This window comes from Rhodoferax sp. (assembly GCF_018780565.1).
Classification (GTDB): domain Bacteria; phylum Pseudomonadota; class Gammaproteobacteria; order Burkholderiales; family Burkholderiaceae_C; genus Rhodoferax.
On record NZ_JADMJN010000012.1, the window covers coordinates 115,344 to 173,014 of the forward strand.

54 protein-coding genes and 1 other RNA gene (1 of these 55 only partly in view) are annotated in these 57,671 nt (G+C 57.8%); 29 read left to right on the forward strand and 26 right to left on the reverse strand.

The window, feature by feature from the left end; translation table 11 throughout:
• The first annotated feature begins 72 nt into the window (after positions 1-72).
• From aat to IV109_RS16880, 3 genes are all read left to right on the forward strand, one after another.
• Positions 73-819, forward strand: coding sequence for a leucyl/phenylalanyl-tRNA--protein transferase (gene aat / locus IV109_RS16870; RefSeq protein WP_296699410.1), 747 nt, complete (start codon positions 73-75; stop codon positions 817-819).
• A 16-nt stretch (positions 820-835) separates the two neighbouring features.
• Positions 836-1,606 (forward strand): arginyltransferase, encoded by a 771-nt coding sequence (locus tag IV109_RS16875; protein ID WP_296699570.1) that lies wholly within the window; start codon positions 836-838, stop codon positions 1,604-1,606.
• Between the two features lie 64 nt (positions 1,607-1,670).
• The gene (locus IV109_RS16880) at positions 1,671-2,459 is read left to right on the forward strand and encodes an IclR family transcriptional regulator (RefSeq protein ID WP_296699412.1); all 789 of its coding nucleotides are present in this window, start codon (positions 1,671-1,673) and stop codon (positions 2,457-2,459) included.
• 10 nt (positions 2,460-2,469) lie between these two features.
• Here the strand turns inward: IV109_RS16880 and pbpG are convergent, their stop codons facing one another.
• The 6 genes from pbpG to IV109_RS16910 form a co-directional block, all read right to left on the reverse strand.
• Positions 2,470-3,558 (reverse strand): D-alanyl-D-alanine endopeptidase, encoded by a 1,089-nt coding sequence (gene pbpG, locus IV109_RS16885; RefSeq protein WP_296699414.1) that lies wholly within the window; start codon positions 3,556-3,558, stop codon positions 2,470-2,472.
• A 113-nt stretch (positions 3,559-3,671) separates the two neighbouring features.
• A complete protein-coding gene (locus IV109_RS16890) occupies positions 3,672-5,210 on the reverse strand; it encodes a 2-isopropylmalate synthase (RefSeq protein WP_296699417.1) in 1,539 nt (512 codons plus the stop codon).
• 222 nt (positions 5,211-5,432) lie between these two features.
• Positions 5,433-6,266, reverse strand: a complete 834-nt coding sequence (pssA, locus tag IV109_RS16895; protein ID WP_296699421.1) for a CDP-diacylglycerol--serine O-phosphatidyltransferase — start codon at positions 6,264-6,266, stop codon at positions 5,433-5,435.
• Positions 6,267-6,336: 70 nt separating this feature from the next.
• On the reverse strand, positions 6,337-7,353 hold the full coding sequence (gene ilvC, locus IV109_RS16900) for a ketol-acid reductoisomerase (RefSeq protein WP_296699423.1): 1,017 nt from the start codon (positions 7,351-7,353) through the stop codon (positions 6,337-6,339).
• Between the two features lie 21 nt (positions 7,354-7,374).
• On the reverse strand, positions 7,375-7,866 hold the full coding sequence (gene ilvN / locus IV109_RS16905; RefSeq protein WP_296699426.1) for an acetolactate synthase small subunit: 492 nt from the start codon (positions 7,864-7,866) through the stop codon (positions 7,375-7,377).
• Positions 7,867-7,949: 83 nt separating this feature from the next.
• Positions 7,950-9,776, reverse strand: a complete 1,827-nt coding sequence (locus IV109_RS16910) for an acetolactate synthase 3 catalytic subunit (protein ID WP_296699428.1) — start codon at positions 9,774-9,776, stop codon at positions 7,950-7,952.
• A 295-nt stretch (positions 9,777-10,071) separates the two neighbouring features.
• On the opposite strand from IV109_RS16910, the gene IV109_RS16915 reads away from it, so the two are divergent.
• Genes IV109_RS16915 through IV109_RS16935 form a run of 5 tightly spaced genes read left to right on the forward strand, consistent with a single transcriptional unit; the run spans position 10,072 to position 12,925 of the window.
• Entirely contained in the window at positions 10,072-10,638 is a 567-nt protein-coding gene (locus IV109_RS16915) for an RNA polymerase sigma factor (RefSeq protein ID WP_296699431.1), read from the forward strand.
• The gene (locus IV109_RS16920; RefSeq protein ID WP_296699434.1) at positions 10,635-11,072 is read left to right on the forward strand and encodes a DUF3619 family protein; all 438 of its coding nucleotides are present in this window, start codon (positions 10,635-10,637) and stop codon (positions 11,070-11,072) included. The genes IV109_RS16915 and IV109_RS16920 overlap by 4 nt, the downstream gene beginning before the upstream one ends.
• 13 nt (positions 11,073-11,085) lie before the next feature.
• On the forward strand, positions 11,086-11,808 hold the full coding sequence (locus tag IV109_RS16925) for a DUF3106 domain-containing protein (RefSeq protein ID WP_296699436.1): 723 nt from the start codon (positions 11,086-11,088) through the stop codon (positions 11,806-11,808).
• 21 nt (positions 11,809-11,829) lie between these two features.
• A complete protein-coding gene (locus IV109_RS16930; protein WP_296699439.1) occupies positions 11,830-12,324 on the forward strand; it encodes an RDD family protein in 495 nt (164 codons plus the stop codon).
• A 16-nt stretch (positions 12,325-12,340) separates the two neighbouring features.
• Positions 12,341-12,925 carry a TIGR00730 family Rossman fold protein gene (locus IV109_RS16935; RefSeq protein ID WP_296699442.1) on the forward strand — a complete coding sequence of 195 codons (585 nt, stop codon included), beginning with the start codon at positions 12,341-12,343 and terminating at the stop codon, positions 12,923-12,925.
• On the opposite strand, the gene IV109_RS16940 is transcribed toward IV109_RS16935, so the two are convergent.
• On the reverse strand, positions 12,922-13,260 hold the full coding sequence (locus IV109_RS16940; RefSeq protein ID WP_142812014.1) for a P-II family nitrogen regulator: 339 nt from the start codon (positions 13,258-13,260) through the stop codon (positions 12,922-12,924). The two genes, IV109_RS16935 and IV109_RS16940, sit on opposite strands and share 4 nt — an antisense overlap.
• A gap of 75 nt (positions 13,261-13,335) precedes the next feature.
• A complete protein-coding gene (locus tag IV109_RS16945) occupies positions 13,336-15,012 on the reverse strand; it encodes an NAD+ synthase (RefSeq protein WP_296699449.1) in 1,677 nt (558 codons plus the stop codon).
• A gap of 35 nt (positions 15,013-15,047) precedes the next feature.
• Here IV109_RS16945 and IV109_RS16950 point away from each other — a divergent pair, with 35 nt between their 5' ends.
• On the forward strand, positions 15,048-16,265 hold the full coding sequence (locus tag IV109_RS16950; RefSeq protein WP_296699451.1) for a GNAT family N-acetyltransferase: 1,218 nt from the start codon (positions 15,048-15,050) through the stop codon (positions 16,263-16,265).
• 12 nt (positions 16,266-16,277) lie between these two features.
• Here IV109_RS16950 and IV109_RS16955 read toward each other — a convergent pair whose 3' ends face one another.
• Positions 16,278-16,793, reverse strand: a complete 516-nt coding sequence (locus IV109_RS16955; RefSeq protein WP_296699572.1) for a chemotaxis protein CheW — start codon at positions 16,791-16,793, stop codon at positions 16,278-16,280.
• A 122-nt stretch (positions 16,794-16,915) separates the two neighbouring features.
• On the opposite strand from IV109_RS16955, the gene IV109_RS16960 reads away from it, so the two are divergent.
• Together IV109_RS16960 and IV109_RS16965 are read left to right on the forward strand one after the other, a co-directional pair.
• Positions 16,916-18,544 (forward strand): wax ester/triacylglycerol synthase family O-acyltransferase, encoded by a 1,629-nt coding sequence (locus IV109_RS16960; RefSeq protein WP_296699454.1) that lies wholly within the window; start codon positions 16,916-16,918, stop codon positions 18,542-18,544.
• A 13-nt stretch (positions 18,545-18,557) separates the two neighbouring features.
• Positions 18,558-19,349 carry an alpha/beta fold hydrolase gene (locus IV109_RS16965; protein ID WP_296699457.1) on the forward strand — a complete coding sequence of 264 codons (792 nt, stop codon included), beginning with the start codon at positions 18,558-18,560 and terminating at the stop codon, positions 19,347-19,349.
• A 102-nt stretch (positions 19,350-19,451) separates the two neighbouring features.
• On the opposite strand, the gene ppa is transcribed toward IV109_RS16965, so the two are convergent.
• Positions 19,452-19,997: an inorganic diphosphatase gene (gene ppa / locus IV109_RS16970; RefSeq protein ID WP_296699460.1), complete on the reverse strand. Its 546-nt coding sequence runs from the start codon at positions 19,995-19,997 to the stop codon at positions 19,452-19,454.
• 227 nt (positions 19,998-20,224) lie between these two features.
• Between ppa and IV109_RS16975 the strand changes: the two genes are divergently transcribed.
• Positions 20,225-22,294 (forward strand): sodium-translocating pyrophosphatase, encoded by a 2,070-nt coding sequence (locus IV109_RS16975; protein WP_296699463.1) that lies wholly within the window; start codon positions 20,225-20,227, stop codon positions 22,292-22,294.
• Between the two features lie 100 nt (positions 22,295-22,394).
• Here the strand turns inward: IV109_RS16975 and IV109_RS16980 are convergent, their stop codons facing one another.
• Positions 22,395-23,003 carry a TetR/AcrR family transcriptional regulator gene (locus IV109_RS16980; protein WP_296699466.1) on the reverse strand — a complete coding sequence of 203 codons (609 nt, stop codon included), beginning with the start codon at positions 23,001-23,003 and terminating at the stop codon, positions 22,395-22,397.
• A 103-nt stretch (positions 23,004-23,106) separates the two neighbouring features.
• Between IV109_RS16980 and IV109_RS16985 the strand changes: the two genes are divergently transcribed.
• The 4 genes from IV109_RS16985 (at position 23,107) to IV109_RS17000 (ending at position 26,291) form a co-directional block, all read left to right on the forward strand.
• Positions 23,107-23,943 (forward strand): metal-dependent hydrolase, encoded by an 837-nt coding sequence (locus IV109_RS16985; RefSeq protein WP_296699469.1) that lies wholly within the window; start codon positions 23,107-23,109, stop codon positions 23,941-23,943.
• 62 nt (positions 23,944-24,005) lie between these two features.
• Positions 24,006-24,839 (forward strand): MaoC/PaaZ C-terminal domain-containing protein, encoded by an 834-nt coding sequence (locus IV109_RS16990; protein WP_296699472.1) that lies wholly within the window; start codon positions 24,006-24,008, stop codon positions 24,837-24,839.
• 182 nt (positions 24,840-25,021) lie between these two features.
• Complete coding sequence (locus IV109_RS16995) at positions 25,022-25,555, forward strand: hypothetical protein (RefSeq protein WP_296699474.1); 534 nt, start codon at positions 25,022-25,024, stop codon at positions 25,553-25,555.
• A 157-nt stretch (positions 25,556-25,712) separates the two neighbouring features.
• A complete protein-coding gene (locus IV109_RS17000) occupies positions 25,713-26,291 on the forward strand; it encodes a hypothetical protein (protein ID WP_296699478.1) in 579 nt (192 codons plus the stop codon).
• A gap of 37 nt (positions 26,292-26,328) precedes the next feature.
• On the opposite strand, the gene IV109_RS17005 is transcribed toward IV109_RS17000, so the two are convergent.
• Positions 26,329-27,153, reverse strand: a complete 825-nt coding sequence (locus IV109_RS17005; protein ID WP_296699481.1) for an HDOD domain-containing protein — start codon at positions 27,151-27,153, stop codon at positions 26,329-26,331.
• 163 nt (positions 27,154-27,316) lie between these two features.
• On the opposite strand from IV109_RS17005, the gene moaA reads away from it, so the two are divergent.
• The 3 genes from moaA to glp are packed head-to-tail and all read left to right on the forward strand — an operon-like array spanning position 27,317 to position 30,460.
• Positions 27,317-28,477, forward strand: coding sequence for a GTP 3',8-cyclase MoaA (moaA, locus tag IV109_RS17010; protein WP_296699484.1), 1,161 nt, complete (start codon positions 27,317-27,319; stop codon positions 28,475-28,477).
• Positions 28,478-28,529: 52 nt separating this feature from the next.
• Positions 28,530-29,159 carry a molybdenum cofactor guanylyltransferase MobA gene (gene mobA / locus IV109_RS17015; protein WP_296699486.1) on the forward strand — a complete coding sequence of 210 codons (630 nt, stop codon included), beginning with the start codon at positions 28,530-28,532 and terminating at the stop codon, positions 29,157-29,159.
• 2 nt (positions 29,160-29,161) lie between these two features.
• Positions 29,162-30,460 (forward strand): gephyrin-like molybdotransferase Glp, encoded by a 1,299-nt coding sequence (gene glp / locus IV109_RS17020; RefSeq protein ID WP_296699488.1) that lies wholly within the window; start codon positions 29,162-29,164, stop codon positions 30,458-30,460.
• Positions 30,461-30,508: 48 nt separating this feature from the next.
• On the opposite strand, the gene IV109_RS17025 is transcribed toward glp, so the two are convergent.
• The 5 genes from IV109_RS17025 to IV109_RS17045 all read right to left on the reverse strand — a co-directional run bounded on the left by IV109_RS17025 (position 30,509) and on the right by IV109_RS17045 (position 37,560).
• Positions 30,509-31,705 carry an MFS transporter gene (locus tag IV109_RS17025; protein ID WP_296699491.1) on the reverse strand — a complete coding sequence of 399 codons (1,197 nt, stop codon included), beginning with the start codon at positions 31,703-31,705 and terminating at the stop codon, positions 30,509-30,511.
• 5 nt (positions 31,706-31,710) lie between these two features.
• Positions 31,711-34,866 (reverse strand): efflux RND transporter permease subunit, encoded by a 3,156-nt coding sequence (locus tag IV109_RS17030; RefSeq protein ID WP_296699494.1) that lies wholly within the window; start codon positions 34,864-34,866, stop codon positions 31,711-31,713.
• Positions 34,866-36,152, reverse strand: coding sequence for an efflux RND transporter periplasmic adaptor subunit (locus IV109_RS17035; RefSeq protein WP_296699497.1), 1,287 nt, complete (start codon positions 36,150-36,152; stop codon positions 34,866-34,868). Before IV109_RS17035 ends, IV109_RS17030 begins: the two co-directional genes overlap by 1 nt.
• A gap of 168 nt (positions 36,153-36,320) precedes the next feature.
• The gene (gene rnhA, locus IV109_RS17040) at positions 36,321-36,770 is read right to left on the reverse strand and encodes a ribonuclease HI (protein WP_296699500.1); all 450 of its coding nucleotides are present in this window, start codon (positions 36,768-36,770) and stop codon (positions 36,321-36,323) included.
• Between the two features lie 10 nt (positions 36,771-36,780).
• A complete protein-coding gene (locus IV109_RS17045; RefSeq protein WP_296699502.1) occupies positions 36,781-37,560 on the reverse strand; it encodes a methyltransferase domain-containing protein in 780 nt (259 codons plus the stop codon).
• On the opposite strand from IV109_RS17045, the gene gloB reads away from it, so the two are divergent.
• The gene (gene gloB, locus IV109_RS17050) at positions 37,559-38,326 is read left to right on the forward strand and encodes a hydroxyacylglutathione hydrolase (RefSeq protein WP_296699505.1); all 768 of its coding nucleotides are present in this window, start codon (positions 37,559-37,561) and stop codon (positions 38,324-38,326) included. The two genes, IV109_RS17045 and gloB, sit on opposite strands and share 2 nt — an antisense overlap.
• Entirely contained in the window at positions 38,326-39,837 is a 1,512-nt protein-coding gene (locus IV109_RS17055; RefSeq protein WP_296699507.1) for a transglycosylase SLT domain-containing protein, read from the forward strand. Before gloB ends, IV109_RS17055 begins: the two co-directional genes overlap by 1 nt.
• A 26-nt stretch (positions 39,838-39,863) precedes the next feature.
• Here the strand turns inward: IV109_RS17055 and IV109_RS17060 are convergent, their stop codons facing one another.
• The 6 genes from IV109_RS17060 to dnaX form a co-directional block, all read right to left on the reverse strand.
• On the reverse strand, positions 39,864-40,718 hold the full coding sequence (locus IV109_RS17060; RefSeq protein ID WP_296699510.1) for an ABC transporter permease: 855 nt from the start codon (positions 40,716-40,718) through the stop codon (positions 39,864-39,866).
• A complete protein-coding gene (locus tag IV109_RS17065; protein ID WP_296699513.1) occupies positions 40,715-41,542 on the reverse strand; it encodes an ABC transporter ATP-binding protein in 828 nt (275 codons plus the stop codon). The genes IV109_RS17060 and IV109_RS17065 overlap by 4 nt, the downstream gene beginning before the upstream one ends.
• A gap of 7 nt (positions 41,543-41,549) precedes the next feature.
• On the reverse strand, positions 41,550-42,596 hold the full coding sequence (locus IV109_RS17070; RefSeq protein WP_296699516.1) for an ABC transporter substrate-binding protein: 1,047 nt from the start codon (positions 42,594-42,596) through the stop codon (positions 41,550-41,552).
• Positions 42,597-42,709: 113 nt separating this feature from the next.
• Positions 42,710-43,300, reverse strand: coding sequence for a recombination mediator RecR (gene recR / locus IV109_RS17075; protein WP_296699519.1), 591 nt, complete (start codon positions 43,298-43,300; stop codon positions 42,710-42,712).
• 6 nt (positions 43,301-43,306) lie between these two features.
• Positions 43,307-43,639, reverse strand: coding sequence for a YbaB/EbfC family nucleoid-associated protein (locus tag IV109_RS17080; RefSeq protein ID WP_296699523.1), 333 nt, complete (start codon positions 43,637-43,639; stop codon positions 43,307-43,309).
• Between the two features lie 65 nt (positions 43,640-43,704).
• Positions 43,705-45,642, reverse strand: coding sequence for a DNA polymerase III subunit gamma/tau (dnaX, locus tag IV109_RS17085; RefSeq protein WP_296699526.1), 1,938 nt, complete (start codon positions 45,640-45,642; stop codon positions 43,705-43,707).
• Positions 45,643-45,840: 198 nt separating this feature from the next.
• Here dnaX and IV109_RS17090 point away from each other — a divergent pair, with 198 nt between their 5' ends.
• From IV109_RS17090 to IV109_RS17100, 3 genes are all read left to right on the forward strand, one after another.
• Entirely contained in the window at positions 45,841-46,236 is a 396-nt protein-coding gene (locus tag IV109_RS17090) for a hypothetical protein (RefSeq protein WP_296699529.1), read from the forward strand.
• A gap of 59 nt (positions 46,237-46,295) precedes the next feature.
• Positions 46,296-46,392: signal recognition particle sRNA small type (ffs, locus tag IV109_RS17095), an RNA gene on the forward strand.
• A 38-nt stretch (positions 46,393-46,430) separates the two neighbouring features.
• Positions 46,431-48,356, forward strand: coding sequence for a diguanylate cyclase (locus IV109_RS17100; protein WP_296699532.1), 1,926 nt, complete (start codon positions 46,431-46,433; stop codon positions 48,354-48,356).
• Positions 48,357-48,378: 22 nt separating this feature from the next.
• Here the strand turns inward: IV109_RS17100 and IV109_RS17105 are convergent, their stop codons facing one another.
• Positions 48,379-49,017, reverse strand: coding sequence for a VTT domain-containing protein (locus IV109_RS17105; RefSeq protein ID WP_296699536.1), 639 nt, complete (start codon positions 49,015-49,017; stop codon positions 48,379-48,381).
• Positions 49,018-49,052: 35 nt separating this feature from the next.
• Between IV109_RS17105 and mutL the strand changes: the two genes are divergently transcribed.
• Positions 49,053-50,942, forward strand: coding sequence for a DNA mismatch repair endonuclease MutL (gene mutL, locus IV109_RS17110; RefSeq protein ID WP_296699539.1), 1,890 nt, complete (start codon positions 49,053-49,055; stop codon positions 50,940-50,942).
• A gap of 8 nt (positions 50,943-50,950) precedes the next feature.
• On the opposite strand, the gene IV109_RS17115 is transcribed toward mutL, so the two are convergent.
• Complete coding sequence (locus tag IV109_RS17115; protein WP_296699541.1) at positions 50,951-52,771, reverse strand: ATP-binding protein; 1,821 nt, start codon at positions 52,769-52,771, stop codon at positions 50,951-50,953.
• A 96-nt stretch (positions 52,772-52,867) separates the two neighbouring features.
• Here IV109_RS17115 and IV109_RS17120 point away from each other — a divergent pair, with 96 nt between their 5' ends.
• The 3 genes from IV109_RS17120 to IV109_RS17130 are packed head-to-tail and all read left to right on the forward strand — an operon-like array spanning position 52,868 to position 55,729.
• Complete coding sequence (locus tag IV109_RS17120) at positions 52,868-54,091, forward strand: multidrug effflux MFS transporter (protein WP_296699546.1); 1,224 nt, start codon at positions 52,868-52,870, stop codon at positions 54,089-54,091.
• A complete protein-coding gene (miaA, locus tag IV109_RS17125; protein WP_296699548.1) occupies positions 54,069-55,076 on the forward strand; it encodes a tRNA (adenosine(37)-N6)-dimethylallyltransferase MiaA in 1,008 nt (335 codons plus the stop codon). Before IV109_RS17120 ends, miaA begins: the two co-directional genes overlap by 23 nt.
• Entirely contained in the window at positions 55,073-55,729 is a 657-nt protein-coding gene (locus tag IV109_RS17130; protein WP_296699550.1) for an ABC transporter ATP-binding protein, read from the forward strand. Before miaA ends, IV109_RS17130 begins: the two co-directional genes overlap by 4 nt.
• 21 nt (positions 55,730-55,750) lie before the next feature.
• On the opposite strand, the gene IV109_RS17135 is transcribed toward IV109_RS17130, so the two are convergent.
• Entirely contained in the window at positions 55,751-56,182 is a 432-nt protein-coding gene (locus IV109_RS17135) for an Hsp20/alpha crystallin family protein (RefSeq protein WP_296699552.1), read from the reverse strand.
• Positions 56,183-56,390: 208 nt separating this feature from the next.
• On the opposite strand from IV109_RS17135, the gene IV109_RS17140 reads away from it, so the two are divergent.
• On the forward strand, positions 56,391-57,671 hold the 5' portion of the coding sequence (locus IV109_RS17140; RefSeq protein ID WP_296699555.1) for an ABC transporter permease. The gene runs 1,269 nt beyond the window's last position; 1,281 of the gene's 2,550 nt are visible here — the first part of the coding sequence; its start codon is at positions 56,391-56,393; its stop codon lies beyond the right edge, outside the window.

Genomic DNA, 57,671 nt, shown 5'->3' on the forward strand with positions numbered 1-57,671 from the left:
ATACGTCGAATAATCGCACGGGATTCGGAAAATGCGAAGCCTGCGCGGCCATCCGTCGGATACAGTCTGCCGATGCCATCTCGACCTCCGCCACTTCCATGGCTTGACCCGGGCCAGGACTTTCCCTCGATCAGTCAGGCGTGGGGGCCAGACAGTCCCGCGCCGGGACTGCTGGCTGCAGGTGGTGCGCTTGACCTTGAAACCCTGCTGCACGCATACAGCCATGGCGTATTTCCCTGGTTCAGCGAAGGCCAGCCCGTCTTGTGGTGGAGTCCAGACCCCCGAATGGTGCTCGACGTCGCCCATTTCCGGATACACCCGTCATTCAAAAAGACCCTGCAGAAATTTCGCAAAACCACGGGCTGCGAGATTCGCATTGATTCCGCTTTTGAGCAAGTCATCCGCGCCTGCTCAAGCAGCCCCCGCGAAGGTCAATCCGGTACCTGGATCGTGCCCGAAATGGTGGCCGCCTATTGCGACTTGCACCAGGCCGGCTTTGCCCACAGCTTTGAGACCTGGATCAATGGCAAGCTCGTTGGCGGCTTGTACTGCGTCGCACGGGGTAAATCAGTTTTCGGCGAATCCATGTTCAGCCGCTCCAGCGACGCATCCAAAATTGCGCTTGCAGCTTTGGTCGCATTTTGCCGCCATCACAAGATCATGCAGATCGATTGTCAGCAAAACACCCAGCACTTGGCCTCCCTGGGTGCCAGTGAAATCTCCCGTGAACTTTTCCTGGAGCGAGTCACCAAAGGGCTTTCGCTGGAGCCCCCAATCTGGCGGTTTGACCCCCTATACTGGCAGGAACTATGGCCATAGCAGTCTCTGTACCAACGTGACGCACCTCAAGGACCTCCCACTGCAGGCGCTGCAGTTTTACGCTACTGCGCCGTATCCTTGCAGTTACCTGCCGGGACGCCAAGCCCGCTCCCAAGTGGCTACGCCCAGCCATTTGATCAACAACGCAACCTATTCCGAACTCGTCAACAAAGGCTTCAGGCGCAGTGGCATGTTCACCTACCGCCCCTATTGCGACGGATGCAGTGCCTGTACGCCCTTGAGGGTGCTTGCCAATGAATTTCAACCCGACAGAAGTCAACGGCGGGCATGGTCCCGTCATTCAAGCCTGCAAGCCCGCGTGTTGAAACTGGGGTTCGTCCAGGAACACTACAGCCTGTATCTCCGCTACCAAAATGGGCGTCATGCCGGCGGGGGCATGGATCAGGACAGTATTGATCAGTACACACAGTTTCTATTGCAGAGTCGGGTGAATTCGCGACTGATTGAGTTCAGAGAAACACTTGATGATGGTTCTCCCGGCGCGCTGAAGATGGTTTCGATACTTGACGTACTCGATAACGGAATATCGGCCGTCTATACCTTCTACGAACCAGAGTCGAACTGCAGTTACGGCACATACAGCATCATGTGGCAGCTGGAGCAAGCCAAGACACTCAACTTACCTTATGTTTACTTGGGCTACTGGATCAGGGAGAGTCAAAAAATGAATTACAAGGCCAAGTTTCAACCATCAGAACGCCTCAGCAACGGCGCCTGGACTCTGGACCAGCAGCTGAATTCAACAGCACAGTCCACAGCATTCTGATTGCACCACCATTCCGCTGGAAATTTCACCAGCTAAAATTGGATTGCGTCAATCAGGAGGACCCATGCGAAAAACAGATTCCAATATTCCAAGCACCCCAACCGTTCAGGTCATTGAGCGAATGTTTGCACTCATGGACGTTTTGGCATCACGCGAAGAGGCTATTTCTCTCAAGGAAATCAGCGCAAAAACCGGCCTGCACCCCTCAACCACGCATCGCATCTTGAATGATCTGGCTACTGGTCGCTTTGTAGACCGTCCCCAACCTGGCAGCTATCGACTGGGCATGCGCCTGCTGGAACTGGGAAATTTAGTCAAGGGTCGACTTAACGTTCGTGATGCCGCCATGATTCCCATGCGCGAACTGCACAAGCTGATCCAGCAACCGGTCAACCTGAGCATGCGTCAGGGTGATGAGATTGTTTATATCGAACGAGCTTTCAGTGAGCGATCAGGCATGCAGGTCGTAAGAGCCATCGGGGGGCGAGCCCCCTTGCACCTGACTTCCGTCGGTAAACTGTTCCTGGCTGCTGATGACCCACAAAGAGTGCGAGCCTACGCCGCACGCACAGGTCTGAGCGGTCATACAAAGAACAGTCTGACCCAATTGCCCGCACTGGAACGCGAACTGTCAAAAGTGCGGCAGTACGGAAATGCACACGACAACGAGGAACTGGAATTGGGCGTACGCTGCATGGCAGCCGGCATCTACGACGACCAGGGTGCCCTGGTTGCAGGCTTGTCGATCTCGGCCCCGGCAGGTCGATTGGAAGAGGAGTGGCTACCCAAGCTTCAAGCAACCGCTCGAGAAATTTCAACCACTCTGGGCTACAAGCCCGATGGAGCCCGTTGAAGTCGCAGAATCAATTGACCGCGGCTGACATCACAAACTTGTCACGTGCGGCGTTGGCAGCCAAAGGCACAGGGTTCACAGTTGCAGCAGGAATCGACTCAACCCAACGCCGAACGCGTTCGGCGTCTCCCAACCGACTCAGTTTGCCAGCCGAGTCGAGAAATACCATGATGAGCTTTCGGCCCGCCACTTTGGCCTGCATGACAAGGCACTGTCCTGCTTCAGAAATGTAGCCTGTCTTCTGCAATCCGATATCCCAAGACGGATTTTTTACCAGTCGATTGGTATTGTTGTATTGCAGAGTGCGCTTGCCAACCGCGACCTGATGACCTGGTGAGGTGGAAAGTTCACGCAAAGTCGGGTCACCGTAAGCCACATTGACCAATTTGGCCAGATCACGTGCACTGGACTGATTTTTGCTGGATAGCCCAGTGGGTTCCACGTAATTGGTGTCGTTCATGCCCAGCATGCGGGCCTTGGCATTCATCAGTCCCACAAAAACTGGCAATCCACCTGGGTAGCTACGGCCCAATGCATGTGCTGCACGGTTTTCGCTTGACATCAAAGCCAGATGCAGCAATTCGCCCCGGCTAAGCTCAGTACCGACCCTTAACCGCGATGAACTGCCTTTTTCAGTATCGACATCGTCCTGAGTGATCGCAATCACCTCATTCATGGGCAATTTAGCCTCACTCACGACCAAACCCGTCATGAGTTTGGTCAGCGAAGCTATAGGCAACACCGCCTGATCATTTTTCCTGAACAGTACTTCACTGGTGTCCTGATCAATGACCAGTGCCACACTGGATTTCAAATCCAGGGAATCATGTGCAGCATGCAACCCTGCAATTTGTCCAAACGACGGGGTTAAGGGCACGACAGAGGCCCGGATGACCGATTTGCGTTTTCCGGAAACAAATGTTTTGGAAACCTTGCGTTTCGCCATGACCGTCGACTTTGATGTCTTGGCTTGCTGACGCTTGCTCTCAGCAGCATTGGCATGCGAAAACGTGGCAGAGAAAACAAAAGCCGACAAACCAATGAAAAAGAGTATTCGGTTCAAAATATTTCCATCCACTGTTTGATGAAGACTAGACATGGATTTATCTCCGGAATTGTTTCTCAACAACCCGAGTTTATACAAAAAAGTCGCGCAATATCAAATACTTGCGCGACTTTCTTAACTAGAAATCAGCGAAATAAGTAATTACCCTAGCCCTGTGCCGCCACGCGGTCGGCTTTACTGTGCAATTTATTGAGTGCACTCAGATAAGCCTTGGCGGAAGCGACAACAATATCCGGGTCAGAGCCCACACCATTGACGACGCGACCACTGTTCTGCAGACGCACGGTGACTTCCCCCTGGCTCTCCGTAGAACCACTGATCGCGTTCACAGAATACAGCACCATCTCTGCACCACTGTGAACGTGAGCCTCAATAGCCTTCAGCGACGCATCAACCGGTCCATTTCCATCCGACGAAGATTTCACTTCCTTGCCACTGACCGTGAAAACAACGCTTGCTTGAGGGCGCTCACCGGTTTCACTGTGTTGCGACAGCGAGACAAAGGCATATTGCTCTTTTTCATGCGTGACGCTCTCCTCACTGACCAAGGCCAGGATGTCTTCGTCAAATATCTCGCTCTTGCGATCTGCCAATTCCTTGAATTTTGCGAACGCGGTATTGGTGTCGGCCTCGCTCTCCAGCTGAACTCCCAGTTCCTGCAAACGCTGCTTGAAAGCATTGCGTCCGCTGAGTTTTCCCAAAACAATTTTATTGGCCGTCCAGCCCACATCTTCAGCTCGCATGATCTCGTAGGTGTCACGCGCCTTGAGGACGCCATCCTGGTGAATACCGGAGGCATGGGCAAACGCATTTGCGCCAACCACTGCCTTGTTTGGCTGAACCACGAAACCTGTCGTCTGGCTAACCATGCGACTGGCGGCCAAAATGTGTTTGGTATCGATACCAAGATCCAGTCCAAAATAATCACGCCGTGTTTTAACCGCCATGACGACCTCTTCCAGACTGCAGTTACCTGCCCGTTCGCCCAGACCATTGATAGTGCATTCCACCTGACGGGCACCGCCGATCTTCACGCCAGCCAGCGAGTTGGCGACGGCCATGCCAAGATCATTGTGGCAATGAACAGACCAGATGGCCTTGTCTGAATTCGGGATGCGCTCGCGCAGGGTCTTGATGAAATTCCCGTAGAGCTCCGGCACTGCGTAACCCACCGTGTCAGGCACGTTGATCGTCGTTGCGCCTTCGGTGATCACGGCCTCGATGACACGACACAGAAAGTCGACATCGCTTCGATAGCCGTCTTCGGGGCTGAACTCCACATCGGCAACCAGATTGCGTGCAAACCGGACCGCAAGCTTGGCCTGCTCAAACACCTGATCAGGGGTCATGCGCAGTTTCTTTTCCATGTGCAATGCCGACGTTGCAATGAAGGTGTGAATTCGGGCGCTATTGGCTCCTTTGAGCGCCTCGGCAGCGCGCGAAATATCCCTGTCATTGGCACGTGACAGAGAACATATCGTGGAATCCTTGATTGCATTGGCAATCCCCTGTACCGCCTCAAAATCGCCGTTGGAACTCGCAGCAAAACCAGCTTCGATGACATCCACTTTCAGACGCTCCAATTGGCGCGCGATTCGCAATTTTTCATCCTTGGTCATGGACGCGCCCGGCGACTGCTCTCCATCACGCAAAGTCGTATCAAAAATAATCAGTTTGTCAGCCATGTGGTTTCTCCTGTGTTCCTGAAAATCCGCAATCGAAAAGTCGGTGCATAAAACAAAAAGCCCGTTGCGGACGCATACGGGCTTTGGGTTTCGGTGAACGCGTGCTCTACCGTCTCCGCCCGTTTGGCGATAGCAGTAGTGCTAGCGAAAAAATATTCATGCGTTCAATGTACCACAAGTTGGTGTGAAAGGTGGTCGCGACCAAATTCCTGCCTTAAGAAGCTATTTATGCAGGCCCCGCTCATCCGGCTCTTCCGTCGACGTACTGATGACACTGGTCTGAACGCCTTTGGCTTTGCGCCAAAAATAAATGACATAGCCGCTAAACCCATAGACCACGAAGACACCAAATACAACAATGGGGGGATCAATATTAATGACCGCAATGCCAAGCGCGAGCATCACGATGACTGCAAAGGGCACACTCTTTTTCATGTGGACATCTTTGAAGCTATAAAAAGGGACATTGGTGACCATGGTCAGTCCCGCATACAAAGCCAGCACAAAAGTTACCCATGGAATCGCAAGGCCCAATACTGTATCTGATCCCTTGATGCCCGACTCTGTCATCAACCAGATAAATCCGGCAATCAGGGACGCGGCAGCCGGAGAGGGAAGCCCCTGAAAATAGCGCTTGTCGACAACGCTTGTATTGACGTTAAAGCGGGCCAGTCGCAAAGCGGCACATGCGCAATAAACGAAAGCAGCAATCCAGCCCCATCGACCCAGCCCCTGGAGTGCCCAGACATAAGAAATAAGTGCGGGTGCGGCGCCAAACGACACCATGTCTGAGAGTGAGTCCATTTGCTCACCAAACGCGCTTTGCGTATTGGTCATACGGGCTACCCGGCCGTCAAGGCTGTCCAGCACCATCGCGCAAAAAACCCCCACAGCAGCAAGATCAAAGCGTCCATTGATGGCCATGACAATCGCATAAAAGCCCCCAAAAAGGGCCGCCAACGTAAACAGGTTGGGCAGTATGTATATGCCCTTGCGGCGCTTTCTAATCACTACAGCTTCACCATCGGCAAAGTCTGCTTCATTCCCGTCATGCATAGAATTGGCCTCCAATTCTCAATAGTAACAAAGGCCACCGAAGTGGCCTTTGTTACAAGGATCAAGTGACTCAGTTCTTGGTCTGGTCAACAAGCTTGTTCTTTTTGATCCAAGGCATCATCGCGCGAAGTTTCTCTCCAACCTGCTCAATTTGATGCTCAGACGTCAAACGACGGCGGCTCAGCAAGGTCGGCGCGCCGGCCTTGTTCTCCAAAATAAAGCTCTTGGCGTACTCACCCGTCTGGATGTCCTTCAGACACTGACGCATTGCGTCTTTTGTAGCGCTGGTGACGATCCTTGGACCCGTTACGTACTCGCCATACTCGGCATTATTGGAGATCGAGTAGTTCATGTTGGCGATACCGCCTTCATAAATCATGTCCACGATCAACTTAAGCTCGTGCAGGCATTCGAAATAGGCCATTTCGGGCGCGTAGCCCGCCTCAACCAAGGTCTCAAAACCAGCTTTGATCAATTCAACCGTTCCACCGCAGAGAACGGCCTGTTCGCCGAACAGATCGGTTTCAGTTTCTTCACGGAAGTTGGTTTCAATGATGCCAGCTTTGCCACCACCATTGGCCATGGCGTAACTCAAAGCCAGATCACGTGTACGACCCGACTTGTCCTGATGAATGGCGATCAGATGGGGAACACCGCCGCCCTGTGCGTAGGTTCCGCGTACGGTATGACCCGGTGCCTTGGGGGCGACCATCCAGACATCCAGATCTGCTCGTGGAGTCACCAAACCGTAGTGCACGTTGAAGCCGTGCGCAAAAACCAGCGATGCACCCTGCTTGATATGGGGCTCGATGTCATTGGTATAGACCGCTGCAATTTGTTCATCGGGCAGCAAAATCATGACCACATCAGCGGCTTTCACTGCGTCAGCGACTTCTGCCACTTTCAAACCAGCTTTTTCGACCTTGGGCCAGGAAGCTCCGCCCTTACGAAGACCCACGACCACTTTCACACCACTGTCGTTCAAATTCTGAGCGTGCGCATGGCCCTGGCTACCGTAGCCAATGATTGCAACCGTCTTACCTTTGATCAGACTCAGATCACAGTCTTTGTCGTAAAAAACTTTCATTCTTTTCTCCGTTGTAAAAAATTAAACTCTCAAAATACGTTCGCCACGACCGATGCCACTGGAACCGGTACGAACGGTTTCCAGAATTGCACCGCGCTCAATGGCTTCCAGAAACGCGTCATTTTTTGATTGGTCTCCGGTCAGCTCAATCGTGTAGCTTTTCTCGGTCACGTCGATGATGCGACCGCGGAAAATATCTGCAAGACGCTTCATTTCCTCGCGCTCCTTACCCACTGCGCGAACCTTCACCATCATGAGCTCACGCTCAATGTAGGCTCCTTCGGTCAGATCAACAACCTTCACAACTTCAATGAGTCGATTCAGATGTTTGGTGATCTGTTCGATGACATCGTCCGAACCTGTCGTCTGGATCGTCATACGGGACAGGCTAGGATCCTCTGTCGGTGCGACAGTCAGAGATTCGATGTTGTAGCCACGGGCCGAAAAAAGACCCACTACGCGCGAGAGCGCTCCGGGCTCATTTTCCAACAATACTGCAATGATATGTTTCATGGGATGCGATTCCTCTTTTCGCTGCCCTCCCCCCGGGGCGGTAACCACAGGGCTTGGCAAACAATAGATTCGTCAAAAGTTAGTTAAAGATCTTCCGAACCAAGCAGCATTTCGGTGATACCCATGCCAGCCTTCACCATGGGGAACACGTTCTCCGTGGGGTCGGTACGGAAATCCATGAATACTGTACGGTCCTTGAGCTTGCGGGCCTCGCGTAACGCGGGCTCAACGTCTTGCGGCTTTTCGATCAACATACCGACATGCCCGTAGGCTTCGGCCAGCTTGACAAAATTGGGCAAGGCATCCATGTAACTGTGACTGTAACGCCCCTCGTAATCGATCTCCTGCCATTGGCGGACCATGCCAAGATACCGGTTGTTAAGCGAAACAATCTTGATCGGCGTGTTGTACTGCAAACAGGTAGACAGCTCCTGAATGCACATCTGCACGGAACCCTCCCCGGTAATACAAAACACTTCACTGTCCGGTTTGGCGAGTTTGACGCCCATGGCATAGGGAATCCCCACCCCCATGGTGCCCAATCCACCCGAATTGATCCAGCGACGAGGCTGATCAAAGCGGTAGTACTGAGCCGCCCACATCTGGTGCTGACCAACATCAGAGGTGATGTAGGTTTCAGTATCCTTGGTCATGTTCCAGAGGGTTTCAACCACGTATTGGGGCTTGATCACGTCGCCTTTGCCGTGGTCAAATTTCAGGCAGTCCTTTTTGCGCCAGCCTTCAATGGTGTCCCACCAAGCGCCCAATGCATTGGCATCTGGCTTGACAGCACCTTCCTTGATCATGGCAATCATCTCGGACAACACATCTTTGACGTCGCCCACAATTGGAATGTCTACCTTGACCCGCTTGGAAATGCTCGACGGATCAATATCGATATGAATGATCTTGCGTTCATTTTGAGCGAAGTGTTTGGGATTGCCAATCACACGGTCATCGAAGCGCGCACCGACGGCCAAGAGCACATCGCAATTTTGCATGGCGTTGTTGGCTTCCACGGTGCCGTGCATACCCAGCATTCCCAGAAACTTGCGATCACTCGCCGGATACGCGCCCAATCCCATCAGGGTATTGGTGCAGGGGTAACCCAGCATGTCAACCAAGGTACGCAATTCCGCAGACGCGTTGCTCAGCAATACACCGCCACCGGTGTAAATGTAAGGCCGCTTGGCTGCCAGCAAAAGTTGCAGCGCCTTGCGAATCTGCCCACCATGGCCCTTGCGAACCGGGTTATAGGAGCGCATTTCCACCGACTCGGGGTAACCTTTGTACGGAACTTTCTTGAAAGATACATCCTTCGGAATATCCACCACAACCGGGCCTGGTCGACCGCTACGCGCGATGTGAAAAGCCTTCTTCATTGTTTCCGCAAGATCCCTGGCGTCCTTGACCAGGAAATTATGCTTCACGATGGGGCGGGTGATGCCGACTGTGTCGCACTCCTGAAAGGCATCCAGTCCAATTGCATGCGTTGGCACCTGGCCAGTAACAATGACCATGGGAATACTGTCCATATAGGCAGTGGCAATCCCGGTAATTGCATTGGTCACCCCTGGTCCTGACGTGACCAGAGCAACACCGACATCACCTGTCGCACGGGCATAGCCATCGGCGGCATGGACTGCAGCCTGCTCATGACGCACCAACACGTGCTGAATAGTGTCCTGCTTGTAAAAAGCGTCGTAGATATGAAGAACGGCACCACCGGGATAGCCCCAGATGTATTTGACGCCTTCAGCCTGCAGGGCTTTGACAAGAATTTCGGCACCTCGAAGCTCTTGGTCGCTCGACGCAGTACCGACAACCTTGGCTGAAGTTGCAGAACCTTGAGTTTTTGCTGCTGGTATTGCCGCTGTCGCAGAAGCAATTTCGGCTTTTGATATTTCCATGATGAACCTTTGTGAATTTCTCTGACGAAAAACCTTGGGTGCCCCTTCGCAAACACTTGTGGAGTCGCGTCGGAACTTAAGGTCAAAGCCATAAGCGCAGTGATTCTTGCGCCGGACCATGACCCGTTTGCCTTTTGATTTGCAATTGGCATTATCGCACTGCACAAATTGAAACACCAACGAAAAGTCAAAAATGACCGGCCAAGTGCCATAATTCGCCCGAAACAGCGCGCGATGTCGTGTCAAACACGTCAAAACGAGACAAATCAACTCACGGCCGCTCAGGCAAATTCTCTTGGCAACAGAACAAGAACTCTCTGATTTTCTGAAGAGCGTCGAAAAGCGCGCATTCAAGCGATCGGTTTACCACGTCCGAAACGAGGAGTCCGCACTGGACATCGTGCAAGACAGCATGATGAAATTGGCCGAACATTACGGTCATAAACCCGCATCAGAGCTGCCCATGCTGTTTCAACGCATACTGTCCAACTGCACCCTGGATTGGTTTCGGCGACAAAAAACACGGAATGCACTTTTTTCGAACATGAGTGATTTCGAGTCCGGTGGCGATGACGGGGAATTCGATATTTTGGAAACTTTGAATACCGAGAATCAATCAAATTTTGCAGAGAATGCCGAAAGTTCAACGCAACGGGCACAAACCTTGCATGAGATCGAAATTGAGATTCAGGAACTTCCAGCCCGTCAACGGGAAGCCTTCCTCATGCGTTATTGGGAAGAGTTGGACGTGGCAGAGACAGCCGCTGCCATGGGTTGCTCCGAAGGCAGTGTCAAAACACACTGTTCAAGGGCAGTTCAAGCTCTCAGTAAGGCCTTGAGAGCGAAGGGAATAACACTATGACAAATTCGCATCAATATCAGACTCAACTTGCAGAAGACCGTTTTGGCCTGCAGGTGACTGCGCGTTTGTCTGACGCCACGGACAAGCTGCCTTACGACATTTCAGAACGTCTGCGAGCAGCCAGGGCACAGGCACTGAGCAAACGAAAAGTTGCGGTTGCACAAACTGCCACCAGTTTGGCGTCCTCCGGCAGCGCTGCAACCCTAACCTTTGGAACTGAGCACCTGAGTTGGTGGGACCGTATTGCTGCCGCCATACCGCTTTTGGCTTTGGCAGCAGGATTGATCGCCATCAACATCATTCAGGATGACAATCGCGCCAATGAGCTGGCCGAAATTGACGCGGCCTTGTTGACCGATGACCTGCCACCTGCCGCATACACAGACCCCGGTTTTACACAATTTCTCAAACTGAACGCTGGCAAAAATCAGTAAGCAGGACTGGACAATGCTCACTAGCGCGATCGATCAGCATCATTCTCCGTTCATCACTCGTGCGTTCGCCGCCGGTGCGATTTTTTGCGTCCTGGCGGCTTTGAGCACATCAGCTTCATGTGCTTTGGCGCAAGGTGTGGCAGGAACGTCGCTGTTGCCCCAGCCATCCGTCACGTTGCCAAACTCTCACTCTTCGAAAGGCCATGTCCTGCGGGCAGCATCGACCAAACCAGCATGGCAAGATCTGACGCCATCCCAGCAGTTGTCACTCAAGCCATTGGCGGCAAACTGGAACCATTTGGGGGAGGATCACAAGCGGAAATGGATCGCCATCGCTGCGAACTACCCGTCTATGGCACCGATTGAGCAGGCCAAGTTACACAGTCGCATGAGCGAATGGGTGTCTCTGAGCCAACAACAGCGTGCGCAGGCACGATTGAATTTTGCTGAATCAAAGCAGCTTACCCCCAACCAGAAGGCCGCCACATGGCAAGCCTATCAGGCGCTCAGCCCCGAGGAAAAACAAAAACTGGCGACTTCAGCCAAACCCAAACCGATTGGCGCAGCGGCTGCGGTAAAACCTGTTCCGCCTCAAAAACTTGCCGTAGTGCCAGTGACCAGACAGTCCCCCAAGCAGGCACCAAGAGTGTCAGTTGCCAACCATGCTTTGAATCAGCATACCCTGCTCCCGCACCCACAGAGTCCGGTTGAGCCTGTACCCCTGCAAAAAAACTGAACACTGTAGGTGTTTGAACAAATGAATTCTGAAATGCAGACGCCTGGTCTTGCCCGTCGCATGGCCTGCTGGCTGTACGAAGGTCTACTGATGTTCGGCGTGGTTTTTATTGCAGGCTACCTGTTTGGGTCCTTGAGCCAGACCCGCAACGCGATGGACAATCGCAATGCACTTCAAGCCTTCCTTTTTGTCATCTTTGGCATTTATTTCGTTTGGTTATGGTCCAAAGGCCAGACCCTGGCCATGAAAACCTGGGATATCCGGGTCGTTGACCGGAACGGTCAGCCCATCACGCAGGCACGCGCCCTGCTTCGCTATGTAGTGAGCTGGCTCTGGTTTCTACCGCCCTTGGCTGGGGTAGCGCCGTTCAAACTAAGTGGGCCTGAATCGGTTGTCATCATTCTTGGCTGGGTAGCTGTATGGGCCATACTCAGCCGATTTCATCCGCAACAGCAGTTCTGGCACGATGCGATAGCGGGCACTCGACTGGTGTCGACACCTCGTTCGAAGTCATAGCACCCCTCCCATCTTCATGACTCCCGCTTTTTCTGTGTGCGTGTACTGCGGCTCCCGGCCTGGCCTGAATACTGAATTCGCCGAAGCCGCGCAGTTGGTGGGCACCTGGATTGGGCAACACTGTGGACAACTGGTGTACGGTGGCGGCAAGAGCGGATTGATGGGTTTGGTTGCGGCATCCGCCCTGCAGGCAGGCGCCAAGGTAGTCGGGGTCATACCCAAGGCGTTGGTAGAAAAAGAGTGGGCCAACCACGACTGCACTGAGCTGCACATTGTGGATACCATGCATGATCGCAAACGCATGATGGCAGAACATGCTGATGCCTTTTTGGCTCTGCCCGGCGGTATCGGCACGTTTGAAGAATTGTTTGAGGTCTGGACCTGGCGTCAGTTGGGCTACCATGACAAACCGGTGGGGCTTCTCAATACCGCCGGCTATTACGACCAGTTGCTGGGTTTTCTTGACCAATCAGTGAAACAACAATTCCTGGGAGATTGGCAGATGGACCTGATTCGTTCGGGCACCGATCCAGCGCCCTTGCTGCGGGAATTGGTGCAGGCGGCAGGTATTTCCCCTGCCGCCCGGCTCAACCAGATTTAGACAGCCGATTCGTCCTGCTCACCGGTACGAATGCGCACCACGCGCTCGACACTGGTGACAAAAATCTTGCCATCGCCAATTTTCCCCGTGTGGGCAGCTTTGACAATCGCATCGACACATCGATCCACATCATCGGTCTTTACAACCACTTCAACTTTCACCTTGGGCAGGAAGTCAACCACATACTCGGCACCGCGATAAAGCTCGGTATGGCCCTTCTGCCGGCCAAAACCCTTGACTTCGGTGACCGTGAGACCCGTAACGCCACATTCGGCAAGTGCTTCGCGCACTTCTTCGAGCTTGAATGGTTTGACAATGGCAGTGATCTGTTTCATATTTTTCCTTGTTGCTCCGTTGAAGGCAGGACCTTTGACTGCGCCACCGCGGTCTGCCCTGCCAGAATTAAACTGTCACGCGCGAAATTTGCTGGTAATAGGATAACGCCAATCCTTGCCAAAGCTGCGATGGGTTACACGAATCCCTACTGGCGCCTGGCGACGCTTGTATTCGTTGATCTTGATGAGACGCGTCACCTTTTCCACATCCGCGCGCGCAAAACCTGCTGCAATGATGTCTTCAATGCCCTGATCGTTCTCCATGTAGCGCTCCAGAATCGCATCCAGCACTTCATATTCGGGCAGGCTGTCCTGATCTTTCTGGTCAGGACGCAACTCCGCACTGGGCGGACGGGTGATGATGCGCTCTGGAATCGGTTGGGGGTGGGTGCCGTACGGGTCATTGGCATTGCGCCAGCGGGCAAGCCTGAACACCGTGGTTTTGGCCAAATCCTTGATCACAGCAAAACCACCTGCCATGTCCCCATACAGCGTGCAATAACCGGTAGCCATCTCGGATTTGTTACCCGTTGTCAAAACGATGCTGCCAAATTTATTGGACAGGGCCATGAGAAGCGTACCCCGGATTCGAGCCTGAATATTCTCCTCCGTGGTGTCCTCCGCCAAGCCCTTGAACTCTCCCGCCAGGGATGTCTTGAAGGCCTCAAACTCCGGCACGATGGATATCTCGTCATAACGCACACCCAACCGGGTGGCCATGTCACGGGCATCGATCCAACTGATGTCGGCGGTATAGGGCGAGGGCATCATGACGGTGCGAACACGGTCTTTGCCCAGGGCATCCACCGCCACTGCCAGGACCAGCGCCGAGTCAATGCCGCCAGAAAGACCCAAAATCACGCCTGGGAAACCGTTCTTTCCGATGTAGTCACGCACGCCCAGCACCAGCGCATCCCACAGGTCAGATTCAGGCGAACGCATTGGCGCCACATCCGCAGTCAGTTGCAGTGATGGTTGCGCAGCATGGGCCTGCACGGCGAACAGGCTTTCCTGGAAACTGGGAGCACGACCAGCCATGGTACCGTCGGCATTGAGGGCAAACGAATGCCCTTCAAACACCACTTCGTCCTGCCCGCCCACCAAATGCGCGTACACCAGCGGCAAACCACTGGCCAGTGCGCGGGCACGCATCATCTGCTCACGTTCATAACCCTTACCAACATGGAACGGTGAGGCATTGATGACAGCCAGCAGCTCGGCACCGGCGTCTCGTGTCAGTCGGGCAGGCTCTTCAAACCAGGCGTCTTCACAAATCAGCAAACCCACTTTGATTTTTTTACCCGCCTCGCCGGCCTCAAATACGCAAACATCCTGACCCGGCACAAAATAGCGCCGCTCGTCAAAGACCTGGTAATTTGGCAACTCCCGCTTGGCGTAGGTAGCCACCACTGCACCCTCGGACAACACGCTGGCCGCGTTGTAGCGACTTTGAATGGCCACAGAGCGAGTCCGGCTGTCACCGCCGGTTGGATGACCGACCACCACCGTCATATCCTTTAACCCGGCCAGCTCGCGGGCCACTGCTTTCACGGCATCATTGCAGGCAATGATGAAGGCAGGTCGGAGAAACAGGTCTTCGGCCGCATACCCACAGATAGAGAGTTCCGGCGTCAGCAAAAGCCGCGTACCGGCGGCATATGCCGAACGCGCCGCATCGATGATTTTTTTTGAATTGCCAGCCAAATCCCCAACCACAAAGTTGAGTTGAGCAACGGATATTTTGAGTGTCATGTCCCGCAGCAGGTTGAATAAATAATGAGAAATACGTGAAGAACGAGTCAAACGATTATGTCATCCGGGTCGTGGATTCTCCCAACGAGGTGAATGCGCACGAGTGGAACGAACTGCTGAGCTTGCAGACATCAGCCACGCCCTTCATGCGACATGAATACCTGGCCGCCCTGCATGCCAGCGGGAGTGCCGCGCCCGATACCGGCTGGACGCCCCACTTCATTCTCATGGAGAGAGATGGGGCCATGGTGGCCGCCTGTGTCCTCTATCTGAAAACCCACTCCTATGGGGAGTATGTGTTTGACTGGGCTTGGGCGAATGCCTATCAACAGCATGGCCTAAGCTACTACCCGAAGGCGATTGTGGCCTCCCCTTTTACGCCGGTGCCGGGAACGCGGTTAATGGCGCGCTCCGCCCTTGACCGTGCTGCGCTGGCCAAAGCGCTTGTTCAATGGTGCGAGGCAGAAGGTCTTTCCTCTCTTCACGTCTTATTCTCCTGTGAGGAAGACATTGAGGCCTGTACCGCTGCGGGGATGATGTTGCGCCACACGGTGCAGTTTCATTGGACGAACAGCGCCTCAAAACCTGGCACTGCATACCAAAATTTTGACGAGTTCCTGGCCACCCTGTCGCAGGACAAACGCAAGAAGATCCGCCAGGAGCGGCGCAAAGTCGCTGAAGCGGGCGTCACATTCCGCTGGTCACGCGGAACCGGGATTGCACCGCATGACTGGGACTTCTTCTACCGCTGCTATGAGCGCACCTACCTAGAGCACGGCAATCCACCTTATCTGAGCCGGGACTTCTTCCAGCGCATGGCGAACAACATGCCGGAAAATTGGTTGCTGTTTGTGGCAGAGCGTCAAGGACGACCTGTTGCTACCAGTTTAATAGCTATCAGCGAATATTCCACGCTGACCAATGGCGAAAAAGATGGCCCCAAAGTCAAGGCTGTTGCTTATGGACGCTATTGGGGAGCGCTGGAGCGGGTGGACTGCCTACATTTCGAAGCGTGCTACTACCAGCCATTGCAGTGGTGCATAGAACATGAATACCAGCGCTTTGAAGGAGGCGCCCAAGGCGAGCACAAAATGGCCCGGGCTCTGCTACCGGTGCGAACCACCAGTGCCCACTGGCTGGCCCATCCGGCATTTGCCAATGCAGTAGAAAAATTTCTGGAACGTGAGGATCAGGGAGTTGAACGCTATCTGGAAGAGCTGAATCAGCGAAGCCCCTTCAAGGCTCATTCGTAGACGTGAACCTGATCAAGACTGCAAGGCGCCAGCCACCATGCCCATTTCGGCGTTGCTCATCAACGCTTCCATGTTCATGACAATCAGCATGCGCTCGCCAAGGTTGGCCAAACCAGTGATGAAGCGGGAATCAATGGCAGTCTCAAACTGGGGAGCCGGCTTGATATTTTCGGTGGTCAAGGTCACGACATCGGACACCGCATCCACGACGGCGCCAATGACGGTACCGCGGACATTCAGGATAATGACCACGGTGAACTCGGTGTAGTCCACCTTGGAGATGTTGAGTTTCAGGCGAAGGTCGACGATGGGCACAATGACACCGCGCAAGTTCACCACACCTTTGATGAACGTGGGCGCATTGACCATGCGGGTAGGTTCTTCGTAAGAACGGATTTCCTGCACTCGCAAAATATCAATCGCGTACTCCTCCCCGCCCAGTCGCAGGGTCAGGTACTGACCGCCATGGGCAAGGCTTTGGGTAGCGTTGGCGCCATTTTGAAAGGCCTTCGGGGTGGTGTTCTGCATCGTTTCCATGACGTCGATTCCTATGCTGCGGGTGGCTCGGTTGGGACATGATACACGGCCATGACGAAACCCCCTAGCGCGACTGCCGAGGTCGCGTTACCCTCGGATCAGGAGATCAAATCATGGACACACTCAGCGGACTGGATGCCACTTTTCTCTACCTGGAGACGCCCGAGACGCCTATGCATATCGGGTCGTTTTGCCTCTATGAACTGCCACCGGGCTTCAAGGGAAGTTTTCACCGCGAGATACAAGCCCACATCGCACGGCGTTTGCATTTGGTACCGATTTTCAGCCGCAGGCTCGGTTTTATGCCGCTTGACCTGGGTCATCCGGTGTGGGTTCAGGTCGACAAGGTTGACCTGGACTTTCACATCCGGCGCGTCAAAGGCAAGACCTTGACGGTGCTTCAGGCGGAGGCCCTGTGTGCCGAACTGCACAGCCAACCGATGGACCGGCATCACCCGCTGTGGGAATTCCATGTGTTTAACCAGATCCAACGACCAGACGGCAGCACCTGCGCGGCGGTGTACTCAAAAATCCACCACGCCACACTGGACGGCAAAGGCGGCACCGTGCTGACCAATGCCATCATGGACATCAGCGCCAAGCCACGCGACGTACCACCGCCCGACAAGGCGCACGGAGAGCAACATGATCTCAGGATCGGCGAAATGCTGGGCGCCGTGTTCTCCAACTCGTTGGCCCAATACGTCAAACTGATCAAGGCGCTTCCTCACGCGGTCCAGGCCGTTGGCGGCACTGTGATGAAGCAGTCATTCAGCGGGTCAGGCACGCATAGACGGGCCAGATCTCCGATTCATTTCGCCCCGATGACGGATTTCAACGTCGCGGTCACCAACGAACGGGTTTTCGGGACGGCGCGCATGCCCTTTTCGGATTGCCATGCCATGGCGAAGGCCGTGGGTGGATCATTCAACGACATTGTGCTGTGGCTATGTGCCACGGCTTTGCGAAGCTACCTGGCCAGGCACGGCGGCATTCCGAAGAAGACGCTGCTGGCGGCCATGCCAATCAGTCTGCGGGAGGAAGGTAATAAGGACTTCAATACGCAAGCTTCCATGACCGTGGTGGAATTGGGAACCCACTTGGCCAACCCGGTGAAGCGCCTGAAGGCGATCATGACATCGACCGGCAAGGTCAAGACAGCGATCGTTGACCTCAAAGGCGTCCTGCCCACCGATTACCCCTCCCTGCTGGCGCCCTGGATCGTCGGGGGGGTGGCCAAGGCTGCATTCAAGACCTACAGCGCCACGGGCCTATCGCACCACTTGCCCATGCTGGCAAATTTGGTCATCAGCAACGTTCCGGGGCCGCAAGTGCCCTTGTACCTGGCTGGCGCCAAGATTCTGACCTTTCACCCCATGTCCATCGTGATTCACGGCATGGCGCTCAACATCACAATCCAGACCTACGCCGGCTCTGTGGATTTTGGTGTGATTGCCGACAAGACGGCTGTTCCGGAAGTACACGATTTGACTGTGGCATTGAACCAGGCATTTGACGAAGGTCGCCAACTGTGGGCGCAGGTGCCGGCATCCGCAACGCCCAAAGCGAAACCGCGCCAGATCCCGGTAAAAACCCTTGCAAAGCAAGTGAAAAAAGTCACCAAGGCGACCCAAACGAAGAGTCCAGGCTCTAAAGCACAGCCACCGACCAAGGCCCATGTGACAAAGGGTGCTACTGTCAAAACCGTAGCAACTAAAGTCAAAAAGGCTAACCCGGCCTGACACCTCCAACGACATGGCAAGCAAACAGCAGAGCGATATTCCCCTCCCTCATTCAGCGCCGAGCCCCTGGCTTATGGCCATGGAGTTTCGGGCGCCCTGGGAGATGAGTTCACTCATCCCGGCATGGCCTATTCTGCGCCGGGCCCCCGTGGGAGACGGTCACTCTGTCATTGTTTTTCCAGGGCTTTCAGCCAGCGACGGGTCCACCATGCCGCTGCGAAGCTTTCTTGGGAATTTGGGCTACGACGTTTCGGGCTGGAACCAGGGTTTCAACTTTGGCCCCCGCGCTGGCATCCTGCAAACGGCCAGACAACAAGTTCTTGACACCTACAAGGCCACAGGCAACAAGGTCAGCCTGATTGGCTGGAGCCTGGGCGGCATCTACGCCCGCGAGCTTGCCAAGGAGTTGCCAGACCACGTGCGGGCTGTGATCACCATGGGAACCCCATTTGCCGGGTCACATGAGAGCACCAATGCCTGGCGACTCTACGAACTGACCAGCGGACGCCCCATCCACCGCGAGGTGGAGCAATTTGATCTGCCCAAGGCGCCGCCGATGCCAACCACATCGATTTTTTCACGTACCGATGGCGTGGTTGCCTGGCCGGCCAGTATTCAGGCCCCCTGTCCGGTCAATCCACTGACCGAAAATCTGGAAGTCTTCGCGAGCCACATTGGCCTGGGATTGAATCCCGCAGCATGGTGGGCTGTAGCCGATCGACTTTCACAATCGGAAGGCCAATGGAAGCACTTTGAACGCAAACGCGGCATGCATGGTCTGATTTTTCCCGACCCAACCCGCTGACTCTCAAGCCTGCACAGCAAGAAGCGCCTGCGGTGTTACCACCGCAGGCGCTTCATTTTTAATAGCGAGAAACGACCCAAGGGTGCTGGCTAGCGGGTCAAATTATGCTTTTTTGGCAAGTTCTTTTTCGTAATTGACCATGCCGTCAAGGATTTCCTTCTTGGCCGACTCAGCATCTTCCCAACCAAGAATCTTGACCCACTTGCCTTCTTCCAGGTCCTTATAGTGCTCGAAGAAGTGGGCAATGGTTTTCAGACGCAATGGCTGCAAATCTTCCGGCTTTTCCCAGCGACTGTAGAGCGACAGGATCTTGTTGACCGGAACCGCCAGCACCTTGCCGTCTTCGCCCGCCTCGTCTTCCATCTTCAGGATACCGATGGCGCGGCAGGTCACCACCACACCGGGAATCAGGGGCACGGGGGTGATCACCAGCACATCAACCGGATCGCCATCGCCGCTGATGGTCTTGGGCACATAGCCGTAGTTGGTCGGGTAGTGCATGGCAGTACTCATGAAACGGTCCACGAAGATGGCGCCAGTGGCCTTATCTACCTCATATTTCACCGGATCAGCATTCATCGGGATCTCAATGATCACGTTAAAGGATTCAGGAACGTTCTTGCCGGGGGTCACATTGTCAAGGGACATGGTTGGTTCTTTGGATTGAGTTAAATCAGTAACAACTAAGGATTAACCCTGATTTTACTTACTCACCACTTGCTTCCGATTTAAACCGGCTTTTTTCACTGTAAAGTGCGCCGGTTGGCCAATCGTCTTCACCAATCCAAGGTTGGTGTTTCGCGGCGAGGAAGCAACGCAGCGGTGGTGCCGCTAGCGTTGCACCACTACTCAGCGAAACAACGTAGGAGACAAAAATGACAAACAACCCGGCGCTGATTCTGGCGCTCATTTGCGGCTTTATTGCCGTGGCTTACGGCTTTTGGGCTCGAAGCTGGATTCTTTCCCAGGATGCAGGCAATGCGCGGATGCAGGAAATTGCAGCCGCCATCCAAACAGGCGCTGCCGCCTATTTGGCCCGACAGTACAAAACCATTGCCGTCGTCGGCGTGGTGCTGACTGTTTTGATTTATTTCTTTCTTGATTCCATGAGTGCCGTCGGCTTCGTGGTTGGCGCGGTGCTTTCAGGCGCTTGCGGCTTCATTGGCATGAACGTCTCGGTTCGCGCCAATGTACGCACAGCCCAGGCAGCCACCAGGGGTATTGGCCCGGCTCTGGACGTCGCGTTTCGCGGCGGCGCCATCACCGGCATGCTGGTGGTTGGTCTGGGTCTTCTGGGTGTGACCGGTTTTTACTGGTTCCTGGTTGGCAATGGCAACCTGACGCCCGACAAAAACCTGGCCACGCTGCTGAACCCGCTGATCGGGTTCGCCTTTGGCTCCTCCCTCATCTCCATCTTCGCCCGTCTGGGTGGCGGCATCTTCACCAAAGGTGCGGACGTGGGTGCCGACTTGGTGGGCAAGGTCGAAGCCGGTATTCCTGAGGATGATCCTCGCAACCCCGCCGTGATTGCCGACAACGTGGGCGATAACGTCGGTGACTGCGCCGGCATGGCCGCTGACCTGTTTGAGACCTATGCGGTGACACTGATTGCCACCATGGTGCTCGGCGCCTTGCTGGTGACCGGTGCTGGCACCAGTGCCGTGGTGTATCCGCTGGCACTGGGCGCCGTGTCCATCGTGGCGTCGATCATTGGCTGCTTCTTCGTCAAGGCCTCTCCCGGCATGAAGAACGTGATGCCGGCGCTGTACAAGGGTCTGGCCGTGGCCGGTGTCCTGTCACTCATCGCGTTCTACTTCGTGACGCAGTGGCTGATCCCCGACAACGCCATCAAGACAAGCGGCAGCCAGATGGCCTTGTTTGGCGCCTGCGCCGTCGGTTTGGTGCTCACAGCCGCCCTGGTGTGGATCACCGAGTACTACACCGGCACGCAATACGCGCCGGTCAAACACATTGCTCAAGCCTCCACCACCGGCCACGGCACCAACATCATTGCCGGCCTGGGCGTTTCCATGCGGTCTACCGCCTGGCCCGTTATTTTTGTGTGCATCGCCATTGGTGTTGCATTCAAACTTGCCGGTCTGTATGGCATCGCCATTGCGGCGACCTCCATGCTGAGCATGGCCGGTATTGTGGTGGCGCTCGACGCTTACGGCCCGATCACCGACAACGCTGGCGGCATTGCCGAAATGGCCGAAATGCCCAAGAGCGTGCGTGACGTGACCGACCCGCTGGACGCCGTGGGCAACACCACCAAGGCCGTGACCAAAGGCTACGCCATCGGTTCCGCCGGTCTGGCCGCCTTGGTGCTGTTCGCCGACTACACGCACAAGCTCGAAGCCTACGGCAAGGTCATTACCTTTGACTTGAGCAACCCGATGGTCATCATCGGCCTGTTCATCGGTGGTTTGATTCCTTACCTGTTTGGCGCCATGGCCATGGAAGCCGTGGGTCGTGCCGCGGGTGCTGTGGTGGTTGAAGTGCGCCGCCAGTTCCGCGAGATCAAGGGCATCATGGAAGGTACGGCCAAGCCGGAATACGGCCGTGCCGTGGACATGCTGACTACGGCCGCCATCAAGGAAATGATGATCCCGTCGCTGCTGCCCGTGGTTGTGCCTATTCTGGTTGGTCTGGTACTCGGACCTGCGGCTTTGGGCGGCTTGCTGATGGGCACCATCATTACCGGTCTGTTCGTGGCGATCTCCATGTGCACCGGCGGCGGTGCCTGGGATAACGCCAAGAAATACATTGAAGACGGCCATCACGGCGGCAAGGGTTCCGAGACCCACAAGGCAGCCGTGACCGGCGACACCGTGGGCGACCCCTACAAGGACACTGCCGGTCCTGCCGTCAACCCGCTGATCAAGATCATCAACATCGTGGCGCTTCTGATTGTGCCGCTCATGATGAAGATTCACGGCGGGTAAGCTGCCTTGACGCAAAAAATCCCGCTTCGGCGGGATTTTTTTTGCTCCTTATTTGGTAGCTATAGGTCTAATATTGACGGAAGCCACGAGGAGAAATTGTTTAAAGATCTCGATCTTTCGCCGATTGAGCGCCGACCACCGCACGAATCAAGACACCGGTGGTGGTCGCGATGCTTTGTATGTCCTGAATACGGTCTTGCTCAATCAGCTGCAGCACCAATTCATTGACACCCCCCACCACGGCAACCGCCATGTCATTCGTCAATATCGAGCTACCCTCTGCGGCATTGATAACCTTGCACATGAAGTCAGCAATTTCCTGATTGACGCGACGGCGTGCCGCCAGACCTGTCGCGCCCAAGCCCAGGATTTCCACGAACAGGGTCCTCATCAATACCGGATGGCTGGCCAGGCAGCCCAGATAAGCCTCCATCGCCTGCTCGACCTGCGTCTGCCAGCCACGAGCCGGGTCAATGGACGAGCGCAGAACCTTCAATGCGTTGTGACTGGCTGACTCGTACAGCGCAATCAAACAGTCTGCTTTGGTGGCGAAATGCTCGTAAAAGGTACGGCGCGAGACACTGGCCTCACGGACGATGTCCGTGATCGTGATCGTGCCATAGCCCTTGGCGGCGACCGCTCGCGCCATCCCGTCAAACAATCGCTGGCGGTGCAATGTGGCTTCAACGGACAGGGGAAATGAGTCCATGGAGAATGAAAATTCCTGAAAAGGTACTTGACAGTACCACAAAGCGGGCGCATCATTCGATTTACTGGTACTAATCAGTACCAATTCAATACCAGGAGCCCAAATGACCGATCTCGTTGTACGCCGCCTCTTAGTTGACCTGGATTCTCCCGTCGCGCGCCACTGGTTTGGCGGCGATGCGTTCCGCACGGCCTTGTTCAACGCCCTGTCCATGAGTTTTCCGATTGGCGAACAGTTTTTCATCGACTCGGTTCGCGAAGGGCTCAAGACCCTGCCAGCCGATGAGCGGGATAAATACGCCAGCGAAGTTCAGGGCTTCATTGGGCAGGAAGCGACGCACCGTCGCATCCACAGCCTGTTCAATATCCAGATCGAGAAGCACAAGCTGGTCAACGACTGGGAACCGCGGGCACGGGCACGGCTCAAGATGCTGGAGGGTTTTCATCCACGCCACTGGCTGGCCATCACGGCGGCCACTGAACACTTCACCGCAGTTTTTGCCGACTGGATGCTCGCCAATCCGGATCTGTTCGACGGCAGCGAGGCTCGCCTCAAAACCATGTGGCTTTGGCACAGCGCAGAGGAGGCAGAGCACAAGTCCACGGCATTTGACTTGTTTCGTGCACTGGGTGGTACGGATGAATCGCGTATCAAATGGTTCAAGCGCATTACCTTCATCTTCATGTCCGACCTGCTGCGTCAAACCGTCAACAACTTGTACCGTGATGGCACATTGTGGCAATGGCGCACCTGGAAAAGTGCCGCCAGCTTTCTCTTTGGCAAGCGTGGAATGATTCGCCTTACCTACAAGCCTTGGCGCGCCTACAAGCAGCCCGATTTTCACCCCAACCACCTCAGCAGCGACCTGTCCCAGCATTGGCTGCAAAGCAACTCCGAGGCCTTTTCCGTAGTGGGTGCGAAGGTGCAAGCAGCAGCGTGATACCGCAACCCACGGGATCACCGACCACCATCGAAATCCCAAAGCCTGCAAGCCAGGCCGCCATGTACCTGAGAGCCCTGCTCTCCAGCGGCAAGCGCCCCGGTGCGGTGCACACGCTGCCCCGGCTGCGCTATGTGATGCCGAAGGCGATTCTGGCACCGGCACACATTGCCGCCTATGCCAAGCTCTGTGGATTCAGTGAAAGGCAGGGTGTCCCCATCACCTACCCGCAATTGCTGACATTTCCGCTGCTCATGGCATTCTTTGGCTCCGCACAGTGCCCCTGGCCTGCAATGGGAACGGTCCATCTGGACAACCGGATCAGCCAGCTGCAGGCCCTGAACCCCGGCGATGCGCTTCGCATTGAAGTCAGCACGGGGCAATTGATCGCCCACGAAAAAGGGCAAATCCTGACCCTGGATATGCAGCTCTTCCGCGCGGACGAGCTGGTTTGGGAGGCCACGCAAAGCCTCTTGCGTATCGGCATTCCAAACCCGATCGGGCCAGCCTATGTCAGCCGGCAAACCACCGATCCGGCATTGGCGCGCCAGGCAGACTTCGTCGCGCCCAGCGACACAGGCCGACGCTTCGGCTATATCTCGGGTGACCTGAACCCCATCCATGTTTCCGAACTATCGGCCAGACTCTTCGGATTTCGGCGGGCCATTGCGCATGGAATGTGGACCAAGGCACGGGCACTGGCCACATTGATGCCCCAGGACGCGGTTTCCCAGGCCGAAGTCTCGGCAGAATTCAAGACACCGCTGTTTCTGCCCGCAACCGCATCAACGTGGAGCGCCCCAGCCCCAATCGGGTCATCCCTGCGCGGCACGTGTTTCGAAGTCAGGGATGAAAAAGGTGAAAAACCCCATTTGCGGGGAAACTTCAGCTACTAGCAAAACATCCTGACGCAAACAAAGAAGCTTGATAAACGTCAATTCCAAAATGCCATTCGAGGCTAGCATCCAGCATGGTGGTATCGCAAGCGTGAAAGCTTTCGATCGCCGTTGTTGTTCAATCCAGCCAACCGGGTAGGCCTGTGGAATATTGCAAACTCACACGCGGTGGAATCTTGCTTTTGCTGGCATTGCTCATCAGCGGCTGCTCATCCATGCTGCCGCGCGTGCATACCAAATCCTCGCCGTTCAAGAGCTTTGACGAAGCACGCAATGCCATTGAAGGACTGACCCCCATGAAGAGCGATGTGGCCGTCTTGTCCAGGCTCGGGATTGATCCCGTGAAACAGCCCAACACCGTCATCCTGACGCACTCCGACATCGTGCGCCGATTTGTTCCAAGCGCCCTGCTCCAGCGCGCGGACCTGGACCCCGGTGTCATGGTGTGCCTGGAGGCACGCGACGCCTGTCGAGGCTGGGAAATCACGGCAGCCCGCATTGCAAAGGAACGAACCGGCAACTTCTTTGCCGACTTCACCAATTTTTCACGTCGCACCGAGACCACGGGTTGGCGATTCAACGCTCTGATCTTGCTGGTCAACGATGTGGTGGTCTACCGCGCCTGGGGCGGGCAACCCAACGTGAACGAACTGGAAGTCAATACCAACCCATTGGGCCCGCTGCAGGATATGGGGCCAGCCATCGTGACCAACTAGCAGTCGACCCTTGGCGATTCATTCCTGAAGATGCAAGGCAGTCAGGACAAGAGCGCAACAAATTGCCGCATAACCCGTAAACGTTTGGTTTTTTATACCAATATGAGCGCATCAAACCTTAAAATCCCAACTGTACGCAGCCGGCAGGAACAAGTCCATGTTCAATTTTTTTAAAAAAAGTCCTCCCAAGTCTGACTTCAAGCCAAGCCTTGCGAGCGTTTCGGCGACGCCGAGCAGCACACAGCAGCATGGCAACTCGCGTCGCGAACTGATTCGGGTGGTTTTGAAAGATACGCTGCGCCTGCACGGCATTCCTCTGGGCTGGCTGGCTTGTGAAGTGATCGTCATCCGCCGGGCATCCAATGCCGAAGAAGTTCACATCCAGTTGGTGATCACCAAATGGAATGAGCAACTGCTGCGCTATGCCCCAGCCTTGCAGCAACAGCTGCTGCTTGGGCTGGACCGATTTGATCCCTCGGTCGATCATTCCAGCTACGTTGTTTCATGGCGTTTTTCGTCCGATTGCGGATGTCCTTTTCCCATGATGCCGCCCCCCACGTTCTGGACCAAGAGCGCAGCCGCCGCGCCGGCTCCAGCAGAAGAACCCGTGTCGGTGCTTGATCGGCGTCACAGCCGGCGCCCGCCAAAGCCCACTGGGTCGACCGCCGCGACATCGCCCCCTGCGGATGACGGGGCCGGCGACTTCTCGCCCACACAAATCAGTCCCTTGCATTGATTGAACGGGGCGCCGACCGAATCAGCGGGAACACCCCTCAAACCAGGGCAGCGACCTCCGTCCTTGAGGTCCAGTCAATCGGGTCCTGCTGCAGGACCATGTCGATATCCAGGCCCAATGCCAGCGCAACGGTATCCGGGAAATTGTCAGTGAGGTCCTGGGCGTCATAGTTGGCTTCCCTGGCTCGGGCTCGCCACGCCGCCAGATGAAGAATGCCCGCCATCGGCTCGTAAACGTCATTCTCGAAAGGTGTGTTTTGATTCGCCAGCGCATCGACGATGGCTTGAGGAAACTGCCAGTTTCTGGCAAACCCAGCCCCTACATCCGCATAGCAATAACCCAATAATTTTCGCTCTGCCGAGGCGCGCTTCAGGGCGAGTGGAGGCACCTCCTGATCCAGTGACATCAGTTCTTTGTCTATCACCCTGTGCATGACCAATTCCCCTGTGGCATGAATCAATCCGGCGGTGAACGCCGCCGCCTGATTCTTCCTGATCATGCCAGCCAGCATGCGTGACAACTTGGCCGTGTTCAGGCTGAAACGCCAGAACTGATTCATATCGATGCCCTGGACAATGCGGAATGCTCCCGTGACGGCGGCGGCGGTGGCCAGCGATCGAACCTGGTCAAGCCCCATCAATGCCAAGGCCTCGGACACGCTGCTGATCTTGCTGGCAAATTGGAATTGCGCAGAATTGGCCAGGCGCAACAAGCGCGTCGTCAGGACCGGATCGGTGTTGAGCAACTGGCTGATCTTCCTCAGATCAGGCTCGGCTTGGTCAAGCTCATTGAGCAGCAAAGCAATGATTTTCGGGATACTCGGCAGCGCCTCATTGGAAGCAAGCAATTCTTCGAGAGTCATCAAAGGTAGCCCCTGTGGTTCGAATGGATCTGTGGCGGCCATTATCCGCCAGACCCGCCCCCTGAAAACGTGCCAAAATCAACCAGTCCTCCAGACGGCCTGACGACAGGTGCTTGTTGAAGCGGCCGTCATCCCAACGATCAAACCCAATCTTGTCCAATCCATGACTGAACGCCATACACCACGCATCGTGCCGCTGGTTGACCTGCGCTCGGCGTCACTGCGCCCTCCCGCTGAGGCGGCGTCAGCAAGCAGCCGCATCGCGGCCAATGGCCTGCTGTCCGACGCGCTGGGTCGCCCTTTGCGCGATTTGCGCATCAGCGTTACGGACCGCTGTAATTTCCGGTGCAATTACTGCATGCCCAAGGAAGTCTTCGACAAAGACTACGCCTACCTGCCACACGCCGACCTGCTCTCGTTCGAAGAAATCACGCGCGTTGCCAAGACCTTTGTGGCCCACGGCGTGCAAAAGATTCGCCTGACTGGCGGCGAGCCGCTGCTGCGCAAAAATATCGAGCTGCTGATCGAGCAGTTGGCGTCCCTGCGCACCGTTGAGGGCCGTCCATTGGACCTGACCCTTACCACCAACGGCTCACTGCTGGCGCGCAAGGCACGCGCGCTCAAGGCGGCGGGGCTGCAACGTGTCACCGTGAGCCTGGACGGGCTGGACGATGCAGTGTTTCGCAGCATGAACGATGTGGACTTTCCGGTAGCCGATGTGCTGGCGGGCATTGAAGCAGCGCGAGACGCCGGCTTGGGGCCCATCAAGATCAACATGGTGGTGAAGCGCGGTACCAATGAGCATGAGATACTGCCCATGGCACGCCGCTTCAAAGGCACGGGCATGGTGCTGCGTTTCATTGAATACATGGACGTGGGTGCAACCAACAGCTGGCGCATGAACGAAGTGTTGCCGTCGGCTGAAGTGGTCAAGCTGATTCATGCAGATTTGCCACTGGTTCAGCTTGAACCGTCCAATCCAGGTGAGACTGCCGAGCGCTGGGGCTATGCCGACGCGTCCGGAAATCATGACAAGGCTGCCGGTGAGATCGGCGTCATCAGCAGCGTGACGCAGGCTTTCTGTGGTGATTGCAACCGGGCTCGCCTGTCGACCGAGGGCAAGCTCTACCTGTGCCTGTTCGCCGCCCAGGGTTACGACCTTCGCTCACTGATCCGTGATGGCGCATCGGAGGCCGACCTGGCTTCCACCATTGGCCATATCTGGCAAGGTCGGGCAGATCGCTACTCCGAACTTCGCAGCGAAATGAAGCCCGATACCGGCACCGGCCTGCGTCGCGTTGAGATGAGCTACATCGGAGGCTAAACAGATGATCCCCCACTTGTCGCTTCTTCGCTTTAAATGGGTATGACGCTTGATGATTAGTCCCGATCAAATCACCGGTCTGATTCTGGCCGGTGGACGCGGCTCTCGCATGGGTGGAGTCGACAAGGGCTTGCAGAACTTCAACGGGCTGCCACTTGCGTTGCACACACTCACGCGCCTGCAGATCGGCGGGGGGGTGGGTCAGATCATGATCAACGCCAACCGCAACCTGGCGGCTTATGAGTCGTTTGGCGCCGCGGTCTGGCCCGATGGCTTGGCCGACTATGCCGGACCCCTGGCAGGCTTTCTGACGGGTCTTGAACGCTGTGAAACACCGTTTTTGGTGACCGTGCCGTGCGACACGCCCTTGCTACCGCTTGATCTGGTCCAGCGGCTGGCGCAGGCGCTGGAGGCCGAGGACGCCGACATCGCCATGGCGGCCGCACCCGAAGTCGGCAAAGATGGTCAGGTGCAGATTCGTACCCAACCAGTTTTTTGTCTGTTGCGCGTGGACTTGCTGGAAAGCCTGGTGAAATTCACCCAGGATGGAGGACGCAAGATTGACGCATGGACCGCCCTGCACAAAACCGCAATCGTGCCTTTTGATGCGCCTGGCGACGATCCGCGGGCGTTTTTCAACGCCAATACGCTGGCTGAATTGCGACAGCTCGAAAACACCTGACTATGAAAACGATTGCAGACATCGCCGCTGAACTGCAGGGCTATGACCCGCAGTCCTTGCCTGCCACGACCGTCAATTCATTCTTGTCACATCTGGTCGAGCCAGTCACAAGCCATGAAGAGGTTGACGTTTTTCATGCCCTCGGGCGTGTACTGTCTCATGACGTGATCTCGCCGATCAGCGTACCGCCCCATGACAATTCGGCGATGGACGGCTATGCATTTGATGGTGCTCAACTCACGAAAACAAACAAGCTGAACTTGCGGGTGGTCGGGACCGCTCTGGCAGGCAAGGCTTGGCAAGGCAAGACGGGGCCCGGCGAATGCGTGAAAATCATGACCGGCGCCATCATGCCTGCAGGTCTGGACACCGTCGTTCCGCAAGAGTTTGTGACCCGTCACACGGACCAGGCCCAGGCCGGCCCGTCCAGCGGGGCAGATGCCATTGCCATACCGCCGGGCCTGCTGCAAGCGGGCGACAATCGCCGCAAACTTGGCGAAGACGTGATGAAAGGCCGCCCTGCACTACAAAAAGGTGAGCTACTCACGCCCGCAGCGCTTGGACTACTGGCCAGTTTAGGTATCGAAAAGATATCGGTATGGCGCAAGCTTCGTGTGGCCTACTTTTCCACGGGTGACGAAATTCTGAGCCTGGGCGAGCCGCCACGTGAAGGTGCGGTTTACGACAGCAACCGGTACACCGTGTTCGGCCTGCTGACGCGCCTGGGTTGCGCGGTGATCGACATGGGCGTGGTGCGCGACGAGCCTGCACAGCTGGAAGCGGCATTCAACCGCGCGGCGGGCGAAGCGGACGCCATCATCACCAGCGGCGGCGTGAGCGTGGGCGAAGCCGACTTCACCAAGGCCATGATGCAAAAGCTCGGCGACGTTGCCTTCTGGAAGATTGCCATGCGTCCCGGACGCCCCATGGCTGTGGGACGCATCGGCAAATCAGTGCTCTTTGGCCTGCCCGGCAATCCGGTGGCCGTGATGGTGACTTTTCTGGCGTTTGTGCGCCCTGCCCTCCTGCAAATGATGGGCTGCAAGGCCAGACCCACGCCGTTGCTCAAGGCCCGCAGCCTGGAAGCCTTGCGCAAAAAACCGGGGCGCACCGAGTACCAGCGCGGCACGGTCACGACGGCGCCAGACGGCTCACTGCAAGTCAAGACCACAGGTAACCAGGGCTCAGGTGTCTTGAGTTCCATGGTGCAGGCTAACGGCCTGATCGTGCTGCATCACGACCAGGGCAACGTCGCCCCCGGTGATGAAATTGATGTGATGATGTTTGACGGCATCATTTGAAAACATGCTGGCTGTATGGCGACCATGCTTTGACGCAACCCGTGTGGATCAAACCGGCACTGAACGGGCTTTCGGTTTCTTGACGGCATAAACACCAGCGAGCAGGCCCGCCAGCAGCAACAAAATGGCCGGCAATACAAACTGCATCTCTTTCAAGGCAGGGTTCTGTGGCAGCCACTGGCTGACAAAGCCGATACGTGCAAAACTGCTCACAGCCAGCACTGCGAAAAAGCTGCCCATAAATTGACCTTCCGCTCCGCGCGTACCGAATACGGATGCCTGCTCCATCAAACCGGCAAAAGCAGCCGCCCAGCCAACCCCGGTCAACAGCTGCGCAAAAATGAGCATTTCCAGACTGCCGGCTTGAGCCGCTGTGTAGCTTCCAAATGCCGTCAGCCAGATTCCGCCAATTGCGGGCCAGAGCGCACCAAAGCGCTTGATGATCGCGCCAATGCCCAGCAACGCTGCAAAAAACCCGACCCAGAGCAAGGGCATCAGCCAGGGTACGTTTTCCCTGGTCGTGTGGGCCAAATACTGAGGTGCCGCATTCGCAAACGCGTGCAATTGAAAACCGATCGACGCAAGCGCCAGCACCAGCAACAGGGGTACGTAAGCCCCAAAAGAGATGGGTTGCGGCTGCTCGGCATTGAACTTGGGGAGCTCGCTGGCGGAAAAACGCAACAGCACAATGACGGCCACCAGCAAAGTCAATGCGGACACGGCAAACGGCAGGTAGGGGTCAGCACCTTTCAGCAGCAAACCAATGTACGGAGACAGTGCTGTCGCAAGCGCCATCCCGGCCGCATACCAGAACACCAGGCTGCGCTGTTGTGTCGCATTGGCGCGCTTGGCCAGGAGCACGAGGGTTGGCGCACGCACCACCGAAGCGCTGACCACCCAGATCGCAAGAACGCCAATCAGCACGGCAGGGGAAATGCGCCCCGACATCGGCAACAACAAAAAGGCGATAGCGGAAACGGTTGTCAGCACCAGCAGCATACGCGCCAGCTTGCGATAACCCTGGGCCATGCGATCCGCAACAACGCCGAATCCAATGTCCATCACCGCAAAAATGAACTGGTCTGCCATCAGCAACAAGGGAAGCCAGGTTGCAGCAAGGCCTGCTGATTTGACCAACTCCGGCAGGTAGAGCACATACACCGTCCAGCCCAGCGTGAAGAAGAATTGAACGCAGCCCAGCGTCAGACCAGCACCTATCTTGGACTCAAGTGCTGCATCGGCCATGGCACTTATCCCTCCCGCACCGGTTGCACCAAGTCTGGACCCTCTTTCTCAACCGTCTTGATAGGACCCGGCACCACCTTGCGCGCGAACAAGGTGTACATGGTGGGTACAACAAATATGGTGAGCAAAGTGCCCAGCGACATGCCACCCACGATCACCCAGCCAATCTGCATGCGACTCTCGGCCCCTGCGCCATGCGCCAACGCCAGTGGAATGGCACCGAGCACCATCGCACCCGTGGTCATCAGAATCGGGCGCAGGCGCTGGCTGGAGGCCTTGACCAGCGCTTGCGTCATTTCCATGCCCTGCTCACGCAGTTGGTTGGTGAACTCCACAATCAAAATGCCGTGCTTGGTGATCAAGCCCACCAAGGTGATCAGTCCGATCTGCGAATACACATTGAGCGAACCACCGGACCATTTGAGCGCCAGTAACGCACCGATCATCGACAGGGGCACAGAGAGCATGATCACCAGAGGATCAATAAAGCTCTCAAACTGCGCGGCGAGCACCAGAAAGATGAACAGCAGGGAGAGCGCAAACACAATTGCCAAAGAGCCCTGCGAGTTCTTGAATTCGCGCGAGGTGCCATTGAGATCGGTGCTGTAGCCCGGCTTGAGTACCTTGGCCGCAGTGCTGTCCAGGAAGTCAAGCGCCTGGCCCAGCGAGTAATCCGCAGACAGATTGGCCGTGATGGACACCGAGCGACGTTGACTGAAGTGATTGAGCTCACGCGGGGCCACGGATTCGCGCACCTTGATCAGCGATGCCAGTGGAATCATCGCGTCGTTGCGACCACGCACAAAAATCTTCTCGACATCATCCGGCGTATCCCGTCCGGACTGCGCCGTCTGCACAATCACGTCGTACTGATCGCCATCGCGTTTGTAGCGCGTGACTTGCCTGCCCCCCAGCATGGTTTCGATGGCGCGCGCCACCGTGTCTACACCAACCCCAAGATCGGCGGCTTTCTCGCGATCCACGTCAATTTTCAGTTCCGGCTTGTTCAGGCGAAGATCTATGTCGACACTGACAATGCCGGGATTCTTGGCAATTTCATCGGTGAACTGACGCGTGACGGCCGCGAGATTCTGGTAGCTGTCCGAGGTGACGATCACAAAATTGACCGGGCGCTCACGAAAGCCCTGACCCAGTGAAGGGGGCGTGAGCGGAAATGCATTGACGCCGGGCAAGGCCGCCAGTTTGGGCTGCAACTCGCGCGCCACATCCAGAACCGAGCGCGTACGCTTGTCCCAATCGATTGCCCGCAAAAACACATTCGCCTGCGAGACCGTCGGGTTACCCGAGGAGACAAAAATACGGTCGAACTCCTTGTAGGGTTGCCCGATTTTCTCTACTGCATTCACGTAGCGATCGGTATAGCCCAGCGTCGCACCGTCAGGTGCGGTAACCACCACCAACACCTGTCCACGATCTTCCAGCGGCGACAGTTCGCGCTTCATGGTGGGCAACACAAGGAAAATGGACACGGCACAGACCAGCATCACACCAATCACAATCCAGCGCGCATCCAGCAGGAAACGTTTGAGCACATGGCCCTTGCCCACCTGAACGCGCTGCCGGTCATAGCCCGTGGTAACCAGCCAATTCAAGGCAGACTGATAGCGAGCGGTGATGGCATTCAAAACCCGCTCCATGCCCCGGTCAAACCAGCTCGGCTTGGGATTGTGCTTGAGCAGTAGCGAGCACATCATCGGCGACAAGGTCAGGGCAATAAATCCCGATACAACCACGGCGCCCGCCAGAGCCAGCGCAAACTCGATAAACAAGCGCCCGGTTCGCCCAGGCGTGAAGGCCAGCGGCGCGTAAACGGCCGCCAGTGTCAGCGTCATCGCGACGACCGCGAACCCGACTTCCCGCACACCCTTGATGGACGCCGAGAAGGGGTCCAGCCCCTCCTCGATATGTCGAAAAATATTCTCCAGCACCACGATGGCATCATCCACCACCAAACCGATCGCCAGCACCAGCGCCAGCAGTGTCAAGGTATTGATGGTGAAACCCGCCAGTGCCATCAGCGCGAAGGTGCCGATCAAGGCAACAGGAATCGTGACCAGGGGAATGATCGAGGCCCGCAGGGTTCGAAGAAAGACGAATATCACCAGCGCCACCAAAACCACCGATTCCAGAATGGTTTGGAACACGCTCTTGATCGATTTTTCGATGAACACCGAGTTGTCATTGGCGATGTCGATCGTGACTCCCGGTGGCAGATCTGCCTGCAGTTTGGGGATCATCGCCCGCACGCCCTTGCTCAATTCCAGTGGATTGGCGGTTGCCTGACGAATCACACCGGCCGCGACCGCAACCCGGCCATTCAGGCGAGCACCGCTGCGCTCGTCGGCGGCGGCCTCTTCCACCCGGCCGATGTCACGAATGCGCACCGGAAAACCATTGGCATTCTTGATGATGATGTCCGAGAATTGCGAGGGACGCCCCAGATCGGTCTGGGAGGTCACGCTGAATTCGCGTTGGGTCGACTCGATGCGGCCAGCCGGCAATTCGAGGTTGCTGCGGCGAATGGCGTCTTCCGCGTCCTGGGTCGTCAGTTTGTAAGCGGCCAGCTTGTCCGGATCCAGCCAGACACGCATGGCGTATTTCCGCTCCCCGAAGATGCGCACATCGGCAGCCCCTGTCACGGTTTGCAGACGGGGCTTGGCGATCCGGGTCACCAGATCGTTGATCTGCAATCCGCTCAGGGTGTCGCTGGAAAAAGCCAGCCAGATCACAGGAAAGGCGTCCGCTTCCACCTTGGCAATGACCGGTTCATCCACGGCCTGCGGCAAGCGATTGCGCACCCGGGAAGTGCGGTCGCGCACCTCGGCGGCGGCTGTATCGGCATCCTTCTCCAGACGAAAGCGCACTGAAATCTGGGTCTGCTCGGCACGGCTGATGGAGGTGATCACGTCCACCGCATCAATGCCGGCAATGGAATCCTCCAACGGTTTGGTGACCTGGGACTCCATCACCTCAGCCGAGGCCCCTGCGTACTTCACGCTGACCGTCACGACCGGCTCGTCGATCTTGGGGTACTCCCGCACCGAGAGTTTGGTAAGACTGACCGCGCCGATCAGCAATACCAACAACGACAGCACCGTGGCAAATACCGGCCGGCGAATGGAGACTTCAGCCAGTTGCATCAGGGTCTCCGGTCAAGACAGGGGTTCGAAGCTTGGAGCGGTTTGCTTGCCACAACGGCCTTGCTGGCAAGGGGTACGGGAGTTGCCATGGCTGACACCTGGGCCGCAGAGGCGGCAGCCTGAGGGGCCGGCGCCACAGCGGCACGGGGAAGCTCCAGCACCTTGACCTCGGTGCCATCACGCTGGATGCGCTGATGTCCCGCCGTGACCACGGTGTCACCCTCATCCAGTCCATCCAGGATTTCGACGCGGCCGGGGCGGCGGATACCCACCTTGACCTCGACACGCTGCGATACCCAGGCGTCAGCCGCAGGCCCGGGTTTGAGTCGGATCACATAGGCCTTACCGCCTTGCGGGATGATGGACTCTTCGGGAATGACTCTGGCCTTGTCGCGTTGACCAAAGACCGCGGTCACGCGTGCGAACATGCCCGGACGCAAGCGCAGTTGCCGGTTGTCAATACAGCCCCGTACGCCAACCGATCGACCGCTTGCGTCAATCAGGGGATCGACCGCCTGGATGGTGGCCAGGAACTTCGCCCCTGGCAAGGCATCGAGTTCAATGCTGGCAGTTTGCCCCTGCCTCACTTTGTCCTGGAACCGTTCAGGCAGGCGAAAGTCCACGAACACGGCATCAATGTCCTCGATGTTCACAATGTCGGCACCGTCTTTCAGGTAGTCACCCACATTGACGGTACGGATGCCCGTCATGCCGTCAAACGGTGCGACGATTTTCAGACGGGCCGCCGTGGCCTGTGACAGCGCCAGCTTGGCCTGCGCCACCTCCAGATTAGCCGCGCTCTCGTCCACCGAGCGCTGGCTGATGAAATTTTGCGCCACCAGGTCTTTGTTGCGCGCGTGGTTGGCCAGGGCGATTGAGAGTTCCGCCCGGCTTTGCTGCACTTGGGCCAGAGGCAGCTGGTCATCCAGTTGCACCAGCACCTGGCCTTTGCGTACCCGGTCCCCATCACGGAAATTGAGTTGCGTGATGCGTCCACTGACCTCGGGACGCACCACAACGCTTCGGCGGGAACGCAGGCTACCCACCGCCTGGGTGTCATCGATCAGCTTGGCGATCTCCACTTTGGCCACATCGACCGCCGCAGGCTTGCCGGGTGCGGAGGCCCCAGTGGGCCCACTGGCGGCAGACTGTGGCGCGCCGGCAGTTGCACTGCTACCAGGTGCCATCGCAGTCATGTGGGACTTGTTCTGATACCACCATGCCGCTCCCCCCGCCGCCGCAATGCCCACAACCGCCACCAGCGGATAAATCAGTTTCTTGGTCATGTATACGATGTTCTCAAGGAAAAGGTCGGGCGAATCCGACAAACCAGCACGGACAATTCAAACCGGTTGTCAATGTAGCAGCACCGGCGCCACCCTGCAGCGCCCAACAGGGTGACCTGACCCGTCAGAGTCCCACTTTACAGTTTCTTTACACGACGCCAAGCCATCTCAATGCTGGCGCAGCGCCTGCTCGACGCCCTTGTTGGCCAGCATGTCAGCATGCTCGTTGCCCGGATCGCCGTTATGCCCCCTGACCCAGCGCCAGTCAATCTTGTGCCCTGCCGTATTGACCAGCGCATCCAGACGCTGCCACAAGTCGACATTCTTCACGGGTTGCTTGGCGGCGGTTTTCCAACCCCTGGCCTTCCAGCCGGACAACCACTCGGTCATGCCCTTGAGCACGTACTGGCTGTCTACGTGCAGGATCACATGGCAGGGCCGCTTCAAGGCAGACAGCGCCTCGATCACCGCCATCATTTCCATGCGGTTGTTGGTGGTGCCCATCTCGCCGCCGAACAATTCCTTTTGGGTACCGCTTGATTTGAGCAGCGCCCCCCAACCGCCCGGGCCGGGGTTTCCCTTGCAGGCTCCATCGGTGTAAATCTCTATCGAATCCAATCAAAATCCCCTAATCTTTTGCGAAATTTGAGCCTGAAGCCCTCGTCAATGTTGAACTATTTGCTACTGAAACAGGAGCATTCGCCATCGAGCGCGATGATTTCCAGGCGGGACTGAGCAGCGTCATGCCACGCACCCGCTTGACCGCCACCAGAAAATACACTGCCCCAAAAATCGGCCACCAGCGATCCCCGGCGCGGTCCATCCACTGCAGGCGCTGCAACCACTTGTCGCTGGAGAAAGCGGGCCGGTAACAGCCAAAACGCGCCACTTCCACCTCAAAGCCGAGCAGACGAAGCCAGTCTCGCATCCGCCAGTAACCAATGAACTCCCCTGCTTCGGGCAAAAACATATGTCCAAAACCGAGCCGATGGTACAGGTGCGCGCGCCGCTGGCGTAAGCCCCACAGCGAAACCGGGTTCAGGCCACAAATCACCACGCGTCCTTCCGGCACCAAAACCCGCTCGACTTCCCGCAGGGTGGCATGCGGATCGCTTGCCAATTCCAGCGAATGCGGCAGCACCACCAAGTCCAGGCTGCCCGCCGGAAACGGCAGAGCCGCGAAATCGGTCACAATCGCCGCGCCAGGCGTCGCCACATCGGCAAGCAGCCAGCGATGCGGCATGCGGTTGGCAGCCAGTGCGTCCAGTTCGCCCAAACCCAGCTGCACGGCATGGAATCCAAAAATATCGGCGACGGCCAGATCGAGCTGGGCGCGCTCCCACGCCAGCAGATAACGGCCCGCCGGTGTCGCAAACCACGCCGGCGTACCTATAATTTGATTGTTCATGAAGCTCATTCCACTCAACGCCTTCGCTGACAACTACATCTGGTTGTTGCACGACACACATCAGGCCTTGGTGGTTGACCCAGGTGATGCACAACCCGTGCTGGCGGCCTTGCAGCATTCGGGCGTTCAACTGACGACCATTCTAGTCACGCACCATCACCCGGACCACACCGGTGGCGTAGAGGCCCTGCGTCAGGCTACGGGGGCCCAGGTTTTCGGCCCCATGCGAGAAACCATGCCCGAACCGCTGACCCGACTGGTGGGCGGCGATCAGGTTCAGTGCATGGGACTGACTTTCAAAGTGATGGATGTCCCTGGCCACACAGCCGGTCACATCGCCTACTTCTGTGACGACGTGGACGGTGCGCCTGTGCTGTTCTGCGGTGACACGCTGTTCAGCGGCGGCTGCGGCCGCCTGTTTGAGGGCAGCCCGGCCCAGATGCTGGCGTCCCTTGACACCCTGGCGGCATTGCCCGATGCCACGCGCGTTTGCTGCGCGCACGAATACACCCTGAGCAACCTGAAATTTGCCCGAGCAGTGGACCCTGACAACCAGGCGCTGGCGCACTACACGGCCCAAGCACAGGACTTGCGCGAACGCCAGCAACCCACCTTGCCTTCCACCATTCTGCGGGAGCGCGAGATCAACCCTTTTTTGCGTACGCGCCAAGCAGCTCTCATTGAAGCTGCCAAAAGCCATGACGCATCTGCCAGCGACGAGGTCAGCGTTTTTGCAGCCCTTCGTCAATGGAAAAACAAGTTCTGATGAAATTTATTATTCCCCTTGGCCTAAGCGCCTTGCTCTGGTTGACTGGCTGCGCCACAACCGGCATGGCACCTGAAACAGGCCCAAGTGCCAGCGCCTCTTCCGAATCCACCGCTTCGGCCTCACGCTCCGCAACGGGCAAAAGCTACCGCCCTGTCATACCAGGCGGTCCATTGCAGCCCATCACAACAAGCCAGGCGACATCACGAACCGTTGCCCAACTGGCCCCGCCCGCTGATCTGTGGGAACGCATTCGCCGAGGTTACGGCATGCCTGATCTGCAAAGTGATCTGGTCCATGATCGCGAACAGTGGTACAGCACCCGACCCGACTACATCCTGCGCATGACCGAGCGCTCCAGCAAATACCTTTTTCACATTGTTGAGGAACTGGAACGCCGCAACATGCCCACTGAGCTTGCGCTGCTCCCTTTTATCGAAAGTGCCTTCAATCCGCAGGCGGTGTCCACCGCCAAGGCGGCCGGCATGTGGCAGTTCATGCCCGCCACCGGCAAACACTTCGAACTGAAACAAAACGCTTTTCGCGATGACCGGCGAGATGTTCTGGCCTCGACCCGCGCAGCGCTGGACTATCTGCAAAGACTTCATGGCATGTTTGGCGATTGGCACCTCGCTCTGGCAGCCTACAACTGGGGCGAAGGCAGCGTGGGCCGCGCCATCGCCAAGAATCAGAAAGCGGGTCTGGGCACAACTTATACCGACCTCAACATGCCCATGGAGACCCGGCTTTACGTACCCAAGCTGCAGGCGGTCAAAAACATCGTGGGCAATCCGGACGCATTCAGCTCCCGCCTGCCCCTGATTGAAAACCATCCCTACTTCCAGACGGTGGACATCAAGCGCGACATTGATGTGGCGCTGGCCGCCAAACTGGCAGAGGTTCCGCTGGAAGACTTCAAGGCATTGAACCCGTCGGCCAGTCGTCCTGTGATCCTGGCGGCAGGCACACCCCAGATACTGCTGCCATGGGACAAGGCGGCCATCTTCCAGAGCAACCTTGAAGCCTATGGCGGGGGCCGACTGGCGAGCTGGACCGTCTGGCTCGCCCCAACCACCATGAAGCCCGCCGACGCGGCCAAGCGGGTGGGCATGAGCGAAGCCGAACTGCGCAGCATCAACAACATCCCGCCGCGTGTCGTGATCAAGGCCGGCTCCAGCCTGCTGGTGACACGCTCCAAACATCTTGAAACGGATGTCGGCGCGCATGCTGCCGACAACGGGCAACTGTCCCTGGCGCCGGATGCGATTTTGAAACGCACCGTGCTCAAAGCCGGCAAACAGGATTCCGTGGCGAGCCTGGCCAAGCGCTACCGGGTGAGCCCGGCCAGCGTGGCCGAATGGAACAAGGTGAGTGCTTCAGCCTCGTTCAGGGCTGGACAGCAGATCGTGCTGTTTTTACCGGTGCCAGCCAAAGCAGTGGCCAAGGGCAAACCAGCCCCGCGCCAGGCTCGCAAAGGTATTGCCAGGGCCACACGCGTTGCCAAGCGCTAGCCGCCTTGCGCTGCGGGCATCAGGTCTTACAGCTTTTCAGCTTCACCCTGGCGCGGTTGCCACTTCATCAGGCGCCGCTCCAAACGTCCCACGATCCCATCCAGGACCAGTGCGCAAGCCGTGAGCACCACAATGCCGGCGAACACGGTATTGACATCAAAGGTGCCTTCGGCCTGCAAAATCAGGTAGCCCACACCGCGTGCCGATCCCAGGTACTCGCCCACCACAGCCCCGACAAAAGCCAGACCCACCGAGGTGTGCAAGCTTGAAAAAACCCAGGCCGTGGCGCTGGGCAGGTACACGGTGCGAAGGAGTTGGCGCTGGTTGGCGCCCAACATGCGCGCGTTGGCCAGCACCACGGGACTCACCTCCTTGACGCCCTGGTAGACATTGAAGAACACAATGAAAAATACCAGCGTGACGGCAAGCGCCACTTTGCTCCAGATCCCCAAACCAAACCACAATGCAAAGATGGGCGCCAAAATGACCCGTGGCATGGAATTGGCGGCCTTGATGTAGGGCTCCAGGATGGCACTGGCCAGCGGCGACAGGGCCAGCCACAGACCGCACACCAGACCGAGCACGGTACCAATGCCAAAGGCCAGCACGGTTTCGAGCAAGGTCACACCCAAATGACTGTAGATATCGGCGCGACCCGGCAGACCATCCGGGAACAGCGAATTGCTTGCCATGTCAAAGGGCATGAACCAGGACCAGATGCGACCCACCACCTGCACCGGCTCACCCAAAAAAAATGCAATCTGCTGGTCACGCGAGGCCAGCTGCCACGCCAGCAGCACAATCACCAGAACGCCCGCCTGCCAGACCCGCAGATTCGTCTCTGAAGGTTGGAGCCATCGAAGAAGCTTCGTCAAGCTCATGCCGCCTTCAGGAGTTGCTGGGCATAGCCCTTGAGCACTTCGTCGCGCAATACATTCCAGATTTGCGTGTGCAGTTCGATGAAGCGGGGCTGGGCGCGCACCTCAGCGACATGACGTGGACGCGGCAAATCGATGACAAACTCGCCGATCGGGTGCGTGGCCGGTCCGGCAGACAGCACCACCACGCGGTCGCTCATGGCGATGGCCTCATCCAGGTCATGCGTAATAAACAGCACGGCCTTCCTCTTGGCCGCCCACAAGTCCAGCACCTCGTTTTCCATCAACTGGCGGGTCTGGATATCCAGCGCGCTGAAGGGTTCGTCCATCAGGATGATGTCCGGGTCCAGCGCCAGCACCTGTGCCAGGGCCGTGCGCTTGCGCATGCCACCGGAGAGTTGATGCGGATAATGATCGCCAAACGCACTCAGACCCACCCGTTGCAGCCACTCTTGCGCCTGCGCCCAAGCCTGTGCTTGCGGTACGCCACGGTATTGCAAACCCAGCATGACGTTGTCCAGCACGCTAAGCCATGGCATCAGGGCATCGGACTGAAACATGTAGCCCGCGCAGGTATTAATGCCTTGCAAGGGCTGACCAAATACACGCACTTCACCACCCGAAGGGGCCAGCAAACCTGCGCCGATATTGAGCAGTGTTGACTTGCCGCATCCCGTGGGACCAACGACCGAAACAAACTCGCCCGCCTTGATGCGCAGGGTCGTGTCCAGCACAGCGGTATAGCGCGCCCCCCCCGCATCACGCGCCTTGAAGACGCATGAAACACCAAGAAACTCGAGCGCGAAGTCAGTAGCGGTATCGGACATCCGTGCCTCAGGTCTTGAACCGCTCCTTGGCCTTCTTGACAAACTCGTTGGTGTAGGTTTTGGAAATATCGATCCGGTCGGCCTTGATCGTGGGGTCAAAACTGGCCAGCGCCCGCAAGGCGGTCCGCGGACCGTCATCCGCAAACATGCCGTCATTGGAAATGGCTTCACGCACCTTGTTGAAGGCCGCCAGGTACAAAGCCCGATCACCCAGAAGGTAGGACTCGGGTACCGTCTTGATGATGTCGCTGGGACCCGCCGTTTGCAGCCATTTCAAGCTGTGAACAATGGCGTGGGTCATGGCTTGCACGGTATTGGGATTTTTCTGTATGAACTCGGCCGGTGCGTACAGGCAACCTGCCGGCATGGGTCCCCCAAAAACATCCACCGTTCCTTTGAGCGTGCGCGTGTCGGCAATGATGCGGATCTCTCCCTTTTGTTCCAGCATGGTCATGACCGGATCGATATTGCTCATGGCATCAATCTGGCCGCTGCGGAACGCGGTCAAGGCCCCCGCCGCCGTGCCCACGCCGATGAAGCTCACATCGCCCGGTTTCAGCCCAGCGCGCGAAAGAATCAGATTGGCCACCATGTTGGTAGATGAACCAGGGGCCGAAACGCCGATTTTCTTGCCCTTGAGGTCAGTCACAGTCCGGTAATTCGGCATGGTTTTGGGGGAGATGCCCATCGATATCTGGGGCGCACGACCCTGCAGCACAAAAGCCTGGTATTTCTGCCCCTTGGACTGCAGATTGATGGTGTGCTCAAAGGCACCGGACACGACATCGGCCGAACCACCCACGACCGCCTGCAAAGCGCGCGAACCCCCGGCGAAATCACTGATTTCGACCTCCAGGCCTTCGGCCTTGAAATAGCCAAGCTGCTCCGCAATGGTCAGTGGCAGGTAATAAAAGGCGGCCTTGCCTCCTACGGCAATGGAAATCCGGGGCTTCTCCAGCCGCTGCTGGGCCCGCAGGGCAGGTGCGGCCAGGGAAGCAGCCGTCCATGCCACGGCGGAAACAAAGGTACGGCGATTGTGTTGACTGCTATTCATGGTGATACGTGATACATGGGCATGAGACTGAGCATAGTCAGCCACTCGAAATTGCGCATCGGGAACATCCCGAGCGGGTTTGTACTTAGGCAGCGAGACGGGGGGCGGCTGCGTTAGCGCCGATCCACCAGTGCGTGGGCGATAGTGCCCAGATCCACATACTCCAGTTCACTGCCCACAGGCACACCCCGGGCCAGGCGAGTCAGGCGCAGGCCCCGAGCCTTCAGCCCTTCACTGATGACATGGGCCGTAGCCTCACCCTCGGCCGTGAAATTGGTGGCGAGAATCACTTCGGCAACATGCCCGTCACAGGCACGCTCAAACAGTTTTTTAAGCCCAATATCCTTGGGACCGATGCCGTCCAGAGGACTGAGTTTGCCCATCAGCACGAAATACAGTCCCTTGTAGGCGCCGGTTCGCTCCACCGCAGACTGATCGGCGGGCGTCTCCACCACGCACAGCTTGGAGGCGTCGCGTTCGGGGTCAAGGCAGGTCGCACACACATCGGCTTGTGTGAAAGTATGGCAGCGCTCGCAATGCCGCACGGATTCGGCGGCAACCTGCAAGGCATGCGACAACTCCAGTGCACCCGGGCGATCATGTTGCAGCAAATGAAATGCCATGCGGGAAGCCGACTTGACGCCGACCCCCGGCAGACGGCGCAGCGCCTGAATCAGGACTTCAACGGAATTGGTATCAGCCACTCAGGGTCAGAACGGGAATTTCATGCCACCGGGCAGTCCGGGCATACCCGCCGTGAGCTTGCCCATTTTCTCGGCTGAAGTTTCTTCGGCCTTGCGCACAGCCGCATTGAATGCCGCCGCCACCAGGTCTTCCAGCATGTCCTTGTCCTCGGCCAGCAGGCTGGGGTCGATGGTGACCCGGCGCACGTCATGCTTGCAGGTCATGGTGACTTTGACGAGACCTGCGCCGGACTCGCCGGTGACTTCCACATTACCCAGCTCGTCCTGGGCCTTCTTCATGTTGTCCTGCATCGCCTGGGCCTGCTTCATAAGGCCGGCGAGTTGTCCTTTGTTGAACATGTGTATTCCTTGGTCTAAGTTGTGAATGAAGAGACTTTGAATCAGTCTGGGCAAGAGGGGCTGTATCAGCCCGGCTTGATGCTGCCGGGTACGATTTTCGCCCCAAAATCACGCATCATGGTCTGCACAAACGGATCGTCAAAAATGATTTTTTCGGCCGCCAGCTGCCGCTCGGCCGCCGCCGCCGCGTTGCGCCGGGCCGGGCTGTCGGTAACCCGTCCGATTTCCACCGCCAGGCGCACACCGTGGCCAGCGGCCTGCAAAGCAGTCACAAGGCGGTCACGGCTACCGGGCTGGTTGAGCGACTCGCGTTCCACCCGCAACAGCCATTGGTCGGTATCGCGCGCGATCAACTGCGACTGCAGCGCCAGTTCGCGCACCAGCGCCGTGATCGCCTCCCCGGCGATCAGCTGTTGCACCACCTGATGCCAGAACTCGCCTTCTTCGGTAGGAATCAACACAACCGCCGCAGACTGGCCGGCCACCACCTCGGTGCGCGAATCGGCCTGCACCCGCACCGGAATTGCCGCAATTTTGGAAGCATCCGATGCCGATTCCACGGGTGCTGCCGCCTCTTTTTTCTCAAGCCTTGGAGGCTGAGATGAGGCCATGGGCATGTTCACTACCGGAAGCTGCCGACCGGGTGGCGGTTTTGGCAACGGCTCCGGATTCGCTTCTATTTTGATAGCAATAGATGCATGTTCAACGAAGGCTTGAGCCACTTTAGGCTCCTGTTTCGGCTCATCTTCCCAAGGAGGCACCCGGGCCGGGCCTGCCGCAGGCGCAGACGGTACAGCCGTCACGGCCACCGGCGTGGTTTGCGCCGGGGGTGTGGGTCGGGCCAGCGGTCTGGGCGCCTCAATCAGAGTTTTTTTTTCAGCCAGTGGCTGATGCCCGCTGGCCGGTTTGAACGCCAGCAACCGCAGCAACACCATCGTCAGGGCCGCGTACTCGTCGGGCGCCAGACCCAGCTCGGCACGTCCGTGCAGGCAGATGCTGTAGAGCAGCTGCGTCTCGTCGGCCGGCATCATGGCAGCCAATCGCGCCATATCCGCAGCCTCCGGATCGGACTCATCGGTTTGCTCAACAGACGGCATGGCCTGCAACACTGCCATGCGCTGCAAAACCGTGCTCATTTCTTCCAGCGTGGACGCAGCACTCAGACCGTTCAGACGCAAGACCTCGGAGGTCTCAATCACTGTTTTGCCATCGCCCAGCGCCAGCGCCTCCAGGAGGCGAAACACATAGGAGCGGTCCACACTGCCCAGCATCTGGCGCACCGTGGCTTCCTCCAGTTGACCGGCTCCAAAGGCAATCGCCTGATCGGCCAGGCTCAAGGCATCGCGCATGGAACCACGCGCCGCACGGGCCAGCAGCCGCAGCGACTGCACATCGGCCTGTACATTTTCGGTTTGCAGCACTTTTTGCAGATGTTCGCGTATGGTCTCGGGCGCCATCGGACGCAGGTTGAACTGCAGACAACGCGAGAGCACGGTCACAGGAACCTTCTGCGGATCGGTGGTGGCAAGCACAAATTTCAGATAAGCGGGCGGCTCTTCCAGCGTCTTCAACATGGCGTTGAAGGCCGTGTTGGTGAGCATGTGCACCTCGTCGATCATGAACACCTTGAAGCGTCCCTGCACCGGCTTGTAAACCGCCTGCTCCAGCAGCGCCTGCACCTCGTCCACACCCCGGTTGGAAGCGGCGTCCAGCTCGGTGTAATCAACAAAACGACCTGAATCAATGTCGGTACAGGCCTGGCACACCCCACACGGCGTGGCGGTAATGCCGCCCTGCCCGTCAGGCCCCTGGCAATTCAGGGACTTGGCCAGGATGCGGGACACGGTGGTCTTGCCCACCCCACGGGTTCCGGTGAAAAGGTAGGCATGGTGCAGCCGTTGTGAACTCAGCGCATTGCTCAGGGCACGCACCACATGCTCCTGCCCCACCATTTCAGTGAAATTACGAGGGCGGTACTTGCGGGCGAGCACGAGATAGGACATGCAGGGATTCTAAGGCTGTCTGCCTGCGCGACCCGGCAGCGCCAATTGACAAAAAGCCTGTCGAGGTCGTTGAATTCGGTTCATAGTAGGCGTTCGCAAACCAACCCGAACCACCGAAACAAAGGACAAGCGATGGCAAGTTCGGCCAAACCCACCCCAAAGCCAAGCCCTAAGTCGGCGACAAAAAAAGTTGCCCAAGTGGCTGTCAAGACGGTCAAAACAGCCATACCCGCTGCCAAGTCAACTGCGGCATCAGCATCGGCCAAGGCCGAGCCTTCCCTGCGCTTTTACCATTCAAAAGCCCTGCGCGAAAAGACACACAGCGTGCTCTCGGCACTGGAGTCCAACCCAGACCACGCCCAGCACGGCGAAGCCATGGCCGATCTGGTGGCCGAGCTCACCGAAGCGGGCATGGACTATTACTTCATGAAACCACTCAAACTCGCCCAGGTCGGATTTGTGGGGGAGCAGTCCGCACGCTTGGGCATGTCCGGCGCGGTCAAGCTGATCAGCTCCGTCAGCCGGAATTACATTGTCCGCATGGACAAGACACAGCTTCTGGTGGTTGCCCGCTACATTCGGGAACTTGCCTGAGTGCATTTCCCGGGTTTAGCCACATGCAGATCGCCCGCTCTGGCCTTACAATATCGGCTGACGGGCCTTCCCGCATGGTAAAGCGGCCAACCGGGTCAGGTGGGGAACCAAGCAGCCCTAACTGTGGAGCCAGTGCCGGGGTCAAGGCTCGTCAACCTCATTTCTTCCTTCGTGCGGCTCGGAGAGTTCCCTCATTGAAGTCAATCACTGTTGCCCGCTGGTTTTTGGCCCTCATCGGGGGCTTCATCGCCACGGCGCAGGTCTTCGCACAGAACCCATCCGACCCAACCTTCCCCATTTTTTCCGTTACCGGAAACACCCCTGCATCGATTGAAGTTGGTTCCAAAATGGGGGTTCTGGTGGACAACGACAAGTCGCTGTCTCGCCAACAAGCCCTCCAACCAGGCCAAGCCTGGCAGACCATCACCCGTAAATCCCCCAATTTCGGGTTCACCGACCAGCCACACTGGTTTCGCTTCCAGATTGAAAATCAGGACGGGCAGGACGTCCAACGTTTCATCGAACTGCCAATTCCTTTCATCGACGATGTTCAGCTCTACCACTATGCGGGGGGCGTTCTCAAAACCAGCTACGCGTTGGGCGACGAAAAACCATTTGAACAACGCCCCGTCAAACATCAGAACTTCGTGATGCCGGTGAACCTTTCGCCAGGCACGAACCAGATTTACGTTCGACTGGCGTCTTCCGGCAGTGTAGAAGCGCCATTGCGAATCTGGGATCCAGTCAGGTTTCACGAAGCCAGTGATACCGAAAAGCTGCTTCAAGGCGGTGTGGCCGGGATTCTGCTGGTGATGATCGTCTATAACCTGTTTGTGTTCTTCTCCACCCGGGACATCAACTACGTCTACTACATTGCATTTGTGGCCAGCTACATGCTGTTTCACTTCACGCTGACCGGCTACACGTTTGCCTATCTCTGGCCCCATGCGATTCGCTGGAACAGCTTTGCGATATCAACCTTTATTGCCAGCTCGGCCGTCTTCACCTGTCTGTTTGCCAACAGCTTTCTGAAGTTGAAGCAGTTTTCACGACCCGCCCATTACGGTGTCAGCACGATGACGCTGGGAAGCGCCGTGCTGCTCATCGCCACCTTTTTTCTACCCTACAACCTGACGGTCCGCATCGGTGCGGCCATTGTCATGCCGGTGGCGATTACCGCACTGGTACTGGGCTACTGGCGCTGGTGGCGTGGCGCCAAATTCGCCCGCTTTTACTGTCTGGCCTGGACGGCGGTACTGGTCGGCATCAGTATTTTGAGTGCCAACAAGTTCGGCATGGTGCCGGCCAATGTGTGGACGGAAAACGCCTCCCAGATCGGGATTGTGATGCTGGTGGTCTTGCTGTCCATCACGCTGGCAGACCGCATCAATTCGGATCGATCCCTGCGCATTGGGGCCCAGGCGACCGCGCTGGCCCACGAACGCAGGGCACGCGCATCGCAGGAAGCCTTGATCAGGGGCAAAGAGGATGCCAACCGCAAGCTGGAGCAGCGCGTGAAGGCACGCACCACGGAGTTGAACAACACGCTGGATCAACTCAAGGTGGCCAACGACATGCTGCAGCTTTTGTCGCGTACCGATGGTCTGACCCAAATCGGCAACCGCGCTTTCTTTGATTCAGCGCTGAATGAAGAGCATCGGCGAGCCCTTCGCTCCCAAAACCCGCTGTCGCTGATTTTGTTTGATGTGGATCATTTCAAGGAAATCAACGACACCCATGGTCACCTCGGAGGCGATGCCTGCCTGCGCGCCCTGGCCAACCTCATCCGGCCCAGAATCAGCCGCGCGGGTGATGTCTTTGCGCGTTACGGCGGTGAAGAGTTTGTGGTGCTGCTTGCCAACAGCAAGCTGGAAAATTCGAGCGCGCTGGCCGAAACACTGCGCACTGAAATTGAAAATTTTCAAGTGGAATTTGAAGGAAAATCGATCCGTTTCACGGTCAGCTTTGGGGTCGCCGGTGGCGTACCGGACGCACGCACCAGCCCACAGGAATTCCTGGCTGCTGCAGATCGCATGCTGTACCAGGCCAAGCGCGACGGCAGAAACTGTGTCAAAAGTACATCGGTCGCGCTCTCAACCGCGCCGCAAACGGTGGTGTAAAACTGCGCTGCGGTCTCTCGCATCAGCTTTTTCGACGCGCCTTCCAGGCTCCAAACACAATCACCAGCCCGGGGATGAGGATCATGGCCCAGATGATCTTGTCCAGGTGCGCTTTGACGAACGGAAAGTTGCCAAAGAAGTAGCCAATGGTGATGATCCCCACCACCCACAATGCGCCGCCGGTCACATCGTAAAAAGTGAATTTGGCCCGGTTCATCTTGGCTACACCCGCCACAAATGGGGCAAAGGTGCGCAAAAACGGCATGAAACGTGCCGCCACCAGCGTGATGCCGCCATAGCGCTCATAAAAATCATGGGCCCGATCGAAAGCGGCTTTGTTGAAAAATCTGGAGTTCTCCCACTTGAAAACCCGCGGACCGAAATACCGGCCCACGGCGTAATTGGACTGGTTGCCCAGTATGGCAGCCGCCAGCAGCAAACTCACCGACATCGGGTAACTCATCAAGCCGACACCGCACATGGCACCCACCACAAACAGCAGGGAATCACCGGGAAGAAAGGGCATTACCACCACGCCGGTCTCGACGAAGATCACCAAAAACAGCAGGGCATAAACCCACATGCCGTAATTGCGTACAAAAGTCTCCAGGTATTTATCGACGTGGAGAATGAAGTCAAAGAGAAAGGTCACAAGTTCCATGGGGCTGGATTATCCCTGCACTCTAAAATATCCTTGTGAACGCAGTCCTTTCCCCTTCCCCCCGCCGTCCCATTCGCGAACTGCCCGACGAGTTGATCAGCCAGATTGCCGCCGGTGAGGTGGTGGAGCGCCCCGCCTCGGTGGTGCGCGAACTGGTGGACAACGCACTGGACGCTGGCGCCACGCAGATCACCGTGCGCCTGCTGGCCGGTGGTGTGCGCTTGATTTCGGTCGAGGATGATGGCGCCGGTATTCTGCGGGAAGAATTGCCGATTGCCCTCAAACGCCACGCCACCAGCAAAATCAGCAGCCTGCATGACCTGGAGTCGGTCAGCACCATGGGATTTCGTGGCGAGGCCCTCGCCGCTATAAACTCAATAGCAGACTGCGCAATCATGTCAAGAGCCAGCGGCCAATCGAATGCTTATTTTCTCGATGGACGCAGCGGCGAACTCAAACCCGTGGCGCGAAGCACCGGCACGACGGTGGAGGTGAAGGAACTGTTTTTCAGCACGCCGGCGCGGCGCAAGTTTCTCAAGACCGATGCAACGGAACTGGCGCATTGCATCGAGTCGGTGCGACGCCATGCGCTGGCGCGCCCGGATGTCGGCTTTGCGATCTGGCACGAAGGCAAGCTGGTGGAGCAATGGCGACGCTGCGAAACACAGGGCGGCGACCCGATGGTGGCGCTGGACCAGCGTCTGGCCGATGTGCTGGGCAGCGATTTTGTGGAGCGCTCGGTGCTGGTGGACTACCGCACCAGCAGCAAAAACCACCTTGAAACCGCCCCCATTGTGCGGGTTCGCGGTCGTGCCGGCATTCCGGACGCGGCCCGTTCGCGCGCCGACCAGCAGTTTTGCTATGTCAACGGCCGCTTTGTGCGCGACAAGGTGCTCACCCATGCCGGACGCAGCGCCTACGAAGATGTGCTGCATGGCCACCGTCAGCCGGTCTACGCGCTGTACATCGAGATTGACCCGACCCGGGTGGACGTCAACGTGCACCCTACCAAGATCGAAGTGCGTTTTCGCGACAGCCGCGAAGTGCACCAGGCGGTACGCCATGCGGTCGAAGATGCACTTGCTGCGCCGCGCGCCGGCGGTGCTGCCACCCCGCTGCTACCCACCGAGGCACCGACGCCCGCAGTCACAGCCCCCATGTACAGCGCGCAGCCCGCCATGAATTTCGCGGCGAAGCAAGACCACTGGGGGCACCGGGTCAGCGAGGTGGGGGCCTTGTGGCAAAAGAGCGCTTCCGCGCCAGCCTCGGTTGCGAGCACACCGCAAGCCTTGCCGTCCGGCAATTGGCCGCTGGGCAAAGCCTTGGCCCAGTTGCAGGGTGTTTACATACTGGCTGAGAATGCCCAGGGTCTTGTGATCGTGGACATGCATGCGGCGCACGAGCGGATCGTCTACGAGCGTCTGAAAAATCAGCTGTCATTGCAGGACATGGAAAGTGGCGCTGCGCCGGGCACGACCCTGCCCGGTCTGGCCAGCCAGCCCTTGCTGATTCCAGCCACGTTTGCCGCGACACCCTCGGAGGTGGCCACCGCAGAAGCCCACATCGAAACGCTGCGAACGCTGGGCCTGGAGATTACGCCTTTTTCCGCCAAGACCCTGGCGGTGCGCGCCGTCCCCACCACCCTGATACAGGGTGACGCTACCGAACTGGCCCGCAGCGTGCTGGCAGAGTTGGCCCAGCACGAAGCCAGCACCGTCATCCAGCGCGCACACAACGAACTGCTGGCCACCATGGCCTGTCACGGCGCGGTGCGCGCCAACCGGCGGCTGACGCTTGAAGAGATGAATGCGCTGCTACGTCAAATGGAAGAAACCGAGCGCTCGGACCAGTGCAACCACGGCCGGCCCACCTGGCGCCAGCTGGGCATGCGCGAACTCGACAATTTGTTCCTGCGCGGACGCTGATTCCAGGCCTACCGGGCTTGCTGTTCAGGGGCCACGAGCGGCAAGTGCACTTCAAACACAGTGCCAAGCCCGAGTTCGGATTGCACACGGATGGAGCCACCCAGGGTTTTCTGCACCAGGTTTTCTACGATGCCCATGCCCAAGCCGGAACCACCCTTGCCTTTTTTGGTGCTGAAGAAGGGCTCGAACATGCGGGTCAGGTTTTCAGGGGAAATACCCACGCCATTGTCGGAAAAATTCAGCCAGACTTCGTCATCGACAACATGGGCGCTGATGGTCAGCACACCGTCATTGCGGCCTTCAAAGGCGTGAATGTAGGCGTTGTTGATCAGGTTGATGGCCACCTGCCCCAATGCCCCGGGCAGACTGTCCATGGTGATACCAGAGGGGATATCGATGACAACCTTGTGCGGATGGCGTTTCAGGCTCGGTGCCAGGGTGTCGACGATTTCTCCCACCATGATCGCCAGATCAAACGAGCGCCGCTGCTCACTGGCGTGGTCATTGGCCACCTGCCTGAAATTCTTCAACAAATCGACGGCGCGCTGCAGGTTTCGCTGCATCAGGTCGTTGCCCTCATGCACGGTTTTGACAAAGTTCGTGAGGTCGGAGCGTTTGAGCTGGTTGGCCTCAATCGCTTTTTCAAACACTGTCCCTTGATCGCTCAGGGTGCCGGCCATCATCAGGCTGTTGCCCAGGGGCGTACTGAGTTCGTGCGAAACGCTGGCAATCAGGGTGCTCAAGGCAGCCTTGGTTTCACTGCGGGCCAGCTCGTCCTGAGAGCGGTGCAGCTTGTCCAGCGCAGCCTCCAACTCAGCCGTGCGTTCCCTGACCCGCATCTCCAGTGTGTCGTTCAACTCACGAATGCGATTTTCTGCGGCAACCTTCTCCGTCACGTCAAGCACCAAGGCAAAAAGTCCGGTCACTTGGCCGTGGTCGTATTCCGGCACCACTTCGACATCGACAATGCGCTTTTGCCCGGTCTGCGGGTCGCGGTTGATGCGGCGATAACTTCCCGCCTCGCCAGCCAGACAACTGTCCCATTTTTCCATCAAGGCAGCCCGCGCCTCCTCGGGAACGTAGTCGGCAATGTTGCGCCCCACGAGGTCTTCCGGTTTGGCGCCAAACAATTCACCGTAACGCTTGTTGCCAAAGCGAAGACGCGACTGCGCATCAAAGGAGGCCAGTGCAGCAGGCACGTTCTCCATGATCATCTCAAGGTCACGTTCGCGTTGCGCCAACGTTCGGGCTTTTTGGGCCATTTCCTGCGCCAGCGCCAGAGCGTGATCTCGCCCCGCGGCCAGACTGCGGTAAGCGACGGAAGTCAGCACACTGATGGCGATCAGGGTCCCCATCACCGTGGACCCCACAACCAGTACGCTGGCACGCGGACTGGGGTTGTAAAAGCCCAGCAGCTCGGCGGCACTCAGTCCAAGCATCAGGACAATCGTCGCGCCCGTGATTCCGATCAACCACCGGTCCCCCATGATCCAGCCGGTCAATACGAGCAGGAGGGCATAAATCAGGAGATTGGCGCTGTGCACGCCCGCGAACGACACGGTCAATGCCGAAGTCGCAATCCAGATGCCCACGATCAAGACCACGGCACCACGTCGCACCGAACGGCGCAGCTGAAAATAACTCAGCCCGATGATGGTCACAAAAATGGGGAAAAAAACGGCACGCGAAAGTGAGTAGCTGGCGCCAAAAACAAGCCCCAGAAAAGTCAACACACAAATCAGCAAAAGTGCCAGTTGCACGCCATACAGAAAACGTCGGTAGTTGACGTTTTCATCGGCCAAATCAGGTTCTCGGGGATGAATTTTCATTGAATTGGAATCTTGACAGGTAGTTTCGTTGACCTTGGCGGACAGGTCAAGATTCAAGGGTGATTGTCGCCGGTCTGATCTGCTACGCTTGACGCAATGCCCGCAACGACCGTACCCCCAACCACCGCGATGCAACCCGGCTTGATCGTCCTGATTCTGTCGCTGCTCCTGGGTCTGCAACCCATCACCACCGATTTGTACCTGCCGGCCCTGCCTGCGCTCACCGAGGGCTTTGGCGCGCACATGGGGCAAGCGCAGTTGACGCTGACGGCCTTGCTGCTGGCCTTTGGTCTCTCACAACTGATCTGGGGGCCCCTGTCGGACCGGTTTGGCCGACGCCCCATCCTGCTGATCGGCATGTCGGCTTATGTGCTGGCATCTGTCGGCAGCACCCTGGCCTCGACCATGGACATGCTGATTGTGTGGCGTACCGTGCAAGGCGCTGCCATGGGTGCCGGCGTGATGTGCGCCCGGGCCATCGTGCGTGACCTGTACAGTCCTGTTCAGGGTGCACGCGTCATGTCCAAGGGGCTCACAGGCCTGGGTGTCATTGCCTGCCTGAGTGCCCCATTGGGGGGCATGTTGTCAGATGTGTTTGGCTGGAGGGTGGCATTGCTGGCACTGGCCATCTTTGGCGCCATATGCCTCACCATGGTGGCCTGTCGCTTCAAGGAAACCGTGCCGCAAAAAAATCTGCTGGCCCTTCAACCCGCGACACTCCTGAACACCTGGCTTGGCATCCTGCGCAACCCCACGTTCTGGGCCTTCTCGGCGCTGTCCACCACCTCCTACGGGGGGTTGTTCACTTTTCTGGCATCGTCTTCCTTTGTGTTCATCAAGGTGCTGGGATTCAGCAAGACGCAGTACGGGCTGGTGATGTTTTCCTCGTCCCTGGCTTACATCACGGGCACGATCATCTGCCGACGCTTGCTGCCGCGTTTTGGCGTGCGTCGCTCGGTGGCCATCGCCGGAGCGTTCTCGCTGACGGGCGGCACCCTCATGGGTGGACTGGCACTGGCGGGCGTGCACACGGGCTGGGCCATCATGCTGCCGCTGTACCTGTTCATGCTGGGTCACGGCGTACACCAACCCTGCGGCCAGAGCGGCGCAGTGGGACCTTTCCCGCAAGCCGCAGGCGCGGCCTCCGCCATGAATGGCTTTTTGATGATGATTGCGGCCTTTGCCATGGGTGGCTGGCTGGGCACACACATGGACGGCACGGTTTTCCCGCTGGCCTTTGGCATCTGGTTCTGGAGCGTGCTGATTGCGCTGGCGGCGTGGACGCTGGTGCAACAGCATGGAAAAACCGGTGAACGTTAAAGCCCCGCTGCGCTACCTGGCACTGGCCGGTCCCACGGCCTCGGGCAAGACGGCTGCCGCCCTGGCCATTGCCAGCGAACATGACACCGAGATTGTCAGCGTGGACTCGGCCCTGGTCTACCGCGGCATGGACATCGGCACCGCCAAACCCACGCGCGCCGAACTGGCGGCTGTGCCGCACCACCTGATCGATATTCGCGACCCCCTGCAAGCCTACAGCGCGGCCGAGTTTGTGACAGACGCCACGGCCCTGATTGCCGACATCAACGCACGTGGCAAGCTGGCACTGCTGGTGGGTGGGACGATGCTTTACTTCAAGGCGCTGCTGCAAGGGCTGGACCCCATGCCCAAAGCCGACCCCGCTATCCGGGCCGCGCTGGAAGATGAAGCGCGCGAAAAAGGCTGGCCCGCCATGCACGCCGCCCTGGCCCTGGTGGACCCGGTGACGGCGGCACGCTTGAACCCGGCGGATTCGCAGCGCATCTCCCGGGCGCTGGAGGTGTTTCGGGCATCGGGCTTGCCGCTGTCGTCCTTTCATACTACAAAATCAATAGGTGACAAGGCATATTCCACGGGGGCCAGTGGCTTAAATGATGCTGAACCGGCGGGCATTGAGCGCATGCTGATCTCGCTGGAGCCGCTGGACCGCGCCTGGCTGCATCAGCGCATCGCCCAGCGCTTTGATGCCATGCTGGCCAGCGGTTTTCTGGACGAAGTGAAAGCCTTGCGTGCGCGCGGCGACCTGAACCCGGATTTGCCCTCCATGCGCTGTGTCGGCTACCGCCAGGCCTGGGAGGCACTGGAAGGTCAGTGGCCCATGTCCGAGTTGCGCGACAAAGGCATCTTTGCAACGCGCCAGCTCGCCAAACGGCAAATCACGTGGCTGCGCGCCATGCCCGAACGCCATGTCGTGGCCTGCGACCAGGCTGGCGCGCTGCAACAGGTGCTGGCGCTGGCGCAAACCTTTCAGAGCGCACGCCCATGAGCCTGATCGTCCGTGGGCTGGGCAAACACTATGGCGACGTGGCTGTGTTCAGCAACGTATCCCTGGAGGTGGCGCCCGGCGAATTCATCGCCATCGTGGGCGAATCGGGCGTAGGCAAATCCACCTTGCTGAACTGCATGGCCGGACTGGACAGCTGGGACAGCGGAACGGTGCACCTGCAGGGCGCCGATCTGGGGCAGCTTGATGATGACCAGCGCGCACAGCTTCGTCGCCGGCAGGTGGGCTTTGTGTTCCAGGCTTTTCATGTGTTGCCGCACCTGGATGTGGCGCAAAACGTGGGCCTGCCTTTGCTGCTGTTGGGTGAAGGCAAAGCCCCTGGCACCAATGCCCGCGTGCAGGCCATGCTGGATGCGGTGGGGCTGCATGGTCTGGGCGAGAGACTGCCCCAGCAACTCAGCGGAGGACAGCTGCAACGCGTCGCCATCGCGCGCGCCCTGGTTCACCGACCGGCCCTGCTGCTGGCCGACGAGCCCACCGGCAACCTCGACCCCGGCACCGCCACGCGGGTGCTCGATGCCCTGATCGGGCAGACCCGCGAGCACGGCGCCGCCCTGGTGCTGGTGACGCACTCTGAAGCCGCTGCGGCGCGGGCCGATCGCGTGCTGCATCTCAGCAGCACGGGAATACGCTAGCGCCCCTGGCACGGCCAAGGTTCAATCAATCCTCAGGCGCTGCGCACCGCCGCTGGCGCGCTTCTTGGGCAAGGTCAGTGTGAGCACCCCGTTGTCGTATTTGGCGTTGGCCTGGTCCTGGTCAATGTCCAGCGGCAGCTGAAAACTGCGCGACACCGCGCCAAAGTAGCGCTCACTGCGCAGCATTTTTTCGTTTTCACCCGTGCTGTCCTGCTGCTTCACCTCGGCGCGCAGGGTCACCACATTGCCATCCAGTGACACGTGAATGTCTTCTTTGCGCACACCCGGCACTTCGGCGTGCACGGTGTAGACCTTGTCAGTTTCCTTCACATCCACCTTGATCTGGGCCGGGCTTGGCAAGGAATCCCCGTGCAGGGGCTTGACGTAAAAACCAGGTGCGACATCCCGGAAAAAATCGTCCAGAAGACCGCCACGGCTGATCAATGAATTCATTTGCTCTCTCCTTTGAAAAAAAACGTCTGGGTTGCTTCCCACGGCACTATCGCCACAGGCCGGCTTTTCCAATGTAGAGATGGTGGCTACGGTTCTCAAGAGGCACATCACGGGAGTTTGATGCAGATCAACCGCGTGGCCTGGCCGTGTACGTCCACGCCCCCGACAGGGTCCGGGGGGCTCATCCAGCCCTTCCCTATACTGTCTTGTGCTCGCCCTTCTTCAAACCTTTTCCTGGCAAGAGTTGCGCCACCATCCCTGGCGCAACGCAGCGGCCATGGTGGCGGTGATGCTGGGTGTGGCGCTGGCTTTTTCGGTCCACCTGATCAACGCCTCGGCGCTGGATGAATTCTCCCAGGCGGTGCGCTCCGTCAATGGCCAGCCGGACGTGGAACTGCGCGGCATCCAGGGCCGCATTGACGAGGCCCTGTATCCACGCGTGGCCCGGCTGGCGCAAGTAGCCCTGGCTTCCCCGGTTCTGGAGATCAACACCTATGCGCAGGACGCCGCGGGGCAACGGGTGCTGCTGCGTGTACTGGGGGTGGACGCGCTGGTCATTGCCGCCCTTGCACCGGCCCTCATGCCGCAGCCGGCTGTGGGTGCTGAGCGCATGGCGATCTTCTTGCCCAACACTGTTTTTTTGAATGCCAGCGCTGCCCAGCGCCTGGGCAACACCGGCCTGCAATTGCAAAGCGCCCTCCAACTCAAGCCGGTGAAAGTGGCCGGCCGCGTCAGCGCCGCAGGCCCACCCCTGGCAGTGATGGACATCGGTGCGGCGCAGGACCTGTTTGACAAGCAGGGGCAGCTCTCACGCATTGACATTCGTCTGCACCCCGGGGTCGACCGGACCCGCTTTGTGCATGACCTGCAAAGCTCCCCCGACTGGCCCGCCCAAGTCCATGTGGCGCAACCCGGTGATGCACAAAGTCGAATCAGCAACCTGTCCCGGGCCTACCGTGTGAACCTCACCGTGCTGGCCCTGGTGGCCCTGTTCACCGGGGCGTTTCTGGTGTTCTCCGTTTTGTCCCTGAGCGTGGCCAGACGCGCCCAGCAATTCGCTCTGCTGGCGGTGCTGGGCCTGAGCGGGCGCGAGCGCCTGGCACTGGTTATGTGGGAGTCGCTGGCGTTAGGCCTGGTGGGCAGCCTGGCTGGTGTGGCCCTGGGCACAGGCTTGGCGGCGCTCGCCTTGCGGCTGCTCGGCGGCGATCTGGGGGGCGGCTTCTTCGCCGGCGTGGCACCCAGCCTGCAGTGGAGTGCGTGGGCCGCCGTCGCGTATGGGGTTCTGGGTGTGATGGCCGCCCTGGTGGGCGGCTGGTGGCCGGCACGGCAAGCGCAAGGCTTGCCGCCAGCGCAAACGCTCAAGGGACTGGGCGCAGGCCTCGTGACACGGCGAAGTCACTGGCTTGGTATTATTTTGATAGCGGCTGGCACCCTATTGGCGAGGGCTCCTGCCATTTTTGATATTCCCCTGGCAGCCTATGTATCGGTT

Bases quoted from the DNA above. Each gene is read 5' to 3' on its own strand.
- IV109_RS17130 (WP_296699550.1), top strand. From the start codon at position 55,073: ATGAGCCTGATCGTCCGTGGGCTGGGCAAACACTATGGCGACGTGGCT.
- IV109_RS16880 (WP_296699412.1), top strand. From the start codon at position 1,671: ATGCGAAAAACAGATTCCAATATTCCAAGCACCCCAACCGTTCAGGTC.
- IV109_RS16925 (WP_296699436.1), top strand. From the start codon at position 11,086: ATGCTCACTAGCGCGATCGATCAGCATCATTCTCCGTTCATCACTCGT.
- IV109_RS17115 (WP_296699541.1), bottom strand. From the start codon at position 52,771: ATGAAAATTCATCCCCGAGAACCTGATTTGGCCGATGAAAACGTCAAC.
- IV109_RS16930 (WP_296699439.1), top strand. From the start codon at position 11,830: ATGAATTCTGAAATGCAGACGCCTGGTCTTGCCCGTCGCATGGCCTGC.
- glp (WP_296699488.1), top strand. From the start codon at position 29,162: ATGAAAACGATTGCAGACATCGCCGCTGAACTGCAGGGCTATGACCCG.
- moaA (WP_296699484.1), top strand. From the start codon at position 27,317: ATGACTGAACGCCATACACCACGCATCGTGCCGCTGGTTGACCTGCGC.
- IV109_RS17105 (WP_296699536.1), bottom strand. From the start codon at position 49,017: ATGGAACTTGTGACCTTTCTCTTTGACTTCATTCTCCACGTCGATAAA.
- IV109_RS17030 (WP_296699494.1), bottom strand. From the start codon at position 34,866: ATGCAACTGGCTGAAGTCTCCATTCGCCGGCCGGTATTTGCCACGGTG.
- ppa (WP_296699460.1), bottom strand. From the start codon at position 19,997: ATGTCCCTTGACAATGTGACCCCCGGCAAGAACGTTCCTGAATCCTTT.
- aat (WP_296699410.1), top strand. From the start codon at position 73: ATGCCATCTCGACCTCCGCCACTTCCATGGCTTGACCCGGGCCAGGAC.
- ilvN (WP_296699426.1), bottom strand. From the start codon at position 7,866: ATGAAACATATCATTGCAGTATTGTTGGAAAATGAGCCCGGAGCGCTC.
- IV109_RS17000 (WP_296699478.1), top strand. From the start codon at position 25,713: ATGTTCAATTTTTTTAAAAAAAGTCCTCCCAAGTCTGACTTCAAGCCA.
- IV109_RS17070 (WP_296699516.1), bottom strand. From the start codon at position 42,596: ATGAATAGCAGTCAACACAATCGCCGTACCTTTGTTTCCGCCGTGGCA.
- gloB (WP_296699505.1), top strand. From the start codon at position 37,559: ATGAAGCTCATTCCACTCAACGCCTTCGCTGACAACTACATCTGGTTG.
- IV109_RS16990 (WP_296699472.1), top strand. From the start codon at position 24,006: ATGTACCTGAGAGCCCTGCTCTCCAGCGGCAAGCGCCCCGGTGCGGTG.
- IV109_RS16960 (WP_296699454.1), top strand. From the start codon at position 16,916: ATGGACACACTCAGCGGACTGGATGCCACTTTTCTCTACCTGGAGACG.
- pbpG (WP_296699414.1), bottom strand. From the start codon at position 3,558: ATGTCTAGTCTTCATCAAACAGTGGATGGAAATATTTTGAACCGAATA.
- IV109_RS16945 (WP_296699449.1), bottom strand. From the start codon at position 15,012: ATGACACTCAAAATATCCGTTGCTCAACTCAACTTTGTGGTTGGGGAT.
- IV109_RS17120 (WP_296699546.1), top strand. From the start codon at position 52,868: ATGCCCGCAACGACCGTACCCCCAACCACCGCGATGCAACCCGGCTTG.
- IV109_RS16980 (WP_296699466.1), bottom strand. From the start codon at position 23,003: ATGGACTCATTTCCCCTGTCCGTTGAAGCCACATTGCACCGCCAGCGA.
- IV109_RS17025 (WP_296699491.1), bottom strand. From the start codon at position 31,705: ATGGCCGATGCAGCACTTGAGTCCAAGATAGGTGCTGGTCTGACGCTG.
- IV109_RS17035 (WP_296699497.1), bottom strand. From the start codon at position 36,152: ATGACCAAGAAACTGATTTATCCGCTGGTGGCGGTTGTGGGCATTGCG.
- IV109_RS17055 (WP_296699507.1), top strand. From the start codon at position 38,326: ATGAAATTTATTATTCCCCTTGGCCTAAGCGCCTTGCTCTGGTTGACT.
- ilvC (WP_296699423.1), bottom strand. From the start codon at position 7,353: ATGAAAGTTTTTTACGACAAAGACTGTGATCTGAGTCTGATCAAAGGT.
- IV109_RS17065 (WP_296699513.1), bottom strand. From the start codon at position 41,542: ATGTCCGATACCGCTACTGACTTCGCGCTCGAGTTTCTTGGTGTTTCA.
- IV109_RS17080 (WP_296699523.1), bottom strand. From the start codon at position 43,639: ATGTTCAACAAAGGACAACTCGCCGGCCTTATGAAGCAGGCCCAGGCG.
- mobA (WP_296699486.1), top strand. From the start codon at position 28,530: ATGATTAGTCCCGATCAAATCACCGGTCTGATTCTGGCCGGTGGACGC.
- IV109_RS17060 (WP_296699510.1), bottom strand. From the start codon at position 40,718: ATGAGCTTGACGAAGCTTCTTCGATGGCTCCAACCTTCAGAGACGAAT.
- miaA (WP_296699548.1), top strand. From the start codon at position 54,069: ATGGAAAAACCGGTGAACGTTAAAGCCCCGCTGCGCTACCTGGCACTG.
- IV109_RS16965 (WP_296699457.1), top strand. From the start codon at position 18,558: ATGGCAAGCAAACAGCAGAGCGATATTCCCCTCCCTCATTCAGCGCCG.
- IV109_RS16985 (WP_296699469.1), top strand. From the start codon at position 23,107: ATGACCGATCTCGTTGTACGCCGCCTCTTAGTTGACCTGGATTCTCCC.
- IV109_RS16910 (WP_296699428.1), bottom strand. From the start codon at position 9,776: ATGGAAATATCAAAAGCCGAAATTGCTTCTGCGACAGCGGCAATACCA.
- IV109_RS16975 (WP_296699463.1), top strand. From the start codon at position 20,225: ATGACAAACAACCCGGCGCTGATTCTGGCGCTCATTTGCGGCTTTATT.
- IV109_RS16955 (WP_296699572.1), bottom strand. From the start codon at position 16,793: ATGCAGAACACCACCCCGAAGGCCTTTCAAAATGGCGCCAACGCTACC.
- IV109_RS17005 (WP_296699481.1), bottom strand. From the start codon at position 27,153: ATGACTCTCGAAGAATTGCTTGCTTCCAATGAGGCGCTGCCGAGTATC.
- IV109_RS17045 (WP_296699502.1), bottom strand. From the start codon at position 37,560: ATGAACAATCAAATTATAGGTACGCCGGCGTGGTTTGCGACACCGGCG.
- dnaX (WP_296699526.1), bottom strand. From the start codon at position 45,642: ATGTCCTATCTCGTGCTCGCCCGCAAGTACCGCCCTCGTAATTTCACT.
- pssA (WP_296699421.1), bottom strand. From the start codon at position 6,266: ATGCATGACGGGAATGAAGCAGACTTTGCCGATGGTGAAGCTGTAGTG.
- IV109_RS16890 (WP_296699417.1), bottom strand. From the start codon at position 5,210: ATGGCTGACAAACTGATTATTTTTGATACGACTTTGCGTGATGGAGAG.
- IV109_RS16940 (WP_142812014.1), bottom strand. From the start codon at position 13,260: ATGAAACAGATCACTGCCATTGTCAAACCATTCAAGCTCGAAGAAGTG.
- IV109_RS16920 (WP_296699434.1), top strand. From the start codon at position 10,635: ATGACAAATTCGCATCAATATCAGACTCAACTTGCAGAAGACCGTTTT.
- IV109_RS17135 (WP_296699552.1), bottom strand. From the start codon at position 56,182: ATGAATTCATTGATCAGCCGTGGCGGTCTTCTGGACGATTTTTTCCGG.
- IV109_RS16935 (WP_296699442.1), top strand. From the start codon at position 12,341: ATGACTCCCGCTTTTTCTGTGTGCGTGTACTGCGGCTCCCGGCCTGGC.